56 protein-coding genes (2 of these 56 only partly in view) are annotated in these 56,750 nt (G+C 71.1%); 25 read left to right on the top strand and 31 right to left on the bottom strand.

The annotated features are described in order from the left end of the window. Together O7615_RS03630 and O7615_RS03625 are read left to right on the top strand one after the other, a co-directional pair. Positions 1-572, top strand: the 3' portion of a protein-coding gene (locus O7615_RS03630; protein ID WP_278175781.1) for a MerR family transcriptional regulator. The gene continues 187 nt to the left of window position 1, outside the view; only the last 572 of its 759 coding nucleotides appear in the window; its start codon lies beyond the left edge, outside the window; it ends in the stop codon at positions 570-572. A 176-nt stretch (positions 573-748) separates the two neighbouring features. Next, on the top strand, positions 749-1,894 hold the full coding sequence (locus O7615_RS03625) for a hypothetical protein (RefSeq protein ID WP_278175779.1): 1,146 nt from the start codon (positions 749-751) through the stop codon (positions 1,892-1,894). Between the two features lie 83 nt (positions 1,895-1,977). Here O7615_RS03625 and O7615_RS03620 read toward each other — a convergent pair whose 3' ends face one another. Continuing rightward, positions 1,978-2,331, bottom strand: a complete 354-nt coding sequence (locus tag O7615_RS03620; RefSeq protein WP_278175777.1) for a nitroreductase/quinone reductase family protein — start codon at positions 2,329-2,331, stop codon at positions 1,978-1,980. A gap of 145 nt (positions 2,332-2,476) precedes the next feature. Further along, positions 2,477-4,693, bottom strand: coding sequence for an immune inhibitor A domain-containing protein (locus O7615_RS03615; RefSeq protein WP_278175774.1), 2,217 nt, complete (start codon positions 4,691-4,693; stop codon positions 2,477-2,479). Between the two features lie 345 nt (positions 4,694-5,038). Between O7615_RS03615 and O7615_RS03610 the strand changes: the two genes are divergently transcribed. Together O7615_RS03610 and O7615_RS03605 are read left to right on the top strand one after the other, a co-directional pair. Further along, positions 5,039-6,694, top strand: coding sequence for a glycoside hydrolase family 43 protein (locus tag O7615_RS03610; RefSeq protein WP_278175772.1), 1,656 nt, complete (start codon positions 5,039-5,041; stop codon positions 6,692-6,694). Between the two features lie 113 nt (positions 6,695-6,807). After that, on the top strand, positions 6,808-8,148 hold the full coding sequence (locus tag O7615_RS03605) for a cytochrome P450 (RefSeq protein WP_278175770.1): 1,341 nt from the start codon (positions 6,808-6,810) through the stop codon (positions 8,146-8,148). 62 nt (positions 8,149-8,210) lie between these two features. On the opposite strand, the gene O7615_RS03600 is transcribed toward O7615_RS03605, so the two are convergent. Genes O7615_RS03600 through O7615_RS03570 form a run of 7 tightly spaced genes read right to left on the bottom strand, consistent with a single transcriptional unit; the run spans position 8,211 to position 15,846 of the window. Next, positions 8,211-9,401: an acyltransferase gene (locus O7615_RS03600; protein ID WP_278175769.1), complete on the bottom strand. Its 1,191-nt coding sequence runs from the start codon at positions 9,399-9,401 to the stop codon at positions 8,211-8,213. Further along, complete coding sequence (locus O7615_RS03595) at positions 9,398-10,714, bottom strand: glycosyltransferase (protein ID WP_278175768.1); 1,317 nt, start codon at positions 10,712-10,714, stop codon at positions 9,398-9,400. Before O7615_RS03595 ends, O7615_RS03600 begins: the two co-directional genes overlap by 4 nt. Positions 10,715-10,734: 20 nt before the next feature. Next, positions 10,735-11,655, bottom strand: coding sequence for a diacylglycerol kinase family protein (locus tag O7615_RS03590; RefSeq protein WP_278175767.1), 921 nt, complete (start codon positions 11,653-11,655; stop codon positions 10,735-10,737). Next, entirely contained in the window at positions 11,642-12,637 is a 996-nt protein-coding gene (locus O7615_RS03585) for an NAD-dependent epimerase/dehydratase family protein (protein ID WP_278175766.1), read from the bottom strand. The genes O7615_RS03590 and O7615_RS03585 overlap by 14 nt, the downstream gene beginning before the upstream one ends. Next, positions 12,637-13,686, bottom strand: a complete 1,050-nt coding sequence (locus O7615_RS03580) for an AIR synthase related protein (RefSeq protein ID WP_278175765.1) — start codon at positions 13,684-13,686, stop codon at positions 12,637-12,639. Before O7615_RS03580 ends, O7615_RS03585 begins: the two co-directional genes overlap by 1 nt. Before the next feature lies 1 nt (position 13,687). Beyond that, a complete protein-coding gene (locus O7615_RS03575) occupies positions 13,688-14,674 on the bottom strand; it encodes a UbiA prenyltransferase family protein (RefSeq protein ID WP_278175764.1) in 987 nt (328 codons plus the stop codon). After that, on the bottom strand, positions 14,671-15,846 hold the full coding sequence (locus O7615_RS03570) for an aminotransferase class I/II-fold pyridoxal phosphate-dependent enzyme (protein WP_278175763.1): 1,176 nt from the start codon (positions 15,844-15,846) through the stop codon (positions 14,671-14,673). The genes O7615_RS03575 and O7615_RS03570 overlap by 4 nt, the downstream gene beginning before the upstream one ends. Before the next feature lie 759 nt (positions 15,847-16,605). On the opposite strand from O7615_RS03570, the gene O7615_RS03565 reads away from it, so the two are divergent. Further along, positions 16,606-16,989: a VOC family protein gene (locus tag O7615_RS03565; protein ID WP_278175762.1), complete on the top strand. Its 384-nt coding sequence runs from the start codon at positions 16,606-16,608 to the stop codon at positions 16,987-16,989. Between the two features lie 51 nt (positions 16,990-17,040). On the opposite strand, the gene O7615_RS03560 is transcribed toward O7615_RS03565, so the two are convergent. From O7615_RS03560 to O7615_RS03540, 5 genes are all read right to left on the bottom strand, one after another. Further along, positions 17,041-17,310, bottom strand: a complete 270-nt coding sequence (locus O7615_RS03560; protein ID WP_278175761.1) for a flavoprotein — start codon at positions 17,308-17,310, stop codon at positions 17,041-17,043. 318 nt (positions 17,311-17,628) lie between these two features. Beyond that, positions 17,629-18,141 (bottom strand): flavoprotein, encoded by a 513-nt coding sequence (locus O7615_RS03555; RefSeq protein WP_278175760.1) that lies wholly within the window; start codon positions 18,139-18,141, stop codon positions 17,629-17,631. Between the two features lie 41 nt (positions 18,142-18,182). Continuing rightward, complete coding sequence (locus O7615_RS03550) at positions 18,183-18,788, bottom strand: GNAT family N-acetyltransferase (protein WP_278175759.1); 606 nt, start codon at positions 18,786-18,788, stop codon at positions 18,183-18,185. Then, positions 18,785-19,591 (bottom strand): inositol monophosphatase family protein, encoded by an 807-nt coding sequence (locus tag O7615_RS03545; RefSeq protein WP_278175758.1) that lies wholly within the window; start codon positions 19,589-19,591, stop codon positions 18,785-18,787. The genes O7615_RS03550 and O7615_RS03545 overlap by 4 nt, the downstream gene beginning before the upstream one ends. After that, entirely contained in the window at positions 19,588-20,403 is an 816-nt protein-coding gene (locus O7615_RS03540) for a DUF5919 domain-containing protein (RefSeq protein WP_278175757.1), read from the bottom strand. Before O7615_RS03540 ends, O7615_RS03545 begins: the two co-directional genes overlap by 4 nt. A gap of 224 nt (positions 20,404-20,627) precedes the next feature. On the opposite strand from O7615_RS03540, the gene O7615_RS03535 reads away from it, so the two are divergent. The 5 genes from O7615_RS03535 to O7615_RS03515 all read left to right on the top strand — a co-directional run bounded on the left by O7615_RS03535 (position 20,628) and on the right by O7615_RS03515 (position 23,935). After that, entirely contained in the window at positions 20,628-20,882 is a 255-nt protein-coding gene (locus tag O7615_RS03535) for a hypothetical protein (protein WP_278175756.1), read from the top strand. Further along, positions 20,879-21,142, top strand: coding sequence for a DivIVA domain-containing protein (locus O7615_RS03530; RefSeq protein ID WP_278175755.1), 264 nt, complete (start codon positions 20,879-20,881; stop codon positions 21,140-21,142). The genes O7615_RS03535 and O7615_RS03530 overlap by 4 nt, the downstream gene beginning before the upstream one ends. Continuing rightward, positions 21,139-21,390 (top strand): hypothetical protein, encoded by a 252-nt coding sequence (locus tag O7615_RS03525; protein ID WP_278175754.1) that lies wholly within the window; start codon positions 21,139-21,141, stop codon positions 21,388-21,390. The genes O7615_RS03530 and O7615_RS03525 overlap by 4 nt, the downstream gene beginning before the upstream one ends. Before the next feature lie 117 nt (positions 21,391-21,507). After that, complete coding sequence (locus O7615_RS03520) at positions 21,508-22,113, top strand: DUF6879 family protein (RefSeq protein ID WP_278175753.1); 606 nt, start codon at positions 21,508-21,510, stop codon at positions 22,111-22,113. Between the two features lie 223 nt (positions 22,114-22,336). Then, entirely contained in the window at positions 22,337-23,935 is a 1,599-nt protein-coding gene (locus O7615_RS03515) for a DHA2 family efflux MFS transporter permease subunit (protein WP_278175752.1), read from the top strand. A gap of 125 nt (positions 23,936-24,060) precedes the next feature. On the opposite strand, the gene O7615_RS03510 is transcribed toward O7615_RS03515, so the two are convergent. From O7615_RS03510 to O7615_RS03500, 3 genes are read right to left on the bottom strand one after another with little or no spacing between them, the layout of a single operon-like run. Continuing rightward, complete coding sequence (locus O7615_RS03510) at positions 24,061-24,465, bottom strand: hypothetical protein (RefSeq protein WP_278175751.1); 405 nt, start codon at positions 24,463-24,465, stop codon at positions 24,061-24,063. Beyond that, a complete protein-coding gene (locus O7615_RS03505) occupies positions 24,462-24,722 on the bottom strand; it encodes a hypothetical protein (protein WP_278175750.1) in 261 nt (86 codons plus the stop codon). Before O7615_RS03505 ends, O7615_RS03510 begins: the two co-directional genes overlap by 4 nt. Positions 24,723-24,740: 18 nt before the next feature. After that, positions 24,741-25,403: a hypothetical protein gene (locus O7615_RS03500; protein WP_278175749.1), complete on the bottom strand. Its 663-nt coding sequence runs from the start codon at positions 25,401-25,403 to the stop codon at positions 24,741-24,743. A 234-nt stretch (positions 25,404-25,637) separates the two neighbouring features. Here O7615_RS03500 and O7615_RS03495 point away from each other — a divergent pair, with 234 nt between their 5' ends. After that, the gene (locus O7615_RS03495; RefSeq protein ID WP_278175748.1) at positions 25,638-29,240 is read left to right on the top strand and encodes an AAA family ATPase; all 3,603 of its coding nucleotides are present in this window, start codon (positions 25,638-25,640) and stop codon (positions 29,238-29,240) included. A gap of 252 nt (positions 29,241-29,492) precedes the next feature. Here O7615_RS03495 and O7615_RS03490 read toward each other — a convergent pair whose 3' ends face one another. The 3 genes from O7615_RS03490 to O7615_RS03480 all read right to left on the bottom strand — a co-directional run bounded on the left by O7615_RS03490 (position 29,493) and on the right by O7615_RS03480 (position 32,643). Then, positions 29,493-30,350, bottom strand: coding sequence for an ABC transporter permease (locus tag O7615_RS03490; protein ID WP_278175747.1), 858 nt, complete (start codon positions 30,348-30,350; stop codon positions 29,493-29,495). Next, on the bottom strand, positions 30,347-31,360 hold the full coding sequence (locus tag O7615_RS03485; protein ID WP_278175746.1) for an ATP-binding cassette domain-containing protein: 1,014 nt from the start codon (positions 31,358-31,360) through the stop codon (positions 30,347-30,349). Before O7615_RS03485 ends, O7615_RS03490 begins: the two co-directional genes overlap by 4 nt. A 296-nt stretch (positions 31,361-31,656) precedes the next feature. Next, positions 31,657-32,643, bottom strand: coding sequence for an aldo/keto reductase (locus O7615_RS03480; protein WP_278175745.1), 987 nt, complete (start codon positions 32,641-32,643; stop codon positions 31,657-31,659). Between the two features lie 835 nt (positions 32,644-33,478). On the opposite strand from O7615_RS03480, the gene O7615_RS03475 reads away from it, so the two are divergent. Continuing rightward, a complete protein-coding gene (locus O7615_RS03475) occupies positions 33,479-36,076 on the top strand; it encodes a hypothetical protein (protein ID WP_278175744.1) in 2,598 nt (865 codons plus the stop codon). Between the two features lie 5 nt (positions 36,077-36,081). Here O7615_RS03475 and O7615_RS03470 read toward each other — a convergent pair whose 3' ends face one another. Continuing rightward, the gene (locus tag O7615_RS03470) at positions 36,082-36,339 is read right to left on the bottom strand and encodes a Rho termination factor N-terminal domain-containing protein (protein WP_278175743.1); all 258 of its coding nucleotides are present in this window, start codon (positions 36,337-36,339) and stop codon (positions 36,082-36,084) included. Next, on the bottom strand, positions 36,336-37,268 hold the full coding sequence (locus O7615_RS03465; protein WP_278175742.1) for an AAA family ATPase: 933 nt from the start codon (positions 37,266-37,268) through the stop codon (positions 36,336-36,338). Before O7615_RS03465 ends, O7615_RS03470 begins: the two co-directional genes overlap by 4 nt. 109 nt (positions 37,269-37,377) lie before the next feature. Between O7615_RS03465 and O7615_RS03460 the strand changes: the two genes are divergently transcribed. From O7615_RS03460 to O7615_RS03450, 3 genes are all read left to right on the top strand, one after another. Beyond that, entirely contained in the window at positions 37,378-37,878 is a 501-nt protein-coding gene (locus O7615_RS03460; RefSeq protein WP_278175741.1) for a helix-turn-helix domain-containing protein, read from the top strand. Positions 37,879-37,957: 79 nt separating this feature from the next. Continuing rightward, entirely contained in the window at positions 37,958-39,430 is a 1,473-nt protein-coding gene (locus O7615_RS03455; RefSeq protein ID WP_278175740.1) for a serine hydrolase domain-containing protein, read from the top strand. Positions 39,431-39,600: 170 nt separating this feature from the next. Next, positions 39,601-41,226, top strand: coding sequence for a M28 family peptidase (locus tag O7615_RS03450; protein WP_278175739.1), 1,626 nt, complete (start codon positions 39,601-39,603; stop codon positions 41,224-41,226). An 81-nt stretch (positions 41,227-41,307) separates the two neighbouring features. Here O7615_RS03450 and O7615_RS03445 read toward each other — a convergent pair whose 3' ends face one another. Genes O7615_RS03445 through O7615_RS03435 form a run of 3 tightly spaced genes read right to left on the bottom strand, consistent with a single transcriptional unit; the run spans position 41,308 to position 43,732 of the window. Then, positions 41,308-42,009, bottom strand: a complete 702-nt coding sequence (locus tag O7615_RS03445; RefSeq protein WP_278175738.1) for a hypothetical protein — start codon at positions 42,007-42,009, stop codon at positions 41,308-41,310. Further along, complete coding sequence (locus O7615_RS03440; RefSeq protein WP_278175737.1) at positions 42,006-42,791, bottom strand: ABC transporter permease; 786 nt, start codon at positions 42,789-42,791, stop codon at positions 42,006-42,008. Before O7615_RS03440 ends, O7615_RS03445 begins: the two co-directional genes overlap by 4 nt. Next, positions 42,788-43,732, bottom strand: coding sequence for an ATP-binding cassette domain-containing protein (locus tag O7615_RS03435; protein ID WP_278175736.1), 945 nt, complete (start codon positions 43,730-43,732; stop codon positions 42,788-42,790). The genes O7615_RS03440 and O7615_RS03435 overlap by 4 nt, the downstream gene beginning before the upstream one ends. Positions 43,733-43,864: 132 nt before the next feature. Here O7615_RS03435 and O7615_RS03430 point away from each other — a divergent pair, with 132 nt between their 5' ends. Both O7615_RS03430 and O7615_RS03425 read left to right on the top strand, forming a co-directional pair. Continuing rightward, positions 43,865-45,106, top strand: a complete 1,242-nt coding sequence (locus tag O7615_RS03430) for a histidine kinase (RefSeq protein WP_278175735.1) — start codon at positions 43,865-43,867, stop codon at positions 45,104-45,106. Then, positions 45,103-45,813: a response regulator transcription factor gene (locus O7615_RS03425; protein ID WP_278175734.1), complete on the top strand. Its 711-nt coding sequence runs from the start codon at positions 45,103-45,105 to the stop codon at positions 45,811-45,813. Before O7615_RS03430 ends, O7615_RS03425 begins: the two co-directional genes overlap by 4 nt. A 56-nt stretch (positions 45,814-45,869) precedes the next feature. On the opposite strand, the gene O7615_RS03420 is transcribed toward O7615_RS03425, so the two are convergent. Then, positions 45,870-46,157, bottom strand: a complete 288-nt coding sequence (locus tag O7615_RS03420) for a hypothetical protein (RefSeq protein WP_278175733.1) — start codon at positions 46,155-46,157, stop codon at positions 45,870-45,872. A 286-nt stretch (positions 46,158-46,443) separates the two neighbouring features. On the opposite strand from O7615_RS03420, the gene O7615_RS03415 reads away from it, so the two are divergent. Continuing rightward, entirely contained in the window at positions 46,444-46,926 is a 483-nt protein-coding gene (locus O7615_RS03415) for a hypothetical protein (protein WP_278175731.1), read from the top strand. 73 nt (positions 46,927-46,999) lie between these two features. Here the strand turns inward: O7615_RS03415 and O7615_RS03410 are convergent, their stop codons facing one another. After that, positions 47,000-47,788, bottom strand: a complete 789-nt coding sequence (locus O7615_RS03410; RefSeq protein ID WP_278175730.1) for a D-Ala-D-Ala carboxypeptidase family metallohydrolase — start codon at positions 47,786-47,788, stop codon at positions 47,000-47,002. Positions 47,789-48,090: 302 nt separating this feature from the next. Here O7615_RS03410 and O7615_RS03405 point away from each other — a divergent pair, with 302 nt between their 5' ends. Then, positions 48,091-48,729, top strand: a complete 639-nt coding sequence (locus O7615_RS03405; protein WP_278175729.1) for a DUF6642 family protein — start codon at positions 48,091-48,093, stop codon at positions 48,727-48,729. Between the two features lie 21 nt (positions 48,730-48,750). Continuing rightward, the gene (locus tag O7615_RS03400) at positions 48,751-49,215 is read left to right on the top strand and encodes a PPOX class F420-dependent oxidoreductase (RefSeq protein ID WP_278175728.1); all 465 of its coding nucleotides are present in this window, start codon (positions 48,751-48,753) and stop codon (positions 49,213-49,215) included. A 42-nt stretch (positions 49,216-49,257) separates the two neighbouring features. On the opposite strand, the gene O7615_RS03395 is transcribed toward O7615_RS03400, so the two are convergent. The 3 genes from O7615_RS03395 to O7615_RS03385 form a co-directional block, all read right to left on the bottom strand. After that, positions 49,258-50,700 (bottom strand): M20/M25/M40 family metallo-hydrolase, encoded by a 1,443-nt coding sequence (locus tag O7615_RS03395; protein ID WP_278175726.1) that lies wholly within the window; start codon positions 50,698-50,700, stop codon positions 49,258-49,260. Between the two features lie 106 nt (positions 50,701-50,806). Beyond that, positions 50,807-51,451, bottom strand: coding sequence for an NAD(P)H-binding protein (locus O7615_RS03390; protein ID WP_278175725.1), 645 nt, complete (start codon positions 51,449-51,451; stop codon positions 50,807-50,809). Between the two features lie 112 nt (positions 51,452-51,563). Then, the gene (locus O7615_RS03385; RefSeq protein ID WP_278175724.1) at positions 51,564-52,796 is read right to left on the bottom strand and encodes a serine hydrolase domain-containing protein; all 1,233 of its coding nucleotides are present in this window, start codon (positions 52,794-52,796) and stop codon (positions 51,564-51,566) included. A gap of 72 nt (positions 52,797-52,868) precedes the next feature. Here O7615_RS03385 and O7615_RS03380 point away from each other — a divergent pair, with 72 nt between their 5' ends. From O7615_RS03380 to O7615_RS03360, 5 genes are all read left to right on the top strand, one after another. After that, positions 52,869-53,465 carry a pentapeptide repeat-containing protein gene (locus tag O7615_RS03380; protein ID WP_278175723.1) on the top strand — a complete coding sequence of 199 codons (597 nt, stop codon included), beginning with the start codon at positions 52,869-52,871 and terminating at the stop codon, positions 53,463-53,465. A gap of 143 nt (positions 53,466-53,608) precedes the next feature. Continuing rightward, entirely contained in the window at positions 53,609-54,550 is a 942-nt protein-coding gene (locus O7615_RS03375) for a hypothetical protein (RefSeq protein WP_278175722.1), read from the top strand. A 30-nt stretch (positions 54,551-54,580) separates the two neighbouring features. Then, positions 54,581-55,018, top strand: a complete 438-nt coding sequence (locus O7615_RS03370) for a nitroreductase family deazaflavin-dependent oxidoreductase (protein WP_278175721.1) — start codon at positions 54,581-54,583, stop codon at positions 55,016-55,018. Between the two features lie 141 nt (positions 55,019-55,159). Then, entirely contained in the window at positions 55,160-55,558 is a 399-nt protein-coding gene (locus tag O7615_RS03365) for a hypothetical protein (RefSeq protein ID WP_278175720.1), read from the top strand. Between the two features lie 270 nt (positions 55,559-55,828). Beyond that, positions 55,829-56,110: an adhesin gene (locus O7615_RS03360; protein WP_278175719.1), complete on the top strand. Its 282-nt coding sequence runs from the start codon at positions 55,829-55,831 to the stop codon at positions 56,108-56,110. Positions 56,111-56,114: 4 nt separating this feature from the next. Here O7615_RS03360 and O7615_RS03355 read toward each other — a convergent pair whose 3' ends face one another. After that, positions 56,115-56,750, bottom strand: the 3' portion of a protein-coding gene (locus tag O7615_RS03355; protein WP_278175718.1) for a hypothetical protein. The gene runs 462 nt beyond the window's last position; 636 of the gene's 1,098 nt are visible here — the last part of the coding sequence; the start codon falls outside the window, past its right edge; it ends in the stop codon at positions 56,115-56,117.

Here is a 56,750-nt window from a genome sequence, read left to right as displayed (position 1 = left end):
AAGAGATCGCCGTGATCCTCGACGACCCGGCGAGCGACCCCGGCGCCCACCTGCGCCGACAGCACGAGTTGCTGACGGTGCGGATCAGGCGCCTGCAGGAGATGGTCGCGGCGATCGAGTTCGCGATGGAGGCGAGCAAGTTGGACATCCGACTGACCCCGCAGGAGCGCTTCGAGGTGTTCGGTGACTTCGACCCGGAGGCGCACGCCGAGGAGGCGGAGCAGCGGTGGGGCGGCACCGACGCGTACCGGGAGTCGAACCGGCGGGCGTCGCGCCACACCAAGGAGGACTGGCAGCGGATCAAGGCCGAGAACGAGGACTGGGGGCGGCGGATCGTCGCATTGCTGGCCTCGGGCGCGCCCGCGGACGGCCCGCAGGCGAGGGACCTGGCCGAGGAGCACCGGCAGCTGATCAGCCGGTGGTTCTACGAGTGCTCGTACGAGATCCACACCGGGCTGGCTGACATGTACCTGGCCGACGAGCGGTTCACCGCCCATTACGAAGCGATGGCGCCGGGGCTGGCCGCGTACCTGGCCGAGGCGATCCACGCCAACGCGATCACCCGCGCCTGACGTTCGGCGTGGGCCGCTCGTCGTCGTGGCGAAACCACCGTCTCGTCCGTATTGGTCCACCGATCGGGTAATTCGCCCGGTCGGGGCCGTGTCCCTGCCGGTGCCCGCAGCCGTTAACACTGTGACACCCCACTTGGTGGCCTGCGGTTGGTGGCATGCGCGGCGAAGGAGTCGGCGTGGCAAGGACTGATTCGACGGGTTCGACATGGCGGTACCGGTGGGCGCGCCGGCAGAACGAGCGCCGGCTGCGGCTGTTCCGCAGCGTCGAGGGAACGTGGCGGCGACGCGACGACGAGCTGCGCCGCCTGCGTACGCTGGCCGAGCAGTGTCACGGCTCGGCGGGGGCGGGCGACGGGCTTCCCCTGGAACTGGTCGCCGACGAGGTCGTGCTCCGGGTGGTGCCGGCCGCGCAACTGGTCGAGATGCGACACACCGCCGTGCTGCCCGCCCCCGACCTGACCGTCGGCGCCGAGACCGGCCGCCTGCGCAAGCGCCTTCCCGACGGGGTACGGATCACCGACGCCGGCATGGCGGTGATCACCAACCGTCGGCTGGTCCTGCTCGGCGGGCGGGGCCGGCGCGACTGGGCGTACCGGCGGATGACCGGTCTGGCGCACGACCCGCACGCGTCGGTGACCCTGATCCAGGTGCTGGACCGGCGGCGTACCTCCGGGGTGCTGCTGCGTGTGGACGCGGCGGCCGAGTTCCGGTTCGTGCTCACCCTGGCCTTCGCCGACGCCATCGAGCAGCGCCAGGCGGTCATCGACCAGCTCGACGAGCTGATCGCCGAGCACGCCCGGCTACGCCCGTCCCGACCGGGCATCGCCACCCCCGGGCAGGCCCGGCTGTCGGCGCTGATCCCCGGTGGCCGCCGGACCGCCGTGGTCGCCGCCGCGCTCGCCGTGATGGTGCCGGTGGCGCTGGCCAACTCCGGCCCGTCCGCCCCGACCCGCACGGAAACCGCGGTCGCCGCCACCCCGGCACCGGCCACCGCCAGCGCCGCGACGGCGCCGCGCGCCACCGGCTCACCGCGCACCACCGCTTCGCCGCGTGCCGGCGACTCACCCGCGCCGCGCCGGCCCAGCCCGACGCCCGAGCGGCGCTGCGGCGCCCCCGCCAACCCGATGGGATACGACTTCTGCGGCGGGGAACGGATCCGCGAGCCGGCCCGCGAGGTGTGTGACCACTTCGACTGCGTACCCGGGTTCTGGGAGGGCAGGGGCTACCTGGTGCAGTGCGAGAACGGGAAGATCAGCCTGGCCGGTGGCAGCCCTCGGGCCTGCGGCCTGCACGGCGGCGTGCGCCGCACCGTCTCCGACTGAGCTGACCGGTCCCGCCGCATCCGGGCGGGCGGCGGGTCAGGAGGGGAGAGCGCCGTTCTTCGCCGCGATGACCGAGCAACGGGTTATCCGAGGGGGACCTGGACGGCGACGTCGTGCTTCGGGTAGTACGACTCGAACTGGTCGGCGCCGTACTTGTCGCGGAACATCGCCACGATCCGGTCGACCTGGTCGGTCGCCGTGATCGGGGTGGCGCTCGAACTCAACGCGGCGCCGTTGGCCGTCAACTGGACCATCGGCGTCTGCTGGACGTTCTTGTACCACTGGCTGTCCGAGCCGGTTACCGGTACCAGGAACACGTTGTCGTCCTGCTGCACGAACCACACCGGGTGCGAGATCTGCCGCCCGGTCTTCCGGCCGGTCACGGTCAGCTCGACCTCGCGTACGCCGTCGAGGGCGTCACCGATCGCGTTGGTCATGATGTCCTCCGTGCGTGCGCCCGACGGTGCCTCTGCCGACAGGCTAGGCAGCGCCGCCGGCTCGCGCCGCCGGTTCCGCCACCTACCCCTCGAAACGGCGAACTCCCGGTGCCGCGCGGCGCGGCACCGGGAGTTCCGGGTCGGGTCAGCTCAGCGGCGCGCCGCCGGGCTGGACCACGTTGTTCACCGTGAGGGTGTACGGCGCGTACTGGGTCACCTGCTCGGTCGGCTCGTCGTAGGCGACGATGGCGACCACCTTCGGGAAGGCGGTCAGCAGCGCCGTCTGGACCAGCCCGAGGGTGAAGCCCGACTTGCCGTCGACCTCGACCTGGAGGGCCAGCTTGAGCTTCTCGTCGATGCCGACGAACCGGACGTTCCAGTTCGCCACCGGCGTCGGGTGGATCTCCGACGGCGAGCTGAACGGCGCCAGGCTCGACCCGTCGCTGACCAGTGTGCCGCCGACGGCGATGTCGTCGATCAGTAGGCCGCCCTCGTTGACGCCGCCGTCGCTGACGTAGCGGAAGCTCACCAGCACCTCCTGCCCGGCGTACGCCGACAGGTCGAACGAGTGCGGCTCGAAGCCCTCGGTGGTGCCGTTCAGGGCCGGGCCGAGCGGACCGGCGACGGTCTCCTCACCGGCGATGACGGTGTAGGTCTCCCCGCCGTCGGCGGAGACGCTGACGTAGCCGTAGTCGTAGCCGGGCTCGGCGCCGTACTTCGCGAGGAAGGTCAGCGTCGGGTCGGCGACCGGCACCGTCACCGGCGTGACCGCCGCGACGTCGAGGCTGCTGGCGTTGCCGGACCAGAGCACCGAGTTGCCCGGCCGGTCCGGGTCGTCGGTCACCGTACGCCAGGCCAGCGGGACCGGCGGCAGCGTCTTCGCGCCCGCGAACTTGATCGAACGCAGGTCGCCGCGGCTCAGCGGCTTGCCATCCGCCTTCTGCAAGGGGATGTAGTCGGCGCCGTTGGGTGCCGCGCCCGGCGTGGCGTACGAGGCCGGGTTGGCGAGGTTCACCGTGGCGTTGAGGCTGGCCGTGGTGACCCGCCGCTTGTCGACACCGAGCGTGATACCGAGCTTGGAGTTGCCGACGATCCGGTCGACCAGGTTCATCGTCTGGTAGTCGTGGATCACGTCGTACATGTCCTTGACGCCCTCGGCCCTGAGTGCGGCCTCAAGGCTGGCCAGCCCCTGCAGGTCGCCGTCGCGGTGCAGCCGGGAGATGAAGTCCAGGCCGTAGCGGTCGTAGAGGAACAGGAAGAACGAGTAGACGTTGCCGTAGTCGGCGAGCACTCCGCTGGAGGTACTGCCCTCGTTCCACAGATTGATCGAGTTCTCCGGGCCACCGCAGTCGCGTGGATTCGTGTTGTAGTCCGTCTGGACGATGCCGAAGCCCTGGAAACAGTGGATGTGGCTGTCCGTGCCGCGCTGGTCGACTCGGGCCGTGGCGTCGACGTAACCGGCGAGCGTCTGCACGAAGTCGGAGAGGCCCTCGTTGAGCCAGACCGTCTCGAACGGGTCGGCGTAGTAGTGCGCCAGGTGCTGCCATTCGTGGATGAACGTGCCCTCGTACAGGTTCGGGCGGGCCGGCCGGCTGGTGCACAGGTCGTCGGTCGGCTCGTTCGGCGGGTTCGCACCGGTGCGGTGCGCCCAGTCGAACGCGTCGACCGTCATGATGTTGCGGTCGAGCAGCTCGTTGAAGAGCGAGAAGTGGAACCCGGCGATGTAGCTGGGCGCGGCCGGGAAGTCGTAGAAGTTGTCGTCGCGTACGTTGTCGACGAGCGTGACCGTCCGGTTGCCGGCGCCGGTGTAGTCCCCGGCGATGGCGGCGTTGCTGCCGTCGCGCTCCGGCGGAGTGCTGAACGCGGCCGTGGACTTCGGGTACATGTTGGTGTCGAACTCGTTGACCAGGTGCGCGACCTGCGCGTCGGTGACCACCGTCGAGTTCGGGATCTGCCGGCGGCAGTCACCCTCCGGGAACTCGGTGTCGTTGGCGACCCACACCTCGATGTGGTCGCCCACGCCCCGCAGCGTGTAGTCCTTCAGGTAGATCACGCCCTGGTAGTCGTCCAGGGCGAGCCACTGCCGCACCGTACCGACCGGCGGCGTCTCGGCGGCCTGTGACTGCCGCGCCTGGGTGCGGGGCTGGTACTCGGTCGGCGCCTCAAGGCGCTGGCCGTTGAACGTGAAGTCCTTGCGCGTCAGCTCGCGGACGTCGCTGGCCAGCCCGGTGGCCGGTGCCGGGACGGGTTTCACCGTCGCGGTCTCCGTGGTGGCCGATGCCGAGGCCGGCTGAGTGATGACGTAGAGCAACGGTAGGACGATGGCGCTGGCTGCTATCCCCGCGAAGCGGCGTCGTGCCACGGAACCTCCTCATAGGTGGAAGACCTACCCGCCGGAGTGACCCAGGCGTCGGTGGATCTACGTACGCTGATCGAGCGTCTCCGTATCCTGTGCAGCCGGGCATCGATCAGGCAAGACCTCGGCGCGCAATCGATCCGATGAGCCGGTCAGGTCGAGGTCTCCCCTACCGCCGTGTTCGATCCGGGAACTGTCGGAACAACTTCCGGAAAACAAGGGGCGTCGAACATGGCAAGACGTACTGGCCGTCGACATTGTCACTAAGGCGTACCGGGGGCTACCCTGTGCCGATCCGGCGATGGAACGTCGCCGAAACTTTCGACGCGGCTACCGCTACGGAGAATCGACATGACGACCGCAACAAAGAGCCCGACAACGGTTGGGCCCCACGGCGGCGAGGTGCCCGGCCGGCTGATTCGAAACCCGGTGCTACCCGGCTTCAACCCTGACCCGTCGATTTTGCGCGTCGGCACCGACTACTACATCGCCACGTCGACTTTCGAGTGGTACCCCGGCGTCCGGCTGCACCACTCGACCGACCTGGTCAACTGGCGTCCGCTCGGTGGCGTCCTCACCGAGCGGCGGCTTCTCGACCTCACCGGAGCGGGTGACTCCTGCGGTGTCTGGGCGCCCGATCTATCCTATATGGACGGCGAGTTCTATCTCCTGTACGCCGACGTGGCAAGCTTCGCCAGCGGGTACTGGGATCCGCAGAACTATCTGGTGACCGCGCGCGACCTGGCCGGGCCCTGGTCGGACCCGGTGGTGCTGCATGGGCGCGGGTTCGACGCGGAGCTGTTCCACGACGAGGACGGCACCACCTGGATGCTGTCGATGACCGCCGACTGGCGGCCGGGCCGCGATCGGTTCGCGGGCATTCAGATCCAGCAGTACGACCGCGAGGCCCGGCGCCTTGTCGGTGCCGAACGGATCATCTTCCAGGGCACCTCCGTCGGTGTCACCGAAGGTCCGCACCTGTACCAGAAGGATGGCTGGTACTACCTGGTGACCGCGGAGGGTGGCACGTCCTGGGAGCACCAGGTGACCGTGGCCCGCTCCCGTAGCCTGTTCGGGCCGTACGAGGCCGATCCGGCCGGCCCGTTGCTCACCTCGTACGGTCGCCCGGAGCTGGAGCTGCAGAAGGCCGGCCACGGCAGCCTGGTGTCCACCCCGGACGGGCGTTGGTACCTGGCGCACCTGACCGCCCGGCCGTACACCCCACTCGGTCGGTGCGTGCTTGGCCGGGAGACCGCAATCCAGGCGGTGCAATGGCCGCAGGGGGAGTGGCCGAGCATCGAGGGGGGCATTCCGGCGGTGGTCGTACCCGTGCCGGGTGAGGCTGAGCCGGCAGCGGACCTGGCGGAGGAGCGTGACGACTTTACCGAGCCGGTGCTCGGCCCGGAGTGGTCGACGCTGCGCCGCCCCGCCACTGCGGACTGGGTGGATCTCACGTCGCGCCCCTCGTTCCTGCGGATTCAGGGTGGGCAGTCGCCGGTCGGCCGGCAGCGCCCGAGCCTGGTCGCGCGTCGCGTGACCTCGAAGCAGTGCGAGCTGACCGCACACCTGCATTTCGCGCCGGCCAACTACCGCCAGCTCGCTGGCGTCACCGCCTACTACAACACCCGCAACTGGCACTACGCCTATGTGACCGCCGACGACAACGGGCGGCCGGTGCTGGAGGTGCTGTCGTCGGACAACGGCCGGCGCACCATGCACGACGCGTGCCGCATCGAACTACCGGAGGTGGACGAGATCACGCTGCGGGTCACCTTCGACGGTCCGCGCGTCACGTTCGCCTATCAGCTGGCCGGTGCGGCGGGCTGGGTCGACCTGCCGGTGGAGCTGGACGCCACGATCCTGTCGGACGAGTATGCGGCGACCCTTGTGGATGGTGAGCCGGACGGCTGGGGCTTCACCGGGGCGTTCGTCGGCCTGTGGGTTCAGGATCTGGGCGCCGAGGGCGGGTACGCGGACTTCGACTGGGCCGCGTACCGCCACTGGTGAGTAGCGGCCACCGCGGGCGCGGCCGGGCGTGCGCACCGTTCACCGGCTGATGCAGTGGCGCGGCGTGTGGAAACATGGTCGACGTACGTCGATTCGCTGAACGGGGGATCACCGTGACGACACAGGTTTCCAAGGCCGCCGCCGTACCGGGTCCGACCGGGCATCCGCTCCTCGGCATGCTGCCGGCACTCCGCGAGGACCTGCTGGGATCGATCCTGGACGGCTTCCATCAGTACGGCGACGTGGTGGCATACCACGTCGGACTGCCCTGGGGTCCGCGCGCGGTGAGCGTGGACGTGGTGAACGTGCACCACCCCGACGGCATCCACCAGGTCCTTACCACGCCGCAGGTCTTCAGCCGCCGCGCGAGCGCGTACGAGATCCTTCGTGAGTTCATCGGCGAGGGCCTGCTGACCAGCGAGGAAGACCGGTGGCGGCGGCAGCGACGGACGCTGCAACCGCTGTTCACGCCGCGCCGGGTGGCCCGCTACACCGAGCTGATGGCCGAGGAAGCGGCCCGCGTCGTCGACGACATGGCGGTCACCGCGGGATCCGTCGTGGATCTGTACCAGGTCATGCAGCGCTATACCATGCGGGTGGTCGGCCGGGCGCTGTTCGGCGACGACATCGACGAGGTCGTCCCCCGTCTGCAGGAGCTCATGCCGATTCTGGGTGATCTCGCGCTGGCGCGCGCCCTACAGGTGGTCAAGTTGCCGCTGCGCTGGCCGACGCCGCGGTCGCGCCGGATCGCGCAGGTACGCGCGACGCAGTACGAGATCGTCGACCGCATCATCGCCGACCGCCAGGGCCGGGCGGGCGGCGAGGAGAACGAGGATCTCCTCGGTCGATTGTTCGCGGCCGAAGATCCGGAGACCGGGCAGGCGCTGTCCATCGAAGAGATCCGGGATCAGGTGCTGGTGTTCCTGCTCGCCGGACACGAGACGACCTCGGCCGGGCTGGCCTTCACCATGCACCTGCTGGGTCGGCATCCCGAGGTGCAGGAGCGGGTCGCGGCCGAGATCGGCACGGGCGACGACGAGTTGGTGCGGGCCGCAATCATGGAGGGCATGCGGCTGTACCCGCCGGTGTACAGCATGGAGCGGATGTCCGAATCCGACGTTGTCGTCTCCGGCTACCGGATCCCGGCCAACACCAAGGTGGTGATCACCCCCTGGGTCACCCACCGGCATCCGGAGTTCTGGCCCGATCCGGAGCGCTTCGAGCCCGACCGGTTCCTCGGCCGGCAGGAGCGGCCGCGCTACGCGTACTTCCCCTTCGGTGGTGGGCCGCGCAGCTGCATCGGGGAACACTTCGCGCTGCTGGAGATGACCGTACTGCTGAGCGCGTTGCTCGCCCGCTACCGGGTCGACACGCGCGGCGAGCGGCTGGATGTCGTGCCGAGGGTCACCTTGCGTCCGGCTGGCGCGGTCCGGGCAACGCTGAACCTCAGGTGAGCTGGTGCCCTGGCTGATCCGGACAGGATCAGCCAGGGCAGCCGTTCGCCGCCGGCGGTCGTCTAACGCTCGCGGACTGGCGTCCCGTCACCCGTCGTCACCGGCAACGGCTCGATGGCGGGCGGCACGGCGGGCGCAGGCCCGGCGGCCCGCTCTCGGGGTCGGGAGCTGGCGAACCGGCGCATCATCGGCCGTTCCACGCGGGCGTGGAGCAGCCATGCCAGGCCGAGCGTGGCCAGGTAGGCGCCGACCATGACGGCCAGCGCAGCCGTGATACCGAAACCGTCCGGGGACACGTTGCTGGCGCCGTACAAGACCAGGATGTGAATGAGGTAGAAGGCGAAGGACGTGTCGCCCAGCCAGCCGGCGACCCGCCCGCGCAGCGGTGAGCGGTGTCCCTCGACGTCCGCCCGCGCCGCGGCAGCCACCAGCAACGAGAGCGGGATGATCATCGCCGCGACCACCGAGTAGAGCAGCGGCACGACCTGGGAGATGCCGTAGAAGGCCACCGTGATGAGGGCGGCGGCGGGCAGGCTTAGCCTGAACCACTTGCCCCGCATGACGAGCTGGGCGATGACGATCCCGAGGACGAAGTCCAGCATCCGGATCAACGGAAACTGTTGCACGAACCAGAACTGCGGGAATGCTGCGTCCGCGTAGGTGTACGTCGGCTCGGCCGGAAGGAACGTGGTGGAGAAGACGGGTGCGACCAGCGTCGCGGCGACGATGCCGGCTGCGATCGACCAGAGCCAGGTAGGGGAGAGCCGCCGAAACCCGGCGAGCAGCCACGGGAACGACGCGTAAAAGAAGATCTCACAGCTCAGCGACCAGCTCGGTGGATTGATTCCGTTGAAGATGAACTCGTTTGGAATCCAGCTCTGCACCAGCGTGACGTTCGCCAGCGTCGGCCACAGCGGCGCGCCACCGCGGACCAGGACCATGAGCACGATGACCGCGGCGCAGACGACCAGGTGGTTCGGCAGGATCCGGGCGGCTCGGCGGCGCCAGAACCGGCGTTTCGGCTCGTAGTCGGCAGCCGACCAGGTCAGGACGAAACCGCTGAGGATGAAGAAGAAGCCGAGGGCAGCAGATCCGGTACGGCTGAGGGTGGCGTACCACCAGTCGTCGATCCGCTGGTCGGCGAAGAAGCCGAACAGCGTCGTGTGGGAGAAGAAGACCGTGACCGCGGCGACCCCCCGCAACCCGTTGAGCGTCGGCAACTGCCGGGCCATGCGTCCCGCCTGCGCTGTCATCGGCGGCCACCCTCCGTGGTGTCGGACAACTCCTGTCTGCGTACCGGCTGACGCGTCCGGAACGCCTCCTCCGCGATGTCGGCCGCGCGCCGCACCCCGTCCAACTCCGCGATTCGGCGTTTGTAGTGCTGCGCCTTCGCCCGGTAGGCAGGGTCGCCGCGCACCGTGTCGATGGCCGCCCGCAGCCGCGCCGGAGTCACCTTGTGCACCGGGATGAACTCGCCCGCGCCGAGGTACTTGAGCCGGGCGGCCACGCCCGGCTGGTCGTTGCCCACGGGCAGTGCGACGATCGGTACGCCGTGGGCGAGTGACTCCAGCGCGGTGTTGATTCCGGCGTGCGTGATGACGAGAGACGCCCGCGCCAGCAGATCGAGCTGAGGCGCGTACCGGACCACGATCGGGTTGCCGGCGAGGCCGGTCGGCGGCTCGACGTCCGTGCTGCCGAGGGAGACGACCAGTTGCGCGTCACGCCCGGCACACGCCTCGGCGATCGCCTCGAATATGCGCGGGAGGCGGTTCTGGAGGGTACCCATCGAGGCGTAGATCAACGGGCGGTCGTCGAGCTTCTCCCAGGGGAACGGCACCGGCTCGGTGCTGTCCTCGTCGTGGAACGGGCCGGTGTAGTGGAACGAGTCCGGCAGTCGCATACGCGGGAAGTCGAAGAACGGCGGCTGTTGGGTGATCTGGGCGAGGTCCGATCCGTCGTTGACTCCGTTGACCGGCCGCAGGCCCCACGCGGCGCGACGTTCGTTGATCCGTTGCAGCACCGGCCGGATGACCCAGGCGATCACCTGGTCACCCAGCATGTTGCGGGCCCGCGCGAGCAGCGACGGATGGTACGGCCACGCCGTCATGAACGGCGGCACACCCGGCTCGGTGTTCAGCGCCAGCGCGTTGCACACGTTCACGACCGGAATGTCGAGGTGTTCCGCGACGGAGTTGCCCGCGCCGTAGACCTGGTCCACCAGCAGTGCGTCCATGCCGTGCTTCGCCACCAGGACCGGCAGATCCCGCAGCAGAACCTCGACCTCGCGCACGTACCCGCGGACGATGAAGCGGATCGCGGCCAGGCCACTCAGCCGGCCCTGCTCCTCGGAGAAGCGGGCCAGCGAGCCCACCGGAAACTCGCGCTCGCCGATCGGCGCGAAGGCGAACCTGGCCGTGAACGACTTCGTTGCGGCGTCCGGCAGGGAAACCAGGGTGACCCGGTGGCCGCGCCGAACCAGTTCCCTGCCGAGCGTGGCCATCGGACTGAGGTGACCGGTGTAGTCGGGAACCACGAGTCCGATGTGAAACGCACGCGGAGTGGACATGGGTCGCTCCCTCGCTGGGTTCATACCACCGTCGCCAGGCACGACGGATGTATCGAGAACTCGGCCGGGGTGTGTCCGACGATCTCGCCGTCCACCTCCACCGGCAGCGGGCTGTCCGCGTCGATGCGCACGGTGCGGACCTCCTGCCGGTGGATTGCCGGGTGTCCCGCAGCGGCACCGCGGAACACTCGCCACATCAGCCCGACCACGCCGATGCGGCCGACACCCGCCACCCGCACCGCGTCCAGGTATCCCGCCTGCGCCGGCTGGGTGCGACCGAAGGTCAGCCCACCGGCGAAGTACGGCACCTTGAGCACGGCGAGATTGGTGACGATCTGGTGGGACGGTTCGCCGTCGAGTTCCCACCGCACCGCGACGGGCCGCCAGCGGGCCAGTGTCCCGAGGCTGGACGCCGTCTGGGCGAGTGGCAGGTTGAGCCGCTTGAGCACCCGGTTGACCGGTGTCTTCTCGGTGAACCGCTGACCGATCACACTGATCAGGCCGACCGTACCGCTGACGAGAAAGTACCGGTGGCCCGGCGTACCGTCGGGGCGGGTGAAGGTCACCGTGCCGACGTCGGTTTCCCGGTCGCGGGTACGATCGAGCAGGTCACCGAGGTGGGCGACCGGCTGCCGGCCGCGAGCGAAGTCGTTGCAGGTACCGGCCGGCACGTACGCGAGCCGCACCTTCTCCCCGCCCGCCGCCAGCATCCCGTTGGCCACCTCGGACAGCGTGCCGTCGCCGCCGACGGCCACCACCGTGCCGTACCCGTCCTCGACTGCCTGCCGCCCGAGGGCGATGCCGTGCCCGGGATGGCGGGTGGACCAGCACTGCGCTTCGGGTAGCTCTGCGGCGATCCGCTGCTCGATCGTGCGCCCGCGCTGGACCCCGGACGCGGGGTTGACGATGCAGACGACCGGGTCGTGCTCATCGGCTGCCATGCGCCTGCTCCATCGCCAGTTTCGCCAGGGTGTGGCTCAGTGCCTCCGCGAACCCGAACCGGGGTGAGTAGCCGATCGACCGGATCCGGCCGACGTCGTACCGCATTCCTCCGGCAACGGACCGAACCGCGTAGCGGGTGAGCAGCGGCCGTCCGGATCTGGTGCCGACGCCGGCCCACCCGGCCAGTTCGGACAGTGCTCCCGCCGCCAGCGCCGCACCGAAGGGGATCGACGAGGTAGGCGGCCGTGCCCCGATCCGCTCGGCCACCGCGGCGATCAGCTCACCCAGGGACAGGCCGTACGAGTCGCCCACGATGAACCGGCCGCCCGCGCAGCCGGGGGTGGTGCCGGCCAGCACGATCGCGTCGGCCAGGTTGGCGCTGTAGGTCACCTCGATCGGGGGTGCGCCGCGGTCGAACTGGACGAGCCTGTTGTCCCGCAGCCCGCGCACGAGCTCGGGCAGGAAGTTGCGGTCGCCGGGGCCGAACACCCAGGCGGGGTACACCACCGTGACATCCAGACCGTTCCCGTGGTATGACCACGCCAGCTCCTCCCCGGCAGCTTTCGACTGCGGGTACGGGTATCGCGGTACCCGCCGTGGCGACGCCTCGTCGATGACCTTCGCCGCGTGAAAACCGAAGACGTCGACGGTGCTCAGGTAGACGAATCGGGAGACGCCGCCGCGCCGCGCCTCGTCCAGCATTGCGCGGGTGCCGTCCTGGTTCACTCGCCAGATGCGACGGCCAGGTCGCCAGTCGGTCAGATCGGCGGCTGCGTGCACCACGAGTTCCACGTCCGCGCAGGAGCCGCGTAGCGACTCCGGATCGGTCAGGTCACCGACGTGCGTCGCGTACGCCGCGTGCTCCGGCGTGGGCGCCCGCACCAGCCCGCGCACCGACCAGCCCTGTTCCCGCAGCGCGGCGGCGACCGCGCGGCCGACACAGCCGGTGACCCCCGTCACCAGCGCGACACCGGACCCCATCAGGTGCCTCCCGCCAGCAGGGCCCGCAGATCGGCCAGCAACGACCCGGCCGGGTCGAGCGCCCGCATGCGCAGCAGCAGGTTCCGTAGTTCTCGGCGTTCGCCCGACTCGTCGAAGAGCAACAGCTCCGGGCCGGCGACCAGCTGTCCCACGTGGGTGGGATGCAGGCCGCGTTCCGACAGCGCCTGGGCGCATTGCTCCGCGTCGGCGGGGTCGACCGCGTACAGCAGCTCGAACTCGCCCCACTCGGCAGCGGCCGAACACCACCGAGGCAGCTGCGCCGAGTCGGCGATGGCGGAAACGATCGGTGCGTACACCTCATCGCGCAGCACCACCTCGGTCCCCAGACCGTTCAGCTCGGCGAGGCTGACCGCCGCGCTCAACAGCCCGTCACTGGTGTCGATGCACGCCCGCGCGTACCGGCGCAGTGGATCGCCCGCGGCCACCCGCGCCTCAGGAAGCCACGGCTCGCCTTCCCCCGTACCGCCGAGGGCCAGGGCACGGAAGCCGACCGCGTTGCCGGCGCCGATCGGGCCGGTCACATACAGCGCGTCGCCGGGCCGAGCACCGACCCGGCTCAGCACCGATCCGCGAGGGACGGTGCCGAGGGCGCACGAGGTGAAGCTTTCCTCGTCGGCCCAGTTGGTGTCGCCGCCCACGATGTGGCAGCCGTACCGTTCGGCGGCGTCGGACGCGCCGCGCCCGAACTCGCGGGCGTCATCGAGGGTCCACTTGTCGCGGCGCAGCGAGCAGGAGACAAGCACCGCGACCGGGTCGGCGGCCACCGCGGCGAGGTCACTGACGCTGACGGTGGTGGTCAACCACCCCTTCGCGTACGGCGTGGTGACGGTGGCAAGTTCGGCTCCGTTGTTTAACGTGTCGATCGTCATCGCCAGGAGCCCGGCGGCACCCAGATCGAGTAGCTCGGCGTCGGCCTCGAAGGCGTTGTTGAGTTGCCGCGGCGACCGGACCATGCACTCGCGTATCGCGGTGATCAGGCTGCCCTCGGCCGCGTTCAGGGACAGCCGGTTCCAGGCGGTAGAGGTCACGTCACGCCTGCCGGGACGATTGGGTCGCGCGCAGCGTCAGCTCCAGATAGGCCATCATCGGAACGGCGGCGACAAGGAAGAGCGTCGGTCGGTGCAGCGCGCCGAGCGACAGGAAGAACAGTGTGGTCGCCCGGATGAACCAGACCAGCGCCTCGTACGCCCGGGTCTCCGGTGCCCGGATGAGCGTCACGAGGCTCTGTGTGAACCCGAGCCCGGCCGCGACGAGTAGCCCCCAGAAGGCGATCTCGGCATAGGTACCCGTGCGGCCGGAGCCCGCCACGGCGGCCGCGCCCGCGGCCACCACCGCCACGACCGGGAACACCACGGCGATCCGGGCGGAGGCCCTGGTGCCGATGGCCACCGGCAGCGTGCGGTAGCCCGCGACCCGGTCGCCCTCGATGTCCTTGAAGTACCCGACGAGGCAGAAGCCGCTGAACACGACCGCGACGAGCGCCGTCTGGAACCAGGTCACCGCCGGGATGTCGAGCCATCCGGCGTCGGGTCGGACGGCCACGGCCCCGAGCACCGTGAACAGCGCCATGTCGACGCCGTTGACGAGGTTGCCCAGCATGGGAATGCGCTTGGTCCAGGAGTAGACCAGATGCCCGCCGATCGCGATGACACTCCACAGCGCCAGCGTCGGTGCGACAACGATGGCCACCACCATCAGGGCGGTGGACATCGCGAGCGTCAGCCCGAGGCCGACGTGGGGGTTTATCAGCCCGGTGACGAACGGGCGGTCCGGCGCGTTGACCGCGTCGGCCTTGCGGTCGAACCAGTCGTTGATGACCACGCCGACGCCGTATCCGAGGGTGCAGAACAGCAGCCCGATCACGATGCTCGCGGCGCTGGCCCCGACCGGCGGCGCGGTCATGCCGACCAGACCGGCCGACAGCGAGAAGGGCACGAAGTGGAGCCGCCACATCCGCGCCCAGGCCACCACCTGATCTCGGACGGTGACTGTGGGTTCGAGCTGGCTGACGGTCATCGGTCCTCCCGGGGCATCAGGTCGCGGACTTCGGCAAACGCGGCGACGACGCGCTTGAGCTGCTCCGATGTATGCGTGGTGGAGAAGCTTGCGCGCAGCCGGGGCGAAGCCGCCGGGGGGATCACCGCGTTGACGTACACGCCGCGGTCCAGCAGGCTGCGCCACGCGCGCAGGGTCTGCTGCATGCCGTCGAGCAGCACCGACACGATCGGCGTTTCGCTGGGGATCGGGTCATAACCCAGGGCGGCGAGTTCGCGACGCACATACGACGCGTTCTCCGCCGCCTGCTGGCACAGCCACGGCTGCGCCCGCAGGATGCGCAACGAGGCGTACGCGGCGGCCAGGTTCGCCGGTGGCGCGGACGCGCTGAAGATGAGGCTGCGCGCGTGGTGGCGCAGGTACTCGATGACATCCTCCGGACCGAGCACCGCACCGCCGATCGACGCCAGCGACTTGCTGAAGGTGACCGTGACGAGGTCGACCTGATCGGTGACGCCGAAGTGTGCGCTGGTACCCCGGCCTTCGGCGAGCACGCCGATGCCGTGCGCGTCGTCGACGAGCAGGCGGGCGCCGTACTGCTGGCACAGCCGTACGACGTCGGTCAGCGGGCACAGATCGCCCGCCATCGAGTACACCCCGTCCACCACGACCAGCCGGCCGGCGTCCGAGGGGCTGGCTGCCAGTTGCCGCTCCAGGTCGTCCATGTTGTTGTGGGCGAATCGGCGGATCTTCGCTCGGCTCATGCCGCAGCCGTCGTAGACCGAGGCGTGCGCCTCGCGGTCGAGGATGGCCACGTCGTGACGCGACAGCAGCGACGCGATCACCCCGACGTTTGCCTGGTATCCGGTCGGAAACACCAGTGCGGCCGGCATGCCGAGGAAGTCGGCCAGCTCGTGTTCCAGCTTCTCGTGCAGCGGTGTGTTGCCGTTGAGCAGCCGCGAGCCCGTACGTGAGGATCCGTACTCCTCGATCGCCGCCTGCGCCGCCGCTTTGACGCGCGGGTCGGAGGTGAGTCCGAGGTAGTTGTTCGAGCCGCACATCAGGATGTCGCCGTCCGCGGTCTGCGCGACGGTCGCGTCCTGCCCCTCGAAGGGAGTGAAGTACGGGTAGAGCCCGGCCGCGCGGGCCTCCCTGCTCTCGGTGTATGACCGGCAGCGACCGAAGATATCCACTGTCACCACGGTTCGCGTAACCCCTCTCATCTGGTGCCCCGTGTGCATCTGGCCATGTAGCGGACCTGCTGCCCGAGTTGTCGGCGGCATCGCTCCAGGCGGCGGCGCACCGGCGGCCGAGGCGAGGCCGGCCGGCGCGTAGCCGCTGTGCGGAGGGAGGTGGACGTCATCCCCTGGGCGGTGGTGACCGGGCCGCGTTCGGGCGTGTGTGTCGCGATTACGGATGCGAGGAGGTGATCCGGGCCACCGCGGTCCGCGGTTCGGTCAGCGGCTGGCGAACATCAGTCGGCATCAGGCCAATAGGCTTGTGATGGTCTCCGGAAACCAACGCCCAAGCCCGAAGGGGCGCGGTGCTATAGCAGCGCCAGGGGAACGACGTTTCGGTGGCAGTACATAGACCGTTACCTCCCCCGTTCCGCTGTCGAGGATCACCAGCGGCAGTCGTTTGACGATCTCTATGGGGCAGGATGCTACGCCGGGTCCGCAGCGCAAGTCCACCCCACTTCGGTCGTCAGATCCTCCCTGCCGCCGCGCCCGTACCCGTTTGTGCAGGCAACGCGCGGACAAGATCGATAAATAGTCGTCGGCGAATCGCTCGCGCCATGGTGCCGTTCCGTGCGACGGCGCCGCCGTAGACCGATCTGACCTGTTGCAGGCACTTTGCCATGCTTTCCTCCACAATGGTGGGTCGGCTTCGTCTCAGTCGATGGTCACGGTGCGGCAGGCGGATGTTCAGCTGGATGTGGATAATGATTGATCGTGGCGCATCGCAGCAGACTCTCGACGATCCTCATTGACGTACCCAGCGGTGAGGCACCCGCGGCCACCGCCTTCTGGTCGGAAGCACTTGGTGTGCCGGCACGTGCGGTCCCCGATGAGCAGCAGTTCACCTCTCTGCACGGCGCATTGCCCGAGCTGATTCTGGCGGTTCAGGCCGTGGATGACCAGGCTCGATATCACGTCGACATCGAGACCGACGACGTCGAGGCCGAAACGCGCCGACTGATCGCCCTCGGCGCCGTCGAGGTCGGACGCTGGCTGGAGTGCGTAACCTTACGGGCTCCGGGCGGTCACCTCGTGTGCGTCATTCCGTGCCACGGCGATCCGGAGACCTTCGCGTCTCGTTCGCAGTCCTGGCAGTAGACGCGCGGCCCTGCGCGATGTGGCACGAGCCTGGTCGACGGTCGGGCCTGGCTACGGTGCGGCGGCATCGCTGTCCGGAGCGTTGATCCCGTGAGCCCACTTGTTGATCACGTTGAAGGTGGCCGGTACCACGGCGACGGCGGTGGCCGGTGGATGCGGCTCGGGCTCGCCGGGCTTTCGCCACTCAGCCCGTACGGGGTAGCCGGTCTGCTTCGCCAGTGCCTCACGGTCGATCCAGCTTGCGGCGGTCGGCGTAGCGGTGAGGCAGATGGTCCAGTCGTCTTCCTGTAGTAAGTCGATCAGCTCACCGATGCTCAGCACGGGAGGAGATGAGTTCGGCAGTGAGTGTTGTTAGTGCCCCGTCATGCAACCGTGAACGGGCAATCCGGGGCCGGCTACGGCATCGGGTCCAGATCTTGGACAGTTCCCGTTAGCGCTGGACGGAAACTGTCCAAGATCTCGCGTCAGGGTGAGCCCAACTGTTGGTCGTCCCACGGGCAGCTGCGCATGTCCAGCCGCCTGACACCACCAGGTGTCTCACGTTCAGATCCTGCGCCGTCTCGCCAGCCGCTGCTCGATGCGGCACGAGCGTGGTCGACGTTTCGCCAGCAAATGCCCGGACGGTGGCGGTCGGCGTGGCTACGGTCTGGCGGCATCGCTGCCCGGAGCGTTGAGTCGGTTGGCGACAGCATGCCAATCCCATTCGCTGGGGAGTGGCGAAACTGCGACGCCGGCCTCCTGGATTAGTCGCAGGTGCCGATCGTAGCTGGGGTGGGCGGCGAGCTGCGCCTTGACATTCGGAAAGGCGTAGACGGGGATGCCGGCACCGAGTGTCTCGTTGAGGATGCCGAGCGCGAGGGTGTCGTTGATCCCCTGGGCCCACTTGTTGATGACGTTGAAGGTAGCCGGTACTACGGCGACGGCCGTGGCCGGTGGATGCGGCTCGGGCTCGCCAGGCTTTCGCCACTCGACCCGGACGGGGTAACCGGTCTGGTTCGCCAGTGCCTCCCGGTCGATCCAGGTCGCGGCGGTTGGCGTAGCGGTAAGGCAAACGGTCCAGCCGTCTTCCTGTAGAAAGTCGATCAGCTCACCGATGCGCAGTGCCGGCGGGGCGGCGCAAACGACGAGGGCCAGCACCCTTTGACTGGTCATACCGCACAGCTTGCCTCGTTCAGGAAGTCGCGGTGTGGCGCTCACGAGGCCCTTGCGCGGTCGGGGGTTGGGGGTAGAGGTAGGGCTCTGGTGAGAACGATGAACTCCGGTGCGTCTTCCCACCCTGGCCGCAATCGAGCCTGCTGCGCCCAGCCCCACGAGTCGTAGGCGCTTCGGGCGATCGCGTTGTCGGGACGGACGAGGAGGGTGGCGCGCTCCTCGGCACGGCTGCCGAGTAGTCGGTCGTGAAGTGCTCGCGCTACGCCCTGGCGTCGCCAGTTGGCCCGCACCAGCAGCTCGCTGATCGCGAAGGTACGCCGGCCGTCCTCGTCGGTGAACCCGACGGGAACCGTACCCCTGATGCCCTCCCACCACCGGCTCTGCGGCGGAAGTGGAAAGCCGTAGATGTAGCCGATCAGCTCGCCGTCGACCACGGCGGTGACGAGCTGCCACTCTGTTCGTTCCCGGTGTGCGCCGAGCTGGCGGCGGTAGCGATCCTCACCGTAGAACTCACCCTCGTCGGCGTGAACTTCCAGATAGAGCGCCACGAGGTCGTCGATGAGCTGCTCGGCCTCGTCAGAGTCGTAGGTCTGTAGGTCCGGGCTGCGGCTGTGGCCAGCCGCATAGTTCGTCCTTCGCCACGTCATCGTGCATCCGCAACAATGGTGATGGCCTTCTGATATGCCGCCAGGATGGGGTCGGTGAGTTCGGGTGTGATGGCGAGGGTGGTTGTGGATGTCATGTCATGACGCGCGCCATGGCCGTCGATCACGACGGCTCCCGCCTCGCGCGCAATGATCACTCCGGAAGCCATGTCCCACGGATGGTTGGATAGGGTCAGGGCGGCGTCAAGTTTGCCGTGGGCAAGCCATGCCAGGTCCAGTGCCGCACTGCCGGTCATTCGTATTCGCTGGACCTCGGCTGCCAGCTGGCCGGTCAAGGCGAGCCGCAGCTGGTTGCGTGTCTCCGCGTCAGGACCCACCGCATAGTCCCCGACAGCCACCAGTGCCTGACTCAGGCAGGTGGTGTTACTGACCGTGATCCGCTGCCCGTTGGCGTGGGCACCCCATCCCTTCGCGGCGGTGTAGGTAGCGGAGAGAAACGGCAGTTCGATGACACCGACTACCGCCTCGTTTCCCTGCACGAGCGCCAGCGACACCGCGCACAACGGCAGGCCGCGCACGTAGTTCGACGTGCCGTCGATAGGGTCGAGAACCCATCGCTTGCTTGACGATCCGCTCGGTCCTTCCTCTTCACCATGGAAGCCGATGTCGGGAGTCTCGGTACTCAGGAAGGCTCGGAGGTCCCGCTCGATCGCGTAGTCCAGCTCCGAGACGACGTCCCGATCACCCTTGGAGGCGAGCGCTCCGGGCGACTGCTGCCGCATCGCTTCCGCCGCCCGCCGCGTAGCCTCGACTGCGATAGGCAGGTGCTCTTTGTAGCTGCTCACAGTGCCCGCCTCCACTGCCACTGCGACTCGAAGACCTGCTCAAAAACCGGATACAGCCCTGCCCCCGACTCTCCTCGGTACATCACGAACGCAGGGGAGTCGACGCCACGGCTGTCTGTTAGATAGGGCTGGGCAACACAAAGGTCATCTACCACGATGATGTTAAAGCGCAGAGTCTCGTTGTACGTTGCCAGTTCCAGACGCTCCCGTAGTGCGATGGGAAGGCGGTCGCGGACCCGGAGCAGGGTTTCGATGTTCAGCTTGGTCAACGCCGACAGTTGGCCGGGTGGAAACCCTTCCTCCCGCTCTCGGGCCTGAGTCGATGCCCCATCGGGGTCAAGGAACAGGCAGCGGGCATGGGCACCCCGCTCCAGGAGTTCCAGCCAACGTCGGTCGGCGTAATCCTGGCAGAGCATGTTGAGGGACAGGCCGACTGCCCGCACAACTCGCGCACGGTCGAGGAGTTGGTCAGCAGGCATGGCAGCAGTGAGATGGGATCGACTCTGGTAGACCGCCGTCAGGCCACCCAACACATCGGCAGCGGAAGAAAGTGACGTGTCGCTTGGCCCTCCTCGCGTGGCGACGAGCGCGGCATCGAACCGATGGCGTGCGTCCTCGGCGGACTTGTCGAGGACCGTGTCGAGCGCCGCTTGCATTTCTGGCCGAGGGCAAACCGCGTCCTGCCCGGCTTCCCACTTCGACACCGTCCGTTCGGCCACCCCGAGGTGGGCAGAGAAGTCTCGAATGCTCATCCGCAGCGCTTGGCGTAGCGCTCGCGTTTCCCGACCGGTCCACCGGTGCACCGTGGTCATCGTGCCGCCTTCTGTCGCGTCGGCATCGGCTGAAGTGCAGCCTATCGCCTGAGCGTGCAGCGCAGTTACCGCCAAGGTGCAGTCCGTAGTCATGTCGATTGGGTGACCTCGCGAACAGGGTGGAGGCATGGCCCGGGGCGGGTGCTGGGCTCCGGTGGCGTCGACCCGAGCGGCGAGTGCCGTCCCCCGCCCGCCTCGGTGCCGAAGCCTGGTGAGGGAGGGACATGGATCCGATCGACGAGGTGCTCGGCGAGCTGCCGATGCCGCCGTACGTGACCGCTGAGGATGTCGGCTTCGCCGTCAAGGCGTTGGCCGTACGCGTGGCGGAGCAGTGGCCCGAGGGTCCGCGCTGCGGCAACGATCGTGCACCGCACCCGTGTCGGCTGCATCGCTGGGGTCGGCGGGTGCTTGATCGGCGGGGTCTTTCCGACCGGCAGGTCCAGGCGCTGATCGCCGAGCGGGGGGTGCCGCAGTCATGATCTACGTGCCCGGGGAGCGGTTGCATCCGCATCACCTTCGCACCGCTGTCTTCGACAGTCGCTGGCGTGGCCTCGACGCGGACCAGGTGCGCGACTACCTCGACCGGGTGGCCGACGAACTCGAACGGCTGCACCGGGAGCTGACGACGGCGAACACCGAGACGGAACGCATCCGGCAGGCGTTGCGGCAGTGGCAGTCCCGGCACACCGGCTGTCGGCATGCGCCACATGGCTCACCGAACACCCGGCGGCCGCGATGATCGCACCCCGCTGGATCATCCACCTCGCCACGACGCTGACCAGCCGCGACGAGGCGACCAGGCTCGCCGAGGCGCTGCGCGACTCGCTCGGGCACATCCCGAGCATCGACTTCGGCGAGGCAACGCTCAGCGAGGAGGACCACCAGTTGGTGCGTACCCGAGTGTGGTGTGATCTCAAGATCGGCGGCGCTGGCCGCTGCCGGCGTCGCGACGACCACGACGGGCCGTGCGCGGCCACCGAAGAGTAGTAGCCTCCCCGGCATGCCCGACACGCGCTGGCGCGATTCCCTTGGCGGGCGTGTCGGGAGACGCTGTCATATTGTGAGTGTTCGATCCGTCACCGTGAGGGAGCGTGGTGGAGTCGGATGCGTGACGTGCTCAGGTCTGCGGCCGGGGAGCGGTTGAGTCTCGCCGGCTACGACGAGGACTTCGCCGAGGCCGTGGGCTCGGTCGACGGTCCGATCCTGCGGACGCAGCGCTTGCAGACGTTGCGTGAGCCCGGCAACCCCGCCTGGGAGGCCTTCGCGCAGGGGCGCTGGGACGAGGCGATGGGACTCGCGGCGGAGCCGGATCCGGAGACCGTCCGGTTCTTCGAGGCGCTCGATCGGGCCGGCTCCGGGTTGCGCCGGCTGCGGATCGTGGAGCGGCCGTTGTCGCCGTATCTGATCTGGGAACTGCACACCCTGCGCCACCGCGCGGCCGCCGGCGAACGGATCCGGATACTCGGCGCGGACCGGCTGGCCGGCTTCGAGGGCAAGCATGGCCGGATCCCGGAGCTGATGGTGCTCGGCGACCGGGTCCTCTACGAGGTGATGTACGACCCGTCGGGCACGCCGGTGGGCGCCCGGAAGGTGGTCGAGCCGGGCGTGGTCCGGGCCTGCCGGGTGCAGATCGAGTCGCTGCTCACCGAGGCCGAGTCCTTCGACTCCTTCTTCCGGCACGAGGTCGCCGGTCTGCAACCCCAGCAGTAGGGCTCAGCTGACCCGTCTGTCCCCTTGTCGGCGTGCTCGGCGCCGGCGCGGCGTGGCGGTGCTCACAGAGCGGTCTGCCAGCCGCTAAACCGGCGGCGGTTTGTCGGTGCCGGCGGCTAGTCTGCCCTGCGGGCCTGCCTCTTCCGCACGTCGTGCCGACCCTGGCAGGTCGACGCCGCCACCACCGCTCGTCCGTTCGGTCGATCCGACTTCAGGAGACTTCGTGACACAGCAATCCGTCGCGGCACCGCAGCCTGTCCCGACCTCGGACAAGCTCGACGCCGCGGTGCTCAAGGTGGCCGGCGTCGTCGTGCTCGGTGCGATCATGTCGATCCTCGACGTGACGGTGGTCAGCGTCGCGCTGCCGACGTTCCAGAGCGAGTTCGACGCGTCGTACGCCCGGGTCGCGTGGACGATGACCGGTTACACGCTCGCGCTGGCCACGGTCATCCCGCTCAGCGGGTGGGCCGCCGACCGGTTCGGCACCAAACGCCTCTACATGATGGCCCTGGCGCTGTTCACCATCGGCTCCGGCCTCTGCGCCACCGCCGACACGATCGGTGAGTTGATCACGTACCGGGTCCTGCAGGGCCTCGGCGGCGGCATGCTCATGCCGATCGGCATGGCGATCATGACCCGGGCGGCCGGGCCGAACCGGATCGGCCGGTTGATGGCCGTCCTCGGCATCCCGATGCTGCTCGGCCCGATCGGCGGCCCGATCCTCGGCGGCTGGCTGATCGACGTGGCGAGCTGGCACTGGATCTTCCTGATCAACCTGCCGATCGGCGTTCTCGCGCTGGCCTACGCGCAGTGGGCCCTGCCGAAGGACAACCCCCAGCCATCCGAGTCGTTCGACTTCCTCGGCATGCTGATGCTCTCGCCGGGCCTCGCCCTCTTCCTCTACGGCGTCTCCACGCTGCCCGAGGCCGGCACGTTTGCCGACGCCAAGGTGTGGGTGCCGATGCTGATCGGCGCCGCGCTGGTGGTGTCGTTCGTCATCTACAGCTTCAAGCCGCAGCACCCGCTGCTCGACCTGCGGCTGTTCCGCAACCGCCGGCTGACCATCGCGGCGGTGACCCTGTTCGTCTTCATCATCGCGTTCATGGGCGCCGGGCTGCTGTTCCCGAGCTACTTCCTGCAGGTGCGCGGTGAGTCGACGCTGCACGCCGGCCTGCTGATGGCGCCGCAGGGCATCGGCGCCATGGTCACCATGCCGATCGCCGGCATGCTCGCCGACAAGGTGCCGGTAGGCCGGACGGTGCCGTTCGCGCTGGCGCTCATCGTCGCCGGGTTCTTCACCTTCACCCAACTCGACGCGGACACCTCGTACGTGCTGCTCTGCGGCTCGCTGTTCGTCATGGGCCTGGGCATGGGCGGCACGATGATGCCGATCATGACGTCGGCGCTGAAGACGCTGACCGGGCACGAGGTGGCCCGAGGCTCCACGCTGGTGAACATCCTCCAGCAGATCGGTGGTTCCGTTGGTGCCGCCGTGATGTCGGTGATCCTCACCAACGAGCTGAACGGCTCCCGGCCGATCCCCGGCCTGGCCGGCCCGAACGGCGAGCCGGTCACCGAGGCCGGCCTGGCGATCGCCGCCCAGCAGCGGCCGGAACTGGCGCAGCAGCTTCCCGACCCCTCGATCATCGAGCGTGGTCTCGACTTCGCCGCCAACTCCTTCGCCACGACCTTCTGGGTGGCCTTCGCGCTGGTGGCGGCGACGTTCATCCCGGCCGCGTTCCTGCCCAGGCGGCGGGAGCGGTCACACCTGCTCGACGACCAGCCCGGCGACCAACCCAGCACCCCCGTCGTCGTGCACTGAGCCCTCCGCCGGCGGATCGGTCCGCCGGCGGACTGGCTCCGGCAGCGACGTGCGGCATGTCGGGCGTTCGCGCTCGCGAGATGGCCCGAGTTGCGGCATGTCGTGGGGGGCGGGGGAGTGGGCGGTCAGCGGGCGTCGGTGACCACGTGGGCGCAGGCGGCGCAGGCGGCGGAACCCTGCTCGGCGAACCAGCGGCAGGTCCGCCGGATGGCGCAGCGCGGCAGGTCCGCCTCCGGTTCACCGGCGATCTCCGCGTACGAGGCGGCGAGGCGTTCGCCCAGCCCGCAGTGCTCGCCGGTCCAGAAGCCGCACCGGCTGGTGACGCAGGGACCGGCGAGGCGGTACCTCGCCTCCACCGGGGCGTCGGCCTCCGCCGCCGCGGTGACGGCCACCTCGGCGGGCATCGCCGGGGTGACATAGGCGACCCGACCCGCCGGAGTGATCATGCCGAGGAAGACCGTGGCGTTGTCCGCGGGCGTACTCGGGCACATCCGCTCCGGCGGGACCGGCCGGTCTGACGTTGGGGTCACTTCTGCAACCAGAAGCCGATGTCATTGATCTTCTGGCCGAGGTCCTGGGCGAACGGACCGTCGATCACCCACAGGCCGTACCACTCGGGCCGCAGCCGCAGGTTGGCGTGGCCGAGGGCGAGCGGGTTGGTGAGCTTGGTGCCGGCGACCGAGAGCGCGGCCAGGCCGGCCTTCTGGATCTCACCGGCGATCTGACTCTGCTGGTCGGGTGTGAGGTCGACGCCGTCGACCACGAAGCGGAACTCGTGGCGTGCCATGCTGTTTCCTCCGGTTCGTCAGTACGTGTCGGTCCGCAGCCCGCGCCGCAGGGCCGCCCTGGTGAAGGCCGCCCAGCCGGAGCGGGAGGCCGCGTCGAGGGAGCCGACCTGGTGCCGCCACGTCGCGACACCGGCGGTACGCACGCCCCACAGCTGGCGGCAGGCCGCGACCGCGAAGGCCACCTGCTCGGGCGTACCGGTGAACCCGGGCTCACTGTCGACCACCCGCAGCCCACCACCGGCGTCGGCGGTGACCTGCCCGAAGTGGTGGTGCAGGCTGGCCAGGGTGCCCAGGTGGGCGAGGTCGGCCCGACCGGCGACGAAGGCGTCGAACGGCCGATCGTCCACCACGACCCAGACGGCGTGCAGGGTGAACGCGTCCCCGGCGGGGTCGGCTTCGCCGGCCACCTCGGTGGGGACGCTCCAACCACGCGGCGAGTTCGCCGACCAGAAGGCCAGCCAGGCGCCCAGCCGCTCGTGCAGGTCGGGTTGGAGGGCCGCCGGGGCGGCCAGTCGTGCGGTGGCGATCCCGTCGCGGGTGACCGCCGGTGGTGCCGCGCGGACCGGGCTGGCCGCGACGGCGGGTGAGGTGGCGACGGTTGCGGTGACGGCGGCGGCCGAGGCGACCGCGGTGCCGGCGAGCAGCCCGCGCCGGGACAACGAAGCAGATAGGGATTTCATGGTCCGCCTTTCTCTGACGGCCTGCGCACACTCCACGCTATAGACGGCAACAGATCATCTGAATCGCCGTTCTATCGGGACGCCGACATGAATCCCGGTGATAGACGACGGCGTGAGTCCATTCATCCTGCATTCCGTCGCCGCTGGTCAGCGCCCCGCCGAGCCACGAGCCGGGGCCCATCCACGAGGCCGGGGCCCTCGCCGTGTCGGTGGCGTCGGCTACCGTCGGTTGCCATGAAGGCGCGGTCCGGCGGAGTCATGATCGGGCGGGACCACCCCGCCGGCCTGCTGCGCGCCGAGGTGGACCGGGCCGCGGGCAGCCACGGCGGCCTCGTCCTGGTGGCCGGCGAGCCCGGCATCGGCAAGACAACCCTGGTGACCGACGCCGCCGACGAGGCCCGCCGGCAGGGCGCGCTGGTGCTCGGCGCCGCCTGTTGGGACTCGGCGAGCGCGCCCGGCTACTGGCCCTGGACCCAGGTGCTGCGCGGGCTGCGACGGTCGTCCGGCGACTGGGCGGTGGCCCGGGAGTCCGCCGAGCCGGCGCTCGCCCTGCTGCTCGGTGACACGTACCCTTCCGGGGCAACCTCCGGCCCGGGAATCCTGAGGTCCGCCGCGGCGCCCGGCGGCGGCCCGCCCATCCCGGCGGGCCCGGGAGTCCTGGGGCCCGCTGCGGTGCCCGGCGGCGAAACGCCCACGCCGGCCGGCGGCGGGAGGCTGATGGTGGCCGGCGCCGGTGGGTTGACTCCGGCCGGCGATGGCATGTTTACCTCGGCTGTCCTGCACGGCGAGGGTGACGCCGCGGAGCAGGAGGCGTTCGCCCTCTACGACGCGGTCACCACCGCCCTGGTCACCGTCTCCCAGCACCGGCCGGTCATGGTGATCCTCGACGACCTGCACTGGGCCGACGCGGCGTCGGTGCGGCTGCTCCAGTTCGCGGCACAGCACACCTGGTTCGAGCGCCTGCTGCTCGTCGGCACGTACCGGGACGCGGAGGTGGAGGCCGGTGACCATCCGCTGCGCCCGTTGCTGATGTCGCTGGTGGCCAAGGCCACCACGATCAGCCTCACCGGCCTGGCCCGCGACGAGGTTGGCGCGCTGATGACCCGTACCGCCGGCCGGATGCCCGACCCCGACTGCGTCGACGACGTGCACCGGCGCACCGGCGGCAACCCGTTCTTCGTCGAGCAGACCGCCCGGCTGTGGCACGCCGACGGCACGCTGACCGCCATCCCGCCCGGCGTACGGGAGGTGGTGCGGCGCCGGCTGGATCACCTGCCCGCCGTGGTGGTGGACGCGCTCACCGTGGCCGCCGTGCTGGGCGGGGAGTTCCACGGCGAGGTTCTCGCGGCCAGCGCCGGTCTGCCGCCGGCGCGGGTCGGTGAACTGCTCGACGTCGCGGTCACCGCGCGACTGCTGCTCGCCGTGGGCGGCGGTCGGTACTCCTTCGCCCACGATCTGGTCCGCGAGACGCTCTACGACGGTCTGGCCGACGACGACCGCAAGGCCCGGCATGCCGCCGTGGTCCGTGCCGTCGACGAGCACGTCGCGCTGGACCGGTTGCTGATCCCGGCCGACCTGGCCCGCCACGCCTGGCTCGCCGGCGCGCACCTCGACGCGGCCCGTTCCACCGAGCTGCTGGTCACCGCCGCCCGGGACGCCAGCTGCCGGCTGGCGCTGGAGGAGTCCACCGTGCACCTGCGCCGGGCGCTGGCGGTGGTGCGGGACGATACCCAACGGGTGAAGATCATGATGGATCTGGCCGACCGGCTGTCCCACGGCGGTGACGGTGAGGAAGCGCGGCGACTGCTCGCCGACACCGCCGCGCTGGCCCTGACGATCGACGATCCGGCGCTGCTGGCCCGGTTCGCCCTCCGCGTGCACCGCCACTGTCAGATCAACGCGGCGCTGGCCGTCGACACGGACGCGCTGGTGCGGGAGGCGTACCGGCGGCTCATCGGTGAGCCCGACGACATCGCCCCGGTCAGCACCCTCGAAGCCGGCCTGATCGCCGCCACCGAGGCACTGGCCCGACGGATTGACGACGACGAGGCGCTGACCTTCGCCCTCTGGGCCCGCCACGACGCCATCTGGGGGTTGGGCACCGCCGCCGACCGAGCCGCCCTGACCAGGGAGATCCGCGACCTCGCCCGCCGCACCGGCGACCGGGAGACCGAACTCTGGTCCACCTCCCTGCGCTGGGTGGCCCTGCTGGAGCTCGGTGATCCCCGCTACCTGGACGAACTCACCGCCTTCGTGACCGAGGGCCGGCAGACCGAGAGGCCCCGGCACCGGATGGCCACCGCCATCGACGGCGGTATCACCAGCGCCTTCCGGGGCGACTTCGCCGGCGCCGAGGCCAGCTACGCCGAGCTGGGCGACCTCGCCGAATGGGAGCACGCCGACCACGCCTTCCTCGGCCACCACCTGCGCTGGTCGTTGCTGCTGCTGCGGGGCCGCTTCGACGAGATCGACGCCCTGCTCGACGGGCTCGCCGGCGGTGACTACCCGCACCTGGAACTGCTCCGGGCGATCACCGCCGCCGAGCGCGGCGACCACCGGAGCGCGGCCCGCATCACCGCACGACTCGAAGCCAGCGGGACCGGGCGCGGCGGCTCGATCTCCCCGCTGTGGCTGCGGCTGCGCGCCCAGGCCACCGTCGCCGACCCGAGTCGCTGCGCCGAGGCCCGGCAGGCCCTGCGGCCGTACCGTGGCCAGTGGCTGGTGTCGCTGTTCGGCTGCGACGTCAGCGGCCCGGTCGACCACTGGTTGGCCGTGATCGACGCCGCCGAACAGCGGTGGGACGACGCGGTCGCCGGTTTTTCCGCCGCCCGCGCCAACGCCGACCGGATGGGCGCCCGCCCCTGGTCGCTGATCGCCCGGGTGGCGCTCGCCGATGCCCTGACCGGCCGGGGTGGCCCGGGCGACGCGGCGAGCGCCGCCGCCCTGCGTGCCGCCGCCGAGCCGGAGGCCCGCGACCTCGGCATGCCGCAACTGCTCACCCGACTAGCCGACGCGACGAGCGGTGGCGGTGCGTCGGCGCCCGGCGGCGGTACGTCGGGTGGCGGTGCGGCGACGCCCGGCGGTGGTGCGTCGGGTGGTGCGGTGCCCGGTGACGGGGCATCGGATGGTGCGATGTCCGGCGGTGCGGTGCCGGGTGGCGGGAGAGCGGACGGGGTTCCGGGAGGGCCGACGCCGGCCGGGTCGGCGCCGGCGGAGTCCATGCTGGCCGGGTCAGTGCGGGCAGGATCAGTGCGGGCAGGGTCGGCCGGCGACGGCGATGGGTCGGGCCGGGTGTACGAGTTCCGCCGCGATGGAGCGGTCTGGCGGCTCACGTACGACGGCACCACCACCCATCTGCCCGACGCCAAGGGGCTGCACGACCTGCGCCTGCTGCTCGGCCGCCCGGGTATCGACGTGCCCGCGGTCGAGCTGCTCGACCCGGCCGCGGGGCCGGAACTCGTCGCTGCCCGCCGGATGGGCGGTGACCAGGTGCTCGACGACGAGGCGAAGAGCCGCTACCGGCGTCGTCTGGAGCAGCTCGACGACGAGATCGACCGGGCGGCCGGGCGCGGCGACCAGGTGAAGATGGCCGCGCTGGACGCCGAGCGGCAGGCGCTGATCGACCAGTTGCGCACGGCTGCCGGGCTGGCCGGGCGCACCCGGCGGCTCGGCGACGAGGCGGAGCGGGCCCGCAAGACGGTCACGGCACGCATCCGCGACACGTTGCGCCGCCTGGACGAGCGACATCCGCCGCTCGCCGCCCACCTGCGCGACACCGTCTCGACCGGCGTCTCCTGCCGCTACCTCCCCCAGAACCCCCACCCCTGGCTCCTCTAACTGCCGGCGTGCGTAGCGGAGAGACAAGGACGAACCCCACTGTCGGCGTGCACCTCGGCCGCCGCGAGACCGGCTGGGTCCTCCCGCCCTCGGCCTGCAAGATCCGCGCAGTTTCAGGGATGTTGCTGCCTCCAGCGCTGACGAGGCAGCAACATCGGTGAAGTTGTGGAGATCATGGCGATCATGAGGTTAGCGGCGAGTTCGATCTTCACGGATGCCGCTAACCTCATGATCAACAGCGGTTGTCGGTGGTCAGCGGCGGTTGTAGCGGTACATGGTCAGGGTGCCGAAGATCACTATGAAGGCGGCGCTCCAGAGGAGCATCCACATCATGGCCGAGGCGTCGGTGGTGCCGGCCATCGCCGCGCGGACCGACGACACCAGGTGCGTGATCGGGTTCGCCTTGACGAAGGCCTGGAGCCAACCGGGCATGGTGCTCGGGTCGACGAAGACGTTGCTCAGGAAGGTCAGCGGGAACAGCACCATCATGCTGACCCCCATCACGGACTTCTCGCTGCGCAGGACCAGGCCGAAGAACGTCCAGACCCAGGAGAACGCGAAGGAGAAGACCACCAGCAGGCCGATCCCGGCGAGGACACCGATGACGCCGCCGTCGGGACGGAAGCCGAGCACCAGCCCGACGGTCAGGATCACCACTGCCGCGAGCACGTAGCGCAGCACGTCCCCGACGATCATGCCGACCAGGGCCGCCGGCCGCCACACCGGCAGCGTACGGAACCGGTCGAAGACGCCCTTCTCGATGTCGGTGTTCAGCCCGACGCCCGTGTACATGGTGATCATCACGACGCTGGTCACCATGATGCCCGGCAGGAAGAACTGCAGGTAGTCACGTGGGCTGTCGGCGAGCGCGCCGCCGAACAGGTACGTGAACATCAGCACCATGATGATCGGGAACGCGGTCACGTCGAACAGCTGCTCCGGCACATGCTTGATCTTCAGCAGGGCGCGCCAGCTGAAGGTGAGCGAGGCCGACAGCGGGCTCGGCCGCGGCGGTCGTGCGCCGGGCGCGAGGACCGTACCCAACGCCTCGGTCGAGGGCACGTAGACGGTCGGCGCCCGGCCGGTCGAGGTGGCGGTGTCGCTACTCATCGGGCTACCTCCAGCTCGTCGTCCCGCTCGTCCTCGGCGGGCACCGCGGGGTGGTCGGTCAGGGCCAGGAAGACCTCGTCCAGGCTCGGCTGGCCGAGGGAGAAGTCGTCCACCACGATCCCGGCGCGGGACAGCTCGCCCAGGGCACGGGCGGCTCCCGCGCTGGCGTCCAGGTCGCTGCCGTCGCCGCCGACCCGGGCGGTCATCGCCACCGGGTCGGCCTCCAGCTGCACCGGCACGTCCAGCACCGCGTGCAGCACCCGCTCGGCCTCGGGCCGCTGGGCCGGATCCCGCAACCGCAGGTGGACCGTGCCGGAGCCGACCGACGACTTCAACTCGCCCGGGGTGCCCTCCGCGATCACCCGGCCGTGGTCGACCACCGCGATCCGGCTGGCCAGTCGGTCGGCCTCGTCCAGATATTGTGTGGTCAGCAGCACGGTCGTGCCGTGGGCCACCACCGCCCGGATGATCTCCCACACCTGGTTGCGGCTGCGTGGATCCAGCCCGGTCGTCGGCTCGTCGAGGAACAGCAGGTCGGGCGTGTTGAGGATGCTCGCCGCGATGTCGATCCGCCGCCGCATGCCACCCGAGTATTTCTTGACCTGCCGCCCGGCCGCGTCGGTCAGCCCGAACGCGCCCAGCAGCTGCTCCGCCCGCTGCTGGGCGGCGGGCCTGCGCAGCCCGAGCAACCTGCCCAGCAGGATGAGGTTCTCCGAGCCGGTCAGGTCCTCATCGACCGAGGCGTACTGCCCGGTGAGGCTGACCCGTGCGCGGACGGCGTCGGCTTCGGCGACCACGTCGTGGCCGAACACCCGCGCCCGCCCACCGTCCGGACGCAGCAGCGTGGCCAGGACGCGCACGGCCGTGGTCTTGCCGGCACCGTTCGGGCCGAGCAGCCCGTACACCGCGCCGGCGGGGACCTGTAGGTCGATGCCGGCGAGCGCCCGGGTCTCACCGAAGGACCGGGTCAGGCCCTCGGCCTCGATGGCGAGGCCGGTGCTTCTACTCATGATCTTGAAACTTCCTTCCGCTCGTCACACCTGCGAGCCGGTCGCGCGTCACCTTCCGCGACCCGCCACCCCAGCACACTCCACGGGTACGACAGAAATAGTCTCTCCCGTGGCCTCCGCCTGCTACAACGACGGCGGCCGGCGGTGGTGGCCGGCTCATCCCACCGGCTCATCCCACAGGCGCGAGACGACGAGCAGCCGCCGCTAGATCAGATCTAGCGGCGGCTGTTCCGACCCCGCGGCACTGGCCCGCGCGCCACCCGCCGGCAGTGGCCTCGGGCCGCTGCCAACCCCCGTTACCAGGCGGTGTCGAGCCGGTGCCGTTGCTCGGGCGTCAGCTTCAGGTCGACGGCGGCGAGACTCTCCTCCAGCTGGGCCACGGAGGAGGCTCCCACCAGCGGGATGGTGGGCACATCGCCGTCGATCAGCCAGGACAGCACCACCTGGTTCACCGTCGCGCCGGTCTGTTGCGCCACCTCCCGCAGCGCGGCCAGCCGGACCGGCGCGCTCGGCAGGTCGTACTCCGGGCCCAGCGGCCGGTCCGCCCGGCTGTAGGCACCCCACAGCAGCGACCCGTACGACACCAGGGTCAGGCCGGGCTCGGCCCGCAGGTAGCCGATCAGCTCGCCGCCGACGGCGCCCACGTCGCCGTCGGCGTCGAGGTCGGTCGGCCCGTCCAGGCGACGCGGCAGGTAGCTGCGGTGGTACTGGAGCACCTCGTACCCGGGCAGACCGGCCGCGGCGGCCAGCGCGCGAGCCCGCTCCACCCGCCACGTGCGGTGGTTGCTCGCGCCGAGCAGCCCGACCGTGCCCTCGGCGACCAGTTCGGCGAAGCCCTCCACGGTCTCCCGGACCGGCACCCGGTGATCCTCGATGTGGGCGTAGAGCAGGTCCAGCTTGCCCACCCCGAGGCGCTGCCGGCTGCGCTCGGCGGACTCCCGGATCACCGCGGCCGACAGCCCTTCCGGGTTGTCGAGGTAGCTGGTGCCCGGTGCCAGCGGCCGCGCGCCGAGCTTCGTGGCGATGACGATCTCGTCGCCGATGCCCCGGCTGCGCCGCCACCGGCCCAGCAGTTCCTCGCTCTCCCCGCCCTGCCCGCCGTTCATCCAGAACGCGTAGTTGTCCGACGTGTCGATGAAGGTGCCGCCCGCCTCGACGAAGCGGTCCAGGATCGCGTAGGAGGTGGCCTCGTCGGTCTTCGTGCCGAAGAGCATCGCGCCGAGGCTGAGCACGCTGACCTCGCGGCGGGTACGCGGGTCCGTGCCGATCGTGCGGTACCGCATGGAAACTCCTCTCGTGCGCCCGAGCGGATGGACGCGGCACCAGCCTGCGTCTTCGAGCGCACTCGAGGTCAACCCCACCGTGGCAGGGCCGGTCTGAGGCACACCCGCCGCTCGGGCCGTTCGGCGACCCGACTGACCGCGCGTACCCGTCCGAAGGTCCATTGCCTGCGGCCCCTGAGCCCGGTGCGTACGTCCGGCCCTGCGCATACGGTGTGTTCCTGTCCGATCTCGGTGCGTAGAAGGGTTGTGCCGTGCCACAGTTGCCGGACCTGCCATTCGGCTTGGAGTACGCGGCACTCGGGCTCTTTCTGCTGGCCATGCTCCTCGGGGTGGTGCAGCAGTTCTTCGCCGACTGGATCAGATCCGTGTTGGCCCGCCTGTGGGGCCTCGTCGCGGGCCGACGCCGTGGCATCCGTCCGGACGAGTGGCGCCGCTACCGTGCCTGGGTCGCCCGCACCTACAACCGTATGGAGCTGGGGTTTCTCCGGGACGTCTCGATCACCCTCGACGAGGTGTACGTGCCACTGGAGTACGAACAGGGCGGCAAGCGGGTCGACATCTACCGCGATGTCCAGGGGCATCGACGCACGGTCATCCTCGGTGCGGCCGGGGCGGGAAAGTCGATGCTGCTGCGGCACTCGATGGTGCGGTGGGCGGCGGCGCCCGAGCGGTTCGACCGGGTACCGGTCCTCGTGGAACTGGCCCGGTCGAACCGGGACGGGCGCACGATCCGGCAGCTGATCGCGGAGGCCCTCGGTCGGCTCGACGACGAACCCGCCCGCCGCCGTCGGCATCGCACCGCCCGCTCGTCACCGACGCGGACCAGGTCGCCGAGGTGGCGCTCGCCAGCGGCCGGCTCTGTGTGTTCCTGGACGGGCTCGATGAGGTGGTCACCGACCGGCGGGCCACGGTCGCGGAGGACATCAAGGAGTTCGCCGAGCGTCATCCGACGACCCAGATCGTGGTCACCTGTCGCGACGCGGTCTACGACGGCGACCTGCGGCCCGTCTTCGAGCGGGAAGTCCGGGTGGCCGGCTTCGATGACGCCGGGATCCGGCACTTCCTGCGGCTCTGGTTTGGCCGGCGGCGGGATATCCGCGAAGAACACCGGGGATCCGAGCAGGGCGGCGACGACATGCCGGCGGACCCCCGGCATGTCATCGAGCAGCTCATGGCGGAACTGCGGTCGAGCCCGACGGTGATGAGGCTGGCGCGCAGTCCGCTCATGCTGACCATGATCAGCACCTTGTACGAGGCGGACGCGGGCACCGGCCCAATGTTGACCAACTCGCGGGCGGAGTTCTACCAGCAGGCCGTGGACCACCTGCTCCGCCGGGACCGGGATCTCGGCCGGCACCGTCACCTCGCCCGTTACCAGGCCGGTCACAAGCTCATGGCGCTGCGGGCGATCGCGCTGGCCGCGCAGGGTGGCCGATCTCAGGGCACGGACCGTCGGGTGATCGGCGAGGCGGAGGTGTACGCCGAACTTGCCCGCATCCTGCCCCGGTTTCGCCTGGCCGAGGAGCACCTGCCCCGGATGGTCGACGAGATAGTCGAGCGCAGCGGTCTGCTGATCCGTATCGACGACAACAATCTGCTCTACGAGTTCGCCCACCTGACACTGCAGGAATACCTGGCTGCGGTGGAACTCGCGGACGACCCCGACCGGCTGCTCGGGCTGTACCGGGAGAACCCGGGCAGGTGGCGGGAGACGGTGAAGCTCTGGTGTGCCGGAGCCAACCGCGATGCGTCCGGTGTGGTGCGGCAGATCTTCGCCGGCGACGACCGGGACCGGCTGCTGGCCCTGGAGTGCGTCGCCGAGGCCCGACAGCTCGACGAGGAGCTGGCTTCGGCGATCGTGGACAGTCATGTCCGGCTGCTCGGTACGCCGGTCGCCGACAAGCACCTGGTCCTGGCGGCGCTCGGCGCGGTGGCCGGCAATCCGGGGCCGTTCGGCCAGCAGCTTTTCGAGAGCCTGCGGCACCAGGCGCGATCCGGCGGAGCCGTGGCCGAGGACGCCGTGGTGGTTCTCGCCGAGTCCCGACGCCGCGAGGCGATCGAGCTGCTGAGCGAGATGGCGGAGCGGGTACCGGTGGCCCGTGCGGCGTTGCGGGCCACCGGCGAGCTGGCCATTCCGACGCTGGCCGCCCGGGCCGGCTCCGGTTCGGTGGCGGCCGTCGACGACCTGGCCGCCATCGGCACTCCGGCGGCGGCCGTCGCGCTCGCGGAACACCTGTGGGGACGCCACCGGCAGGTCTCCGTGCGTGCGGCGTGGCGACTGGCCGTCCTGGTCAGCGCGGCAGACGTGGAGAACGAGCTCCGCAGGTTCGACCCCGCGCCCGCAGAGACCGTATCGATGGAGCTGGCCGACAAGTCGGGGCGTGTGCGGATCAGGGAGTGGTACGACTGGCTGTGGGCGCCCTTCGAAGCGGGCACCGATCTGGCCCGGACGATGGGCCGCCTCGGCTGGCTGATCCTGGAGTCCTCGGCCGAGGACGTCCCGAGCGATCTCGGCGCCGTCGACGTGCGTGTCGCGATCGGTCTCGTCGCCCGGCGCGGCACGTTCGCTTCCGGTCAGATGCCCGAGGAGCTGACCGAGGAACTGAGCCACACGGCGCACCGTTTCGGCTACAAGCGGGTGCTCTCCGGTTCTTTCAGCACGAATGAGATCTGCGGCATGTTTGACCAGGTCACCCGGCGGGACCCTGGGACAGCACGCGACATCGCGGTGCGGGCGCTGGAGCAGCGGGCATCCGGCTGCCAGGCTGTGCTGTTGGCCGGCCTCCCGACGCCGGTGCTGACGGAGTTGGTCAGTCGCCTGTGGACGCGCGGCACGCTCGACGCCGACCTGCGGGACTGGCGGACGCTCAACGAGCGCGCGGAGGCGCCGACGGTCCTGGCCTACCTGCGCAACGTCGCGGTCACGCTCGGGGTGCTGGCTGGCGTGGCTCTGATCGGCGTCGCGCTCATCCGGTCGTTCGGGACTCTGATCGGCTGGTGGGCCTGGGGGCCAGTGGTGGGGGCGGCGGTCGTGGTGTTCTGCGCGGCACTCGTGGTCACCGGAATCGTGGTCGAAGCGCGGGCGACGTCCGACCCCAATCTGGACGGGTTGATCGGCTTACTAATGTTGATCGGCCTGTTAGGCGTAGTAGGTTTGGGTGCGCCGGTGGCGTTCGCCACCGTGGCCGGTTGGATCGGCATTCCGCAGACGGTCGTGGCGGTCGTCGCGCTCATGGGCGTGAACGTCGTGCTCGTGCGGTGGACCAGCCGCCGGCAGCGGGCGCTGCGCAATCCCTTTCGGGCCCTGCTTGATCGGGTGCCGTCGGCCCGCGTCGCCGAGCCGACGGTGATCGGCCGCCAGGCGACCAGGGGCAGCCGCAGCCCGCGCCAGGCGGTCCTGGCGGGTGAAGAACAAACGTCCAGCGCGGGCTAAGCGGGTCAGCGTTGCCGCAGGGCGGTGGAGGTGAGGCGGTAGCCGATGGTGTGCTCGACCACGCGCTCGACCAGTTCCGCCTTGCGCAGCGCGCCGACGCCGCGCAACCCCAGGTTCGCGGCCAGCTCCCGCAGGTCGCGCACCGGCCAGGGCGAGAGGTACGCCGTACCGTCGGCGCGGCTGGTCATCGCCGCCAACCGCGCGGCGGCCTCCGCCGCCAACGGTCCGGCGTTGACGGTCGGGTCGCCGTCCGGGCAACTCACGTCGGCTGCCGGTCGGGCTGGAGGTGGTCGAGGAACTCGGTGGCGAGCCGGCGCAGCTCGTCGCGGACGGCGGGCACGGTGACCCGGTCGCGTAGCACCACCGGCACTCCCCGTGGGGTGTTCGTGGCGTAGAGGGTGACGTTCTCCCGCAGCGCGGTCGGGAAGACCGGCAGGCCCAGGTTACGGACCTGGTCCATGTAGCCCTGGTGGGTGGCGATCGGTCGCTGCGCCAGCAACTGGATCATCGTGAAGACCACCCCGGCCACGCCGGGGGCGACCTTCTGGTGCCGGCGTACGGTGGCGAACCGGCGGGCGTCGGCGTTGTACTGCTCGACCAGCTCCCGCACGTTGCCGTGCAGGTAGTCGATGCCGAGGGTGGACAGGTAGTCGGCCTTGGCCGGGATGACGAGGTGGTCGCTGGCGATGATGGCCGACTGGGTGACCACGTTGAAGTTCGGCGGGCAGTCGATCAGCACCATGTCGTACGGGTCCAGTCCGTCGGCGAGCAGTCCGTCGGCGAGCGAGCCGCGGACCCGGAACAGTTCGGCGTCGTACTCCTCCCCACCGGCGACGTTGCGGGCGAGGGCCAGATCGATGTCCACCAGTTGCAGGTGGGACGCGATCAGGTCGAGTCGCCCGGCGCCGGTGAGCCGGGCGTTCACGGGGCCGGGGGACACCACCAGCTCACCCAGGGTGACCGAGGGGTTGCCCTGGCGCAGGCCGTCGTACCAGCGCTTCACGGTGCGGCTGTCGCGCAGCCGATCCCGCCAGTCGTCGGGGTCGTAGAAGCCGAAGGTCAGGCTGGCCTGCGGGTCGAGGTCGATGAGCAGCACCTTCATCCCCCGGTTGGCCAGCTCGGCCCCGAGGTTGCCGGTCACCGTGGTCTTGCCGACCCCACCCTTGTAGTTGATCACGGACACGACGTACATCGACGTACCTCCCCAGACGGGTGACGGTAGCGGGCCGCCGCGGCAGAGTTCGATCATCCCCCGCCTTCTGTCGTTTGCACGTAACTACGTAAGTTCGTAGTATCGAGTGATGACCGACGTGGAGGAGCGGCTGGCCGCGCTGGAGGCGCAGGTCGGCGCGCTGCGGGAGCGGCTCGACGGGGGTGTGCCGGCGGCCGAGCCGGAGGGCACCTTCTGGGCCCTCGACGGGCTCAAACAGCGGATCCCCGCCGGCAGCGCCGGCGCGGTGCTCTACACCGGCACCGTCCACCTCGCCGACCAGCAGTTCGACTGGCAGTACGGCCGGGGCGTCGACGATCTGCTGGCCGGCGACTGGGCCGACCTGCCGGCCACCCTCTCCGCCCTGGCCCACCCGGTGCGTCTGCGGCTGCTGCGCGAGATCCTCGGTGGCCGGCAGGGCACCGGCGAGCTGGCCGGGATCGAGGAACTCGGCACCACCGGCCAGCTGCATCATCACCTGCGCCAGCTCACCGCCGCCGGCTGGCTGCGCAGCGCCGGCCGTGGCCGGTACGCCATCCCCGGCGAGCGGGTGGTGCCGCTGCTAGCCATCCTCGCCGCCGCCGGCCGCTGACCGCACCAGGCCACCCGCCAGCGTCCGGCCACCCGCCCCCGGCCGCCCAGCTACCGGCCGTACCGACGGAAGGAGCATCATGCGCAAGCCGCCCGTCATCGCTCTCGTCGCCGGGATCGTCGCCGGCCTCGCCGGACTCGGCGTCATGCCCCGCGAACCCCGACTGACCGCGCAGACCACCGGCGACGCGAACCTCGCCGCCGAGGTCCGCGCCGCGGTGGCCGATCCCGGTGGATACCGTGGGCTCTCCGTGGCGCTGATCGACGGCGGCCAGGTCCGCACCGCCGGCCTCGGCGACCGCGACCGCGACGGCAACCCGGTCGAGGCCGACACCCCGTTCGAGATCGGTTCGGTGCCCAAGGTCCTCACCGGCATGCTGCTGGCCCACCAGGCCAGCGCCGGGGCCGTACGCCCCGACGACACCCTCGGCGCGACCTGGCCCGAGGTCACCGGCCCGGCGCACGAGGTGACCCTGGCCGAACTGGCCAGCCACCGCACCGGCCTGCCCCGGGTACCCCTCGGCTCGGTGCGCGACTGGGTGCGCGTCCTCTGGGCCAACTTCGCGGCCGGCAACCCGTACGCCGGGCAGGACGTCGACCGGGTCCGCGCCGCGACCGACGACCACCGGCCCGGGGACGACCGGGGCCGGGTCGGCTACTCCAACCTCGGGATGGCGCTGCTCGGCCAGGCACTCGCGGCGAACGCCGGCACCGGCTACCCCGAGCTGCTCGACCGGGAGCTGCTGACCCCGCTGGGCATGACCGCGACCGTGCAGGTCACCGACCCGGACGCGGTGCCCGCCGGGCGGGCCGAGGGTGCCCGGAGCAGCGGACGCACCCCGGACCCCTGGATCGGCGCCGGGTATGCCCCCGCCGGCATCGGATACTGGTCCACCGCGGCGGACCTCGCCCGGCTCGTCTCCGCCACCGCCGCCGGCACCGCGCCGGGCGTCGACGCCCGTGAGCCGCGCTTCGACGACACCGAGCGCACCCGCATCGGGTACGGCTGGTTCACCACCCGCTACGGCGACCGCGAGATCACCTGGCACAACGGTGCCACCAGCGGCTTCCACTCCTACATCGGCTTCGACCGGGCCACCGGCAACGGGGTGGTGGTGCTCGGCAATACCGACAAGGGCGTGGAACCGATCGGGCTGCGGCTGCTCGGCGTACCCCGGGAGCAGGCCGGCACCGCCTCGCCGGCGCTGCCCACCTGGGCCGGCGCCGGCATCGCGCTGCTGTTCACCTTCATCGGTGGTCTGTCGCTGCTCGGCACCGTCCTACGCCCCACGCTGGACCGGCTGACCGCGCTGGCGGCCGCCGTCTGGGCGCTGGTCTATCCAGCCCTGGGCCACCAGCTCGGCGACTGGTCGGCCGTGCCGGGCTGGCTCTGGCCGGTCGGGCTCGCGGCCTCGGGCGCCGGGCTGGCCCTGGCCGTCCACCGCTGGCGGGAACTGCCGGTCAACGGTGCCACCGTGCCGTGGCGACGGGTGGCCTCGGTGACCGCCTCGTCGGCCGCCGCCGTCGCGCTGACGGCCGCCCTCCTCTCCTGAGTGCCGGCTCGGTGGCGAGGGGCATCGACGGCCGTGCCGGGCCGAACGTCGGTCCGGCTCGACTGAACAGGCCCTTTGCATCGGGCATCGAGGTGCATCAGGATGGCCGGAAGATCCGGCACACGGGGGTTGGGGAGCCGGACAACCACAGAGGAAGGACGTGGCACATCGTGGTGCCTTTCTCCGGCAGGAAAGTGCTGGCCGCCATCGCGGCCGGCGTTCTCTTGGGCACGACGGCGCTGGTAAGCCCGGCGTTGGCCAGCCCGAACAACAACTCGGCCAAGAAGCTGACCAAGGCGGTGACGGTCAAGGGGGTCCTCAAGCACCTCGACAAGTTCCAGGCCATCGCCAACGCCAACAACGGCACCCGCGCCTCCGGCACCCCGGGCTACGACGCGAGCGCCGACTACGTGGCCAAGCTGCTGAAGAAGGCTGGCTACCAGGTGACCCGGCAGCAGTTCGACTTCGCGTTCTACGAGGAGTTCGGCTCGTCGTTCGCCCAGGTGGCACCGAACCCGACCACGTACGCCGACGGCGTCGACTACGAGCTGATGAGCTACTCGGGCGCCGGCGTCGCGGAAGGGCTCGTCGTCCCGGTGGACCTCGCCCTCGAACCACCGCGCGCCTCGACGTCGGGCTGTGAGGCCAGTGACTTCGACGGCGTGGACGTGGCCGGCAAGATCGCCCTGTTGCAGCGCGGCACCTGCGCGTTCGGCGACAAGGCGGTCAACGCCGAGGCCGCCGGTGCGGCCGGCGCGATCATCATGAACCAGGGCAACGGCACCCCGGAGGCGAACGCGGACCGCTACGACCTGTACGCCGGCACCCTCGGCGCGCCGGTCGGCATCCCGACCGTCGCCGTGTCGTACGACACCGGGGCGCAGTTCGCCGCGACGGCCGGCCTGGTCCTGCGGATCGAGGCCGACACCACGTCGGAGATCCGGAGCACCGAGAACGTCTTCGCCCAGACCAAGCAGGGCCGCACCGACAATGTGGTCGTGGCCGGGGCGCACCTCGACTCGGACCCGGCGGGGCCGGGCTACAACGACAACGGCACCGGCAGCGCCGCGCTGCTCGAGGTCGCGCTGCAGATGGCCAAGGTGAAGCCGTACAACGCGGTGCGCTTCGCCTGGTGGGGTGCGGAGGAGGCCGGCCTGGTCGGCTCGCAGTACTACGTGGACAGTCTGACCGAGCAGCAGGTCGCCGACATCGCCCTCTACCTCAACTTCGACATGGTCGGCTCGCCGAACTACGTCTTCGGGGTGTACGACGGTGACGACTCGGCGGAGGAGGGCTCCGGCCCGGGGCCGGAGGGTTCGGCGCAGATCGAGCAGGTGTTCGAGAAGTTCTTCGCCTCCCGCAAGCTGCCCACCGTGCCGTCCGACTTCACCGGCCGCTCGGACTACGGGGCGTTCATCGACGTCGACATCCCCGCCGGTGGCCTCTTCACCGGCGCCGAGGGCGTCAAGACGGAGGCCGAGGCCGCCCTGTTCGGCGGGCTGGCCGGGGTCTCCTACGACCCCTGCTACCACCAGGCGTGTGACAGCCGCACGCCGGTCGCCGACGGCGGCGACGCCGCCGTCTACAAGGCGCTGGGCAAGAAGTACAAGCTCCAGGGCAACGTGAACGTCTTCGCGCTCGACGTCAACGCCGACGCCATCGCCACCTCGGTGATCACCTTCGCGTTCGACACCTCGGCCGTGAACGGCGTGCCGGGCAAGGCGCCCGGCAAGGGTAAGGGCAAGAAGGGCAAGTCGCACGGCCACAAGCACGGCCACAAGCACCACTGGCGATAACCCGCGAGACGCCCCGATCGGGCCGGGCCACCACCACGGGGCCCGGCCCGATCGCGTCGGCCGGCGACCCAGCGTGCTGCGTCAGCCGGGTGGCAGGGCGGACCGGGACAGCCGGAAGTGTTGCCGCTTGCCCTCGTCGCGGAGCACCACGCCGTAGCGGGCCAGCTCCGCCCGCAGTTCCCGGGTCTCGTCGCCCCGGTCGCGTTCCAGCGCCTCCTGCCGGGCCCGCAGCAGTGCGTCCGCGCCGGCCGGCAGGCCGGGAAGGTCGGGCACCCAGCGCCGGTACGCCGCCCGGTGCGGATCCGCCTCCACCCAGGGCCAGCCGTGCTCGCGGAAGGCGCCGGCCAGTTGATCGGCCGGCAGGTCGGACCGCTGCCGGGCCAGCTCACCGTCGTCCGCGTCGAGCAGGACCAGATCCTTGCCGTCGGCGAAGACCGCCCGCGTCTGCGCCCGGCCGACCTCCCGCTCGGAGCTGCCGACCCGCAGGCGGACCCGGGTGCCGTCCACGGTGACGTGCACCGCCTCGGCGGTGCCGACGGCGGCGATCACCAGGCCGGCCAGTACGCCGACCCCCACCCCGCCGGCCAGGGCGTACCCCTCGGGCAGCCCGTCGACCAGCCGGAACAGGCCCTGCATCGGGGCCCACGGCAGGCCGACCACCCAGCCCGCGCCCGCCGCCAGCAGACCGCCCGCCGCGGCGCCGAGCACCGGGATACCGACCCAGAGCACCAGCAACTCCCCGACGCCGCCGCTGACCACCGTCGGCTTCCCGTACGCCGTCACGCCACCTCCCGACGCATCGTCCGGACCAGCCCGGCGACCAGCGGCACCACCAGCCACACCAGCAGTGACACCCCCAGCCGCCCCCACTGCCCGGCGGTCATCTCGGTGGTGAACAACGGCTCCATGGTGCGCCCGGTGTCCAGCCACTCCGCGGCCCGGCTCAGCGGCCGGACCAGCTCGCCCACGATCGACCAGGCGATCGGCAGGATCAGGTAGGCCACGATGGCCAGCGGGGTGTGCAGGAGCAGCAGGCCGAACCCCGCCCCCATCAGCACGTTGGCCACCTGGAACACGGCGGCGTGCAGGATCAGCGTGCCCTCGATCCGCCAGCTGCCCGCGCCGCCGGTCGCGCCGGCGACCAGCGTCCCGGCGGCGGCGAGGGCGAGGCTCGCCAGCACCGAGGCCAGGGCGGCCAGTACCACCGCGGCAAGCTTGGCGGCGATCACCCGTTCCCGCCGGGGCACCAGCGCGAAGGTGGTCAGCGCGGTGCGCTGCGACCACTCGCTGGTGATCGAGAGGATGCCGAGCACCGGCAGCAGCAGCCCGACCGGGAACAGCGACGGGAGGAAGAAGTTGACGAAGGTCTGCTCCGCGTCGGGCGCGTACACCAGTTGGAGGGTGACGATGAGGGCGGCGACCAGGCCGATGGTGATCAGCAACCAGCGGCCGGCCCGGGTGTCGACGAGCTTCCGCAGCTCCACGGCGGTCAGCCGGCCCAGCGACGGCCGGCGCTGCGCCGGCCGGGCGTCCGGGGTGACCTCGGGTGCGGCGGTGGTGGTCATCGGACGGCCTCCTCGGTCGGCGCGGCGTCGGTACGGGTCTCGGCGGGGCGGGTCTCGGCGACGGCCGGCTCGGCCGTGGTGAGGGTGAGGAAGAGCTGCTCCAGGCCACCGGTGCCGGCCGGGCGCAGCTCGGTGAGGGCGACCCCGGCCGTCGCGGCGGCCTGCCCGACGGCCTCCGGGTCGGCGCTGACCAGCAGCCCGTCGGTGCCGTCGCGGGCCGTCAGGCCAGCGCGTTGCAGCGCGCCGCGCAGGGCCGCCCGGTCGCGGGCCCGCACCAGCGTGCCGTCGCCGGCCAGCAGTTCGTCCTTGCCGCCCTGCGCCACGATCCGGCCGCCCCCGATCACCACCAGCCGGTCCGCGACCGCCTCCACCTCGCGCAACAGGTGGGAGGAGAGCAGCACGGTGCCGCCCCGGTCGGCGAAGTCGCGCAGCAGGCCGCGCATCCAGAAGATGCCCTCCGGGTCCAGGCCGTTGGCCGGCTCGTCCAGGATCAGCACCCGGGGGTTGCCGAGTAGCGCGAGCGCGATGCCGAGGCGCTGGCGCATCCCCAGCGAGTACGCCCGGACCCGGCGCCGGGCCGCGACCGCGTCCAGCCCGACCCGGTCGAGCACCTCGCCCACCGCCCGCCGGTCCACTCCCATCGTGGCGGCGGCCACGGTCAGCGCCTCCCGGCCGGTCCGCCCGGCGTGCTGTGCGGAGGCGTCCAGCAGCACCCCGACCGTGCGGCCCGGGTTGGGCAGTTGGCGGTACGGGCGTCCGGCGACGGCGGCGGTACCGGCGGTCGGCGGGGTGAGCCCGCAGATCATCCGCATGGTGGTGGACTTGCCGGCCCCGTTGGGCCCCAGGAAGCCGGTGACGGTGCCCGGCTCGCAGTGGAACGACACGTTCTCGACGGCGGTGTGCCGTCCGTACCGTTTGGTGAGCTGGTCGACAACGATCATGTACGCCAGCCTGCCCGGACCGCCGGGCTGCCCGCAGCGGCCGACGGTCTGCCTCACCCCGACCAAGGTCGACCGTCAGGCGTCGACTTTGGTAGCTGGCCCGGTGGCCGGACAGCTGCCTACCATTGCGCCGTGACCAGCGCCGACGTACTCGAACACCCGTGGCTGCTGCCCGGGTCGTTGAGCCCGACGCGTCGCCACCCCCGGCGCACCACCCGCGACTGGCTGGTGGACAGCTTCTGCTTCCTGGCCGCCCTGCTCTGGATCCCGGTGGCCACCGGCGACGCCTTCGCCATGGAGCCGATCATCGCGGAACGGTTGCCCCACCCGTGGATGATCGCCGCGGACGCGTTCATCGGCCTGCTCGGCGCGGCGGCGCTCTGGTTCCGCCGCCGCTGGCCGGTCGGGTTGGCGCTGGTGTCGCTGCCGGTGATCATGTTCTCGGTGGCCGCGGCGGTGGCCCTGGTGGTCATCTATCTCACCGTGGCGGTGCACTGCCGCACGGCGGTCACGGTCGGCCTCACCGTGGCCGGCCTGGTGGCCAACGCCGTCTACTACCTGGTCCGTCCCGAACCGGGCACCGCGTACTGGGTGAGCCTCGCGTGGGCCACGGTCATCACCCTGTGCCTGCTGGCGTGGGGGATGTTCGTGCGGGCCCGCCGGCAGCTGGTGCTGTCGCTGCGGGAACGCGCCGAGCGGGCCGAGGCCGAGCAGCAGCTGCGGGTGGCCCAGGCCCGCCAGCTGGAACGCACCCGCATCGCCCGGGAGATGCACGATGTGCTCGCTCACCGGATCTCGCTGCTCAGCCTGCACGCCGGGGCGCTGGAGTTCCGCCCCGACGCCCCCGCCGAGGAGGTGGCGCGGGCGGCCGGGGTGATCCGGGGCAGTGCCCATGCCGCCCTGCAGGATCTGCGCGAGGTGATCGGCGTGCTGCGGGCCGAGCCCTCCCTGCCCGCGGAACCGGAACGTCCGCAGCCCACCCTCGACGACCTGCCCGCGCTGGTCGCCGAGTCCCGCGCCGCCGGGATCCGTGTCGACCTGCGCGACCGGGTCCGCGCGGCCGACGGGCTGCCCGACGTGGCCGGCCGGAGCATCTACCGGATCGTGCAGGAGGGGCTGACCAACGCCCGCAAGCACGCCGCCGGCGCCGCCGTCACGGTCGGCCTCAGCGGCGCACCGGGCGACGGGCTGACCGTGGAGATCCGCAACCGCTGGCCGGTGGGTGAACCCGCCGCCGCCCCGATCCCCGGCGCCGGCACCGGCCTGGTCGGCATCGCCGAGCGGGTCAACCTCGCCGGCGGGCGGCTGGAACACGGCCGCGACGGCAACGGGGACTTCCGGCTGGCCGCCTGGCTGCCCTGGCCGGCGTCGTGACCGGAGACCAACCGGCACCGGCCGATGCGGCGGAGCCGACCACGGCCGGCCCGGTACGGATCCTGATCGTGGACGACGACGCGTTGGTACGCGCCGGGCTGTCGATGATCCTCGGCGGTACCCCCGACCTGAAGGTGGTCGGCGAGGCGGCCGACGGCAGCGAGGTGGTCACCGCGGTCGCCGCGTGCCGGCCGGACGTGGTGCTGATGGACATCCGGATGCCCCGCCTGGACGGGCTGGCCGCCACCGAGGCGCTTCGCGCGTTGCCGAGACCACCCGAGGTGCTCGTGCTGACCACCTTCGACACCGACGAGCACGTGCTGCGGGCGCTGCGGGCCGGCGCCGGCGGGTTCCTGCTCAAGGACACCCCGCCGGTCGAGATCGTGCGAGCGGTGCGCCGGGTGGCGGCGGGCGAGGCGACCCTGTCCCCGACGGTTACCCGCACCCTGATCGCGCACGTCACGGCCGCAACGATGACGGCCGACCCGCGCCGCGACCGGGCCGCCCAGCAACTGGCGGGTCTGACCGAGCGGGAACGCGCCGTCGCGGTGGCCCTGGGCCAGGGGCGGACCAACGCCGAGATCGCCGGGGAGCTGTTCATGAGCGTGGCCACCGTCAAGGCGTACGTCTCCCGGCTGCTGACCCGCCTCGGCCTGAACAACCGGGTGCAGGTGGCCCTGCTCGTCCACGACGCCGGGCTGGTCTGACCGGCGGTGACGGGCTCGCCCGGTCCGCGATCGCGGACCGGGCGACGCTGGGCTCGCTAGTCCTGCCAGACGTTCAGGGCCCAGACGAGGACGTACCAGACACAGACGTACTCCCGCCCGGAGGCGATTCCGGCGATGTGGCAGGTGATCGGGTCGGGAAAGACACCCTGGAGTCCCCAGCCGCCCGCCGCAGCCAGCGTGACCGGCGCGGCACTCACCGCCGCGTTGACGACGGGAACCGGGGCGGCTTGGGCAGCCCCGCCCGTCGTGCCCAGGCCACTGGCCACCAGGGTGACCACCACGATTGTCCGGGCCAGTCGCTGCCGCAGCGATTGTTTGCGCATCGGGCTCTCCTCCCACGCGCCCGGGCCGGATGTCCGGCCGAGGGCGTCCCGTCGATGAACGATGCGCTACATGCTGCGCCGAGGAGGGGATCTGGTCGTCAGCCCACGATCTGACTGCCCGCGTATACCAGGCGGGTGAGTCCGGCCACCCGCGTCCCCCGACAGGTAGACCCGGAGTCGCCGGGTTGCCGGAACGGGACTTTGAACTATCCCGCCATGGGGGCCGTACCACTGCCCGAGGTGCGGTGCTCAAGCGCACCGCTACCGGAGCTGCGGGAGGTCTGCCGTGCGAGTTGATGAGCAGTCGACGGATCCCATCGATCAGATTCTGGGCGAGTTGCCGGTCCCGACGCCGTTGACCCCTGAGGACGTCCGGCTGGCCGTCCGGGCGGTGGTCGTACACGCGGCGGAGGAGTGGCCGTCCGGGGCGCTGTGCCGCAACGATGGGGCCCGGTTCCCCTGCCGGCTGCATCGTTGGGGTCGGCGGGTGCTACTGAACCACGGGCTCAACGAGCGGCAGCTCGACGCCCTCATCCGGCACGGCAATCCGTTCGTGCACGTGCCGTTCCCGTTCCTGATCAACGGACCTTCGGCGGGACGTACCCCCGCCGCACGTCCGGTGCGGCCGGACCGTGCCGCCGGTCACCCGGCGCGTGGTCCGGTTCCCCGGGTGCCCGCACCGGCGGTGCGTACCGGTGTCCGACCCTCCGGTTCCGGCCGGCCGGTGGCACCCCCCGCCACCGCGCCGCGCTGGCCGCGGGCGAGCTGAGCGGGCTCACCCGCGTACGACGCCGGCCCGGGCGCGGTCATTCCCCCGCCCGGCCCGGGCCGGCGTCGCGATCTCAGCGGTACCCGGCAGGGATCCCGCAGTTGGGCGCGGCCCAGTAGGTGTTGTTCGGGCTGCGGTCCTGGTTGTTCTCGCGCCGTGAGTCGACGTGGACGTGGTTGTTGTGCCCCTGCACGCCCGGCCCGATGATTCCACTGAAGCCGTGGTTACGAGCCTGGCGGGCGATGTCGCACAGCGGCCTGGTACGCGAGACGAGGTCGGCGGCGTTGCCGTAGAGGTGCTGGCTGTCCGTCGCCCCGCCCACCTGGCTGTTGCAGGTGCGGCTGCGGAAGCCGCTGGTGACGACGACCGGCTGGTCGCCGAGGCTCTTGCGCAGCGCCTCCAGCTTCCACATCGTGCGCAGGGCGTTCTGCCGGGTCTGCGCGGTGGTCAGCGGTCCACCGGTCCATCCGCTGCCGCCACAGCCGTTGTCCAGCTCGCTCCAGCTGAAGTGCCGGGGCGTGCAGTCGTTGTCCTGGATCTGGTACAGCTTCGCGAAGGTCTGCGGGCCGGCGATCCCGTCGACCCTGATGCCGTACGCGGACTGGAAGCGGCGTACTGCGGCGGCGGTCTTCGGGCCGTACCGCCCGTCCAGTTCCACGATGTTGTTGTTGCCGGCCCAGCCGGCCATCCGGAGTTGCAGCTCACGTACGTCGCTGCCGGAGCGCCCCTGGTAGAGGTTGCGGTTCCAGGTGTAGCAGGCGTCGGCATGGGCCGCTGGCGCGGCGACCACCGAGGCGATCGCGGCGCCCGGCAGGGCCAGGGCGAGGGCGACGACTGCCCGTTTCAGGGTGTGTACGCGCACAGAAGTCCTCCCGATAGGAGAGCGAATGGGGTGGCGTTCGGGACTTCGACCGGGCCGTCCCGTGGATCCACCCTCGCACCGGACGGACCGTTTGGCGGCAATTAACGAGAATTGTCCTCATGATTCGTCGTACCTGGGCATCAGCTGGGAATTAGGCCCATCTGCGAAACAGGCATTCACGTCCGAGGTGTCGGAGAAGGGGCGCTTCCGCGCCGAAGGTCGCATCCGGCGACACGGAGGGTGATGTTCTCCGGTGCCGGCGGCCCGGTAACGTCAGCGCGGGCGACGGCGGGGAGGCGGGCGTGGCACGTGGTGGCATCTTCTGCGTCGAGGGCCAGTGGCACCGGGACCTCAACGAGCGCGGCTCCGTGCTGCCCACCCTCGAACTGCTCGAACGGCTGGGCCGGATCCGCTTCATCCACAAGGACGCCGCCACCCGGGATGAGCTGTTCTACTTCATCGACCGCTGGCTGCTGAAGCAGTACGCGGACCACCGGCTCGGCTTCTTCGCGATGCACGGCGAGCCGAACCGGCTCTGCCTGACCGACTGGCAGTCGGTGGAGCTCACCGAGGTGGCCGAGCTGATGGCCGGGCGCTGCGAGGGGCGGCGCCTCTACTTCGGCAGCTGTTCGGTGTTGCGCGCCTCCGAGTCGGTGCTGCGGGAGTTCCTTGAGGTCACCGGCGCCGCGTTGATCTGCGGCTTCACCCGCGAGGTGGACTGGGTCGAGTCGGCGGCGTTCGAGACCGTCCTGCTCGACGTGCTCGCCAACGGTCAGCGGCACAACGCCGCCGAGCTGCGGATGGGCTCGGCGCACTGGGCGCCGCTGGCGTCGTACCTCGGCTTCCGGGTCATCTACGCCAACGGCCGCGCCTGGCGACCGCCGGTGCGGCCCCGGGTGCCCGCCAGCCGTCAGCCGGCCAGCTCACCTGACGGCTGGTAGGACGGCTGGTAGAAACGAACGATGCCACGCACGATCGCTCGTAACACCCGGGTCGACCGGGACGCTCTCCTCGACTTCATCCGCCCCCGGCACCGGGTGCTGCTGATCACCACCCGCGCCGACGGCCGGCCGCAGTCCTCGCCGGTCGCGGCCGGGGTGGACGCCGAAGGCCGGCTGGTGATCTCCAGCTATCCGGAACGCGCGAAGGTCGCCAACCTCCGCCGCGACCCCCGGGTGTCGGCCTGCGTGCTCTCCGACGACTGGAACGGCCCGTGGGTGCAGCTCGACGGCACGGCCGAGGTGCTGGACCTGCCGGAGGCCCTCGAACCGCTGGTGGACTACTTCCGCAGCATCTCCGGCGAGCACCCGGACTGGGACGAGTACCGGCAGGCGATGCTGCGGCAGGGCAAGTCGCTGATCCGGGTCACCATCACCTCGTGGGGCCCGGTCGCCACCGGCGGCTTCCCGGCCCGGCTGGCCGACTGAACGCGGGCGGGGTGCGGCCGACACCGCACCCCGCCCGACAGGTCAGTACCGCGCCGTCGCGTACGTGGCGCAGCCGATCAGTTCCATCGACACCTGGAGCCGCTCCAGGCTGATGTTCTTGGCGATGGTGTCCTCCGGGCTGTGGTACGGCGGTTCCAGCAGCGCCGGCGACTCCTCGCCGCGCCAGGAGAAGTTCGCGCTGGCGATGCCGACCTCCTGGAACGACTGGTGGTCGCTGGCGCCGCGCTGGGTCACCGGGGAGATCTGCGGCTCGTAGCCGAGCCGACGCGCGGCGGCGGCGACCTCGTCGGTGGCCCGGTTGCTCTCACCGGTGAACGACAGCAGCCAGTAGCGGGTGGCCGGATCCCAACTGGTGGCGACCATGTCGGTCTGGTAGACGGCGAGGATCCGGTCGCGCTCGGTCTGGGGCAACTGGGCGACGTAGTAGCGCGACCCGATCAACCCCTGCTCCTCCGAGCCCCACAGGGCGAACCGCACGGTGGCGTAGGTCGGTATCGCCCGCAGCACGCGGGCCAGCTCCAGGCTGAGCACCGTGCCGGAGCCGTCGTCGTTGGCGCCCGGTGCGCCGATCACCGAGTCGTAGTGCGCGCTCACCATGACCACCGGGCCGCGCTTGCCGGCCAGCCCACGCCGCTCGGCCAGCACGTTGTGCGAGGTGAGGCCGCGGTGCGCGGCGGTGGCGACGGTCAGGGTGAGCGGGCCGGCGGCCAGCAGGGCACGGAGCCGGTGCTTCTGCGCCTGGGCCACCCCGACCACCGGGATCGGCAGCGGAGCGGACTCGGCGCCGGGCAGCGTGGGGGAGAACGCCGACGCCCGGCGGGGCTCGACCAGGTCGGCCGGGAGGAAGACCACGGCCGCCGCCCCGGCCGTCACGGCGGTGGCGGCGAGCTGCTCGCGCTCGGCCGCGACGTAGTCGACCAGCACGATCTTGCCGCCGACGTCGGCCGGATAGTCGCCCGGCGCTCCGGCACCGACGTCGACCACGGCGGCGGTGACGGTGGTGTCCAGCGCGGCGTGCCCGCTCGCCCCGGCCTGCCAGTTCAGGTCCCTGGGCAGCCCGGCCGGCGAGCTGAGCTGGGCGAGGAACTTGTCGGCGACCGGGAAGGGTTGCAGCGTGGTGTCGTAGCGCAACCTGTCGAGCTGGCCGGCGATGTAGTGGGCGGCGCGGCGCTCCGAGTCGGTGCCGCCGATGCGCGGGCCGATGTCCTCGGAGAGCACCTTGAGGTGCTGGAGCGCCCGGCTGCTCGACAGCTGGGCGACGACGAGGCGGTCGAAGAGGGTGAGGGCCGGTGGGCGGTGCGCGCCGGGCCGCTGACCGGTGGCGGCCCAGGCGGGCGCGGGCAGCGCCACGGTGGCGGCGCCGCCGAGCGCGACGGTCAGCATCCGTCGGCGGTTGAGCGAACCTGATCCGGTGGAGCGGGAGGAGTCGTGCGGGGATGTCACGGTGTCGTCGAGCGAAGCCAAGACGCGCCCTCCTGATTCAAGGTCCGACCTGGGCGTCAGGGGTGCGGCGCCCGAGTCACAGAGACTCGAATCTATCTGGCGAGCTGGCGTTTCTCAAGATCAGAGATCAGTACGCGGCGGTGAAACGCGCATTCCGGAAGCGAGGGTTCTCGATCTCGTCGACCACCGCGACGGCCAGATCCTCGTAGCTGAGCACGCTGCGGCCCTGCGCGTCGGTCACCGGCTGGTCGGTGCCGGTGCGATACCGGCCGGTGCGTTCCCCCGGGTGGAACTCCAATGGCGGAGGGGAGACGTACGTCCAGGTGACCCCGTCGGCCGAGGAGCGGTAGACATCCAGGGCCTCCGCCTGCCCCCGGGCGGCGTCACGGTACTCCTCGGGAAAGTCCGGCTCGTCGAGCAGCCGGGTTCCGGCCGCCGTGAGCAGGGTGGCACCGCCGCCGACGTGGATGACCCGGGGAGCCGCCGGCATGCCGTGCAGCACGTCCAGGACGGTCCGCGCCGCGTCGGGCCAGAGCGTACGGTCCCCGCCGCCAATCGCTACCACCAGTGCGTCCGCCTCCGGCGCCAGTTCCCGCACGCTGCGTTCACTGGTCGCGTCCCCGGTGACGACGCGGACCCCGGCCGGCAGGAACGGCGCGTCCGCCTCCGGCCGGCGCACCGCGGCCACCACCCGGTGCCCCCGGCCGAACGCCTCCCTGGTGATCCGCGAACCCGCGGTGCCGCCCGCACCGAACACGACGATGTCACTCACGTCGCTGCCACGCTGCTGGGCCGGATGGTTCGCTCGCTCCGCTCACTCACGCCTCCCAGGCTAGGGAGCGGCCCGGGCGGTCGTCGGTGGAACGGCGATCCCGCTCGGTCTCTCAGCCGACCAGCGCGGAGTAGACCAGCTGGCGCAGCTGCGGCCGGATGGGCCAGGTGCTCGACGGCATCAGCTGGGTGAAGAACATGGCGGTGATCTCCTCCGCCGGGTCGACCCAGAACGCGGTGCTGGCCACCCCACCCCAGTAGTACTCGCCGGTGCTGCTCGGCATCCGGCTCGGTACGGGGTCGTCCACCACCGCGAAGCCGAGGCCGAACCCGATGCCGTCCAGGGTTGTCTCGGCGAACCCCCCGGTGGACAGGGTGCCCAGGTCCTGCCCGCCGGGCAGGTGGTTGCGGGTCATGAAGCGCACCGTGCGGGGGCCGAGCAGGCGCGTACCGTCCAGTTCGCCACCGCGGAGCAGCAGCTGGGTGAAGCGGTGGTAGTCGGCGGCCGACGAGATCAGGCCGCCGCCGCCGGAGAGCAGCGTCGGCTTCTCGTACGCCAGGTCGCCGAGCGCGTCGTGGCGTACCGCCCGACCGGTCGCCGGGTCCGGCACGTAGAGCGCGGCCAGCCGGTCGGCGTCGGCGCCGTCGACGTGCCAGCGGGTGTCCGCCATGCCCAACGGGCGCAGGATGCGGTCGGTGAGGAACGTGTCCAGGCTCTGCCCGGCGACCACCTCGACGAGCCGGCCGAGCACGTCGGTGGCGACGGAGTATCCCCAGGCGGTGCCGGGCTGGAACAGCAGCGGCAGCTCACCGAAGACCCGGCAGGCCTCGGCGAGGTCGACCTCCGCCGGCGGGTACAGGTCGTAGCCGGCGGCCCGGTACAGGCCGTCGACCACCGAGGTCTGCATGAAGCCGTACGTCAGCCCGGCGGTGTGGGTGAGCAGGTGCCAGACCCGGATCGGCTCGATCGCCGGCACGGTGTAGGGCTTGAGCGTCGAGCCCTTCGAGTAGACCCGCATGTCGGCGAACTCGGGCAGCCAGCGCCCGATCTCGTCGGTCAGCTCGAAGCGGCCCTCCTCCCAGAGCATCATCGCCGCCACCGAGGTGATCGGCTTGGTCATGGAGTAGATCCGCCAGAGGGTGTCCGCCTGCACCGGCGTGCCGGCCTCGCGGTCGCGCAGCCCGTACGTCGAGCTGTGCGCGATCTCGCCGCGCCGGGTCACCACCGCCTGCCAGCCCGCCAGCCGGCCGTCGTCGACGTACGGGCCGAAGTGCTGGTCGATCCGGGCCAACCGCGCCGGGTCGAAACCGACCCGGTCCGCCTCGATGCTGGGTGCGATGCTCACCCGACCGAACCTACCGGCCGGTACGCAGGGCGGGAAGGCGTACCTGTCGGTGGCGCTGGTTACCCTCCTGGCATGCCGGAGCCGACCGAGGACGTCACGTTCCACGACGAGGACTGGTATGCGGAGGATCTGGCCGACCGGCACTTCGTCGGCTGCACCTTCCACCGGGTGGATCTGACCGAGGCGAGCAGCCGGGGCGCGGTCTTCGACGGCTGCACCTTCGGCGACGTGGCGTTCAACGTCTCCCGGCACACCGACTCGGCCTTCACCCGCTGCGTGTTCACCCGGTGCAACCTGTTCGAGGCGGAGTTCACCGGCTGCAAGCTGGTGGGCAGCACCTTCGACCGGTGCGACCTGCGGCCGTTGACCGTGACCGGGGGCGACTGGTCGTTCGTCACCCTCGCCGGCGCCGACCTGCGCGGCGGGCGGTTCACCGGCGTACGCATGCGGGAGACAGACCTGTCCGGTGCCGATCTGACCGGCGCGACGGTGACCGGCGGTGACCTGTCCGACGTGCAGTGGCGAGGTGCCCGGCTGTCCGGTGCGGACCTTCGCGGCAGCGACCTCGCCGGGTTGGACCCGACGGCGGTGCAGCGCGCCGGGACGGTCATCGACGTGATGCAGTCGGTGGCCGTCGCCCGGGCCCTCGGCTTCGACATCCGCGGCTGACCCCACCCGCGCTCGCCGGGCCGGCGACGGGCCAGGCGACGATCCGGGTAGCGCGGAGGGTCCTGGTAGTGCCAATGTGAGGCGCCCGCACAACCGGGTGCGGTGTGCCGGTGCGAGCCCGGTCCGGCAGAAGTGGAGGGTCGGTGACGGAGGAAGAACCCGCACGGGCGCCTCAGCCCGGCGAGCCCGCCCGGCATCGCGTACCTGCTCCCCGGCGGCACCTGCCCGGGCCGGACGGCGAGAGCCGCGCCGCCGCCCGCCGGCTGGCCCGTGGCCGTCGACGCCGCCGCTGGGTCGTCGAGGCGGTCGCCGCCGGCGCCGGTCTGCTGGCGCTGGTCGGGTACGTGCAATGGTGGTCGGAGCCCAGCCCGCAGGACCGGGCGGATCTGGGCGGCCTGCCGGCGGTGGTCGGGCGCCCGAGCCTGCCCAGCACCGTGCCCACCGCCCCGGCCGTGCCGGGCCTGCAACCGCGCGAGCGGTCGCCGAGCCCCCGCCCCACCCCGAGCCCGAGCCCCACCTCCACGGCACCCACGGCGGCACCGCCGCTGCTCACCGTCAGCCGGTCGGACATCCCGGCGACGGTGAACCTGACCCGGGCGGGTGAGCGTGACTGGGTGCACTGGGGACTGGGCGGCGCCGGGGCGACGGTACGCAAGCGCGACGGCTCCGCCGAGATCCGTGACCTGGGCGGTCGGGGTGAGCGGGCCGGCTGGGACGGTAACCAGGAGATGTTCCGGTGGCGCGACGGCGCGCCGGTGCGGTCGACCGACGCCACCCCCGACGGGGTCTACACCTGCGGTGCGGGCAACGGCTTCAGCCTCGCCGTCGTCGCCGACGGTCAACCGCGCACCGTCACCGTCTACCTCGGTGTGTGGATGGCCCGTGGCCGGTTGGAGATGCGGCTGGCCGACGGTGGCCCGAGCCGTACGCTGCGGCTGGAGGAACGGCACACCAGCCAGTCCGCCGAGGTGACCATCCGCTTCCAGGCACCGAAGGCCACCCGACTCCTGCTCACCTGGACGGTGGCGGAGACCTTCACCTCCCGCTGCGGTAACGTCGGTCTACAGGCCGTAGCGTTGCGCTGACGGCGGTGGAGCAGGCTGACCGGGGGACCTATGACCACAGGCGAAGAGGTGCTGGACAGCCCGACGAACTGGGTGGCCGAGCACATCAACCGGTACGTCGACACCGACGGCGCCGACGGGCACGAGTGGCGGCCCGGCGTCTTCACGCTACTGCTGACCACCCGTGGCCGGCGCAGTGGCACGTTGCGGCGCACCGCGTTGATCTACGGTCGATCCGGCGACGCGTACGCGGTGGTCGGCTCCCAGGGTGGCGCTCCCCGGCACCCGGCCTGGTACCTCAACCTGCTGGCCGATCCGCACGTCGAGGTACAGGTCGGCGCCGATCGGTTCACCGCCCGGGCACGGACCGCGACGCCCGATGAGAAGGCGCGGCTGTGGCCGGTCATGACCGCCATCTGGCCAGCCTACGACGACTACCAGGCGAAGACCGACCGGGACATCCCGGTGGTGCTGCTCGAACGCGCCTGACGCGACGACCAGGAGAGGATGCCTGATCCTGACTGCGGGCTGCCGGCTGAGTCGCCGGGACAGTTTGTCCGTCGGGGTGGGGGTGGTGGGTCGTAGCGTCCTGCTGTCCGTGTTCGACTGTCCTGTGTGGAGGCCAGGCCGATGAGCAGCAGCAGTACCGTCCGTCCGTCACCGTCCACCGGCGAGCGGGCAGGAGTGGGGCTGCGGGAGATCCCGCTGCCGCCGTACGTGACCGCCGAGGATGCCCAGTTCGCCGTCCGAGCCGTCGTGGTGCACGCGCCACGGAGCTGGTCGGGGGGAACGGTCTGCCGTAACGACGCCAGCCCGCACCCGTGCCGGCTGCACCGTTGGGGTACCCGGGTGCTCGCGCTGCGCGGCCTGCACGACGCCGACATCGCCGCGCTGATCGAGCGCGGCGACCCGGCCGCGCCGCTGCCACCCCACCCCACCGCCCGACGCGGCGACCCGCCCGACGAGACGCACCGCCCGGCGTGGCCTACCGCCCGGCGCGGTGGCCGGCCCGACGGCGGTCGGGCGTAGGAGGATGCGCATACCCCTCCGACGCCCCGCCATGCACTGACATTCCTCTATTTGACGGATGCCCGGACAGGGGGCACCGTGGGCAGTGGCGGGGCTCTGAGCTGCCCCGATGCGGCATGGGTGGCACCGCCCGGCAATCCGTCGGGGGGTGACCAGCGCAAGGCGCCGCCGACACGTCTGTGCCGGTACGCGGGCCGAGTCCGGCCCGCCCGCGGATCCGCGAAGCGCGGCCGCGCCGGGAGCCCGAGAACACCCACGAGGAGTCGCACCATGCTCACGATGACCGACAACGCCGTCCTGGTGATCCGTGATCTTGCCGCGCAGCAGGACGTCGCCGAGGGCGGTGGCGTCCGCATCGCCGCGGACACCGCAGCCGGTTCGCTCACCGTCGAGATGGTCCCCGCGCCGGTCGAGGGCGACCATGTGGTCGACAACCAGGGCGCCCGGATCTTCCTCGACTCCGACGCCGCCGACCTGCTCGGTGACGCCTCGGTCGACGCGACCGTCGACGACGAGGGCGTCGTGCAGTTCGGGTTCACCGAGAAGGACTAGGGGTTCAGCCGGCGCGGCGGGTCTCGCCGCCGCGCCGCGTACGGCCGCTCGTCGGCGGCCGGGTCACCGCGGGTCGCCACGCGCCGCCGTGCGCCGGCCGCCTTAGCGCGTCCAGCACGTGGGCCAGGTGGTGCGAGGTGCTCCACGCCACCCAGTTGGTCGCCGACCCGGCCCCGGCGACCCGCCGTGCCCGGCGCAGGATCTCGTGATCGCCCCAGGAGAAGCCGGCGCCGGTCGCCGGCCAGTACGGCCCGGACACCAGCGTGTGACACAGGTCGGCGACCCGTTCGTCGCCCCGGCCCCGGCGCCGTGACCAGCGGTGCACCCACCAGGCGCCGTCGCTGGTGTAGGGGACCGTCGGGTGCCGGTCGCCCGCCGGTGCTGACCCTGCCGCCGCTGGTTCGGCCGCCGGGGCCACGCCGTAGTCACCGAACCCGACGCCGAGATCGGCCAGTCGCTGCCAGAGCAGCCAGTCCCAGCGGTCCAGCCGTACGGGCTCGTCGGTGGGCAGGCGGGACAGCGCCGGCGGCATCCCGCCGGCCACCACACTCACCGAACGCCAGTCGTGCCGCCGTGCCCAGTCCAGCACCCGTCGGACCCGGGGCTCGGTCAGCCGTACGTCCGCCGGGCAGCAGACGTC

Origin of the sequence: Micromonospora sp. WMMD1082 (genome assembly GCF_029626175.1) — a bacterium.
GTDB lineage: Bacteria > Actinomycetota > Actinomycetes > Mycobacteriales > Micromonosporaceae > Micromonospora.
Note: the sequence above shows the minus strand (reverse complement) of the source record. Positions and strands in the feature narration are given on the sequence as shown.

Coding starts and splice junctions, on each gene's coding strand:
- O7615_RS03620 (WP_278175777.1), bottom strand. CDS start 2,331: ATGACCAACGCGATCGGTGACGCCCTCGACGGCGTACGCGAGGTCGAG.
- O7615_RS03610 (WP_278175772.1), top strand. CDS start 5,039: ATGACGACCGCAACAAAGAGCCCGACAACGGTTGGGCCCCACGGCGGC.
- O7615_RS03600 (WP_278175769.1), bottom strand. CDS start 9,401: ATGACAGCGCAGGCGGGACGCATGGCCCGGCAGTTGCCGACGCTCAAC.
- O7615_RS03595 (WP_278175768.1), bottom strand. CDS start 10,714: ATGTCCACTCCGCGTGCGTTTCACATCGGACTCGTGGTTCCCGACTAC.
- O7615_RS03590 (WP_278175767.1), bottom strand. CDS start 11,655: ATGGCAGCCGATGAGCACGACCCGGTCGTCTGCATCGTCAACCCCGCG.
- O7615_RS03585 (WP_278175766.1), bottom strand. CDS start 12,637: ATGGGGTCCGGTGTCGCGCTGGTGACGGGGGTCACCGGCTGTGTCGGC.
- O7615_RS03575 (WP_278175764.1), bottom strand. CDS start 14,674: ATGACCGTCAGCCAGCTCGAACCCACAGTCACCGTCCGAGATCAGGTG.
- O7615_RS03555 (WP_278175760.1), bottom strand. CDS start 18,141: ATGACCAGTCAAAGGGTGCTGGCCCTCGTCGTTTGCGCCGCCCCGCCG.
- O7615_RS03550 (WP_278175759.1), bottom strand. CDS start 18,788: ATGACGTGGCGAAGGACGAACTATGCGGCTGGCCACAGCCGCAGCCCG.
- O7615_RS03540 (WP_278175757.1), bottom strand. CDS start 20,403: ATGACCACGGTGCACCGGTGGACCGGTCGGGAAACGCGAGCGCTACGC.
- O7615_RS03535 (WP_278175756.1), top strand. CDS start 20,628: ATGGATCCGATCGACGAGGTGCTCGGCGAGCTGCCGATGCCGCCGTAC.
- O7615_RS03530 (WP_278175755.1), top strand. CDS start 20,879: ATGATCTACGTGCCCGGGGAGCGGTTGCATCCGCATCACCTTCGCACC.
- O7615_RS03525 (WP_278175754.1), top strand. CDS start 21,139: ATGATCGCACCCCGCTGGATCATCCACCTCGCCACGACGCTGACCAGC.
- O7615_RS03520 (WP_278175753.1), top strand. CDS start 21,508: ATGCGTGACGTGCTCAGGTCTGCGGCCGGGGAGCGGTTGAGTCTCGCC.
- O7615_RS03505 (WP_278175750.1), bottom strand. CDS start 24,722: ATGGCACGCCACGAGTTCCGCTTCGTGGTCGACGGCGTCGACCTCACA.
- O7615_RS03500 (WP_278175749.1), bottom strand. CDS start 25,403: ATGAAATCCCTATCTGCTTCGTTGTCCCGGCGCGGGCTGCTCGCCGGC.
- O7615_RS03495 (WP_278175748.1), top strand. CDS start 25,638: ATGAAGGCGCGGTCCGGCGGAGTCATGATCGGGCGGGACCACCCCGCC.
- O7615_RS03490 (WP_278175747.1), bottom strand. CDS start 30,350: ATGAGTAGCGACACCGCCACCTCGACCGGCCGGGCGCCGACCGTCTAC.
- O7615_RS03485 (WP_278175746.1), bottom strand. CDS start 31,360: ATGAGTAGAAGCACCGGCCTCGCCATCGAGGCCGAGGGCCTGACCCGG.
- O7615_RS03480 (WP_278175745.1), bottom strand. CDS start 32,643: ATGCGGTACCGCACGATCGGCACGGACCCGCGTACCCGCCGCGAGGTC.
- O7615_RS03465 (WP_278175742.1), bottom strand. CDS start 37,268: ATGTACGTCGTGTCCGTGATCAACTACAAGGGTGGGGTCGGCAAGACC.
- O7615_RS03460 (WP_278175741.1), top strand. CDS start 37,378: ATGACCGACGTGGAGGAGCGGCTGGCCGCGCTGGAGGCGCAGGTCGGC.
- O7615_RS03455 (WP_278175740.1), top strand. CDS start 37,958: ATGCGCAAGCCGCCCGTCATCGCTCTCGTCGCCGGGATCGTCGCCGGC.
- O7615_RS03440 (WP_278175737.1), bottom strand. CDS start 42,791: ATGACCACCACCGCCGCACCCGAGGTCACCCCGGACGCCCGGCCGGCG.
- O7615_RS03435 (WP_278175736.1), bottom strand. CDS start 43,732: ATGATCGTTGTCGACCAGCTCACCAAACGGTACGGACGGCACACCGCC.
- O7615_RS03420 (WP_278175733.1), bottom strand. CDS start 46,157: ATGCGCAAACAATCGCTGCGGCAGCGACTGGCCCGGACAATCGTGGTG.
- O7615_RS03400 (WP_278175728.1), top strand. CDS start 48,751: ATGCCACGCACGATCGCTCGTAACACCCGGGTCGACCGGGACGCTCTC.
- O7615_RS03380 (WP_278175723.1), top strand. CDS start 52,869: ATGCCGGAGCCGACCGAGGACGTCACGTTCCACGACGAGGACTGGTAT.
- O7615_RS03370 (WP_278175721.1), top strand. CDS start 54,581: ATGACCACAGGCGAAGAGGTGCTGGACAGCCCGACGAACTGGGTGGCC.
- O7615_RS03365 (WP_278175720.1), top strand. CDS start 55,160: ATGAGCAGCAGCAGTACCGTCCGTCCGTCACCGTCCACCGGCGAGCGG.
- O7615_RS03360 (WP_278175719.1), top strand. CDS start 55,829: ATGCTCACGATGACCGACAACGCCGTCCTGGTGATCCGTGATCTTGCC.